This is a genomic window from Pseudomonas sp. Pseusp49, from assembly GCF_059491875.1.
In genome coordinates this window covers 4,196,937-4,254,353 of sequence record NZ_CP168514.1, presented here as the reverse complement: position 1 = coordinate 4,254,353, position 57,417 = coordinate 4,196,937, and the positions used below count along the sequence as shown (strand labels likewise).

Sequence of the window (57,417 nt, the reverse complement as noted above, 5' to 3'; positions counted from 1 at the left end):
CTCCTCGTCCAGCCTGAGCCCGAGCCGGAACCCGAGCCGGTGGTGGCGCTGCAGGATACGCCCAGCAGTTTCACCTTCGGTGGTTTCAACCTGGCATTTCCGACGGGGTTCAACTTCCGCGAGGTCCAGACCACCCTCGAGCACGAAGGCGAGCCGGTCAACCTGACGATCAGGCGTCGTGATGTGCGACAGGGGCAGACCCTGGAGCAGCTTTTCGATGCCTCGATGCAGGCGTTTCGCCAGGAGCATCCGGACGTGCGCATCATCCGCCAGCGCGATGTCAGCGTGGCCGGCAGTGCGGCGAAGGCCGTGGATCTGCATTTCAAGACCGGCCATGCCGATCGTCACGCGCGCCTGGTGGGTGCCCTGGTGCCTGTCGCCGGGCGAGACGACGGGCAATGGCTGAGCATTGCTTGCGAGATTGATCCGGCTCGGCCCGCGCTCAGTCTGTGGCTGGTTGATTTTGACGGCATGCTCGACGGCCTTGCCGTGCGCTGAACGCCTTATTTTTTTGATTCAAGGAAGTTACCCAAAATGGATTATGAGTTGCAGGAAGGCAGCATCGCGTTGCCGCAAGGTTTTCAGGACCGTACGGTAAACATGTTTGTGTTGGGGGCGAGTATTCCAGCGCCGTTGAGCATCACCATTTCCCGGGACACATTGCTGCCCGGCGAAGTGCTCAAAGCCTACGTCGAGCGTCAGATCAAGATGCTCGCGTCCAAGCTGCGTGGCTATACGCTGCTGGGCAAGAAGGCCGTTGCATTGTCGACCACGGCGCCGATCGAGGGCGTGCAGATCGATGCGTATTACATGACCGATGGCCGACCCTTCTATCAGCGCCAGGCGGCGTTTCTGATCGAGCCTGGACGCGCGATCATTTTTTCCACCACAGCCCAGGCTGACTTCAGCAGCGAGCAGAATCAGAACTGGATAGACCTGCTGGCGAGCTTTCAGCCTCGCCAGCCCGGCGGCCCCAAGACCGACTCCAGCGCACAGGAGTAACGGCCATGTTCGAAGCCGCAAGGTTTGGCGATGAACTGTCGCACACCAGCGCCCTGGGCGGGTTTCTCATCGGCGCTGCGCTCGGTATTGCGCTGGTTGCCACGGTGGCGATCGCGACGTTCACCTGCGGGTTTGGCGTGGCCTTGTTGGCGGGTTTGGCCGCAGGCGTCGGAGGTAGCCTGCTCACCGCGGCCGGGGAGAAGATAGGCAGTATGTTTTCTTCACCCGCGGGGACGATCGTCACCGCGTCGCCCAACGTGTTCATCAACAGTCGCAAGGCTGCCCACGTCGAAAAGAGCACGGGGGCCTGCGACAAGCATCCCGGTCCGGTAAAGGTCGCCGAAGGTTCGACCAACGTCTTCATCAACGGCACGGCCGCCGCCCGCAAGGGCGACAAGATGACCTGCGGCGCGACGCTCTCCAGCGGCTCGGACAATGTCTTCATCGGTGGCGGAACCCATCGCTACCTGCCGGTGGACGACGAGATTCCCGGGTGGCTGCGGACCACGGTCGACATCCTCATGGCGGTCGCCGGTGCAGCGGGCGGTATCGCCCAATTGATCAAGGCCGGGACCCAGGCCGGCATGAAAGCCATCATGCCCTGCGCACTGAAATTTACCGCCGGGTTTGTCGCCGGTGAGGTTGCCTCGCGTTACGTCGTGGGACCGGCCATCGAGCGCGCGGTGGGTGGCCTGATCGGCAACCCCGTCGACGCCACCACCGGCCGCAAGGTCATTACCGACGAAACCGACTTCAGCCTGCCGGGCCTGATGCCGATCCAATGGTCCCGCTTCTATGCCAGCGACCTGAGCGTCGACAGTGTGCTCGGCAAGGGTTGGGTCTTGCCCTGGGAGCAAAGCCTGCGTCGCAGCGGCACCTTCGTGTACCTCACCGACAATCAGGGGCGCAGCGTTCCGTTCGTGGACGTGCAGCCGGGGGAGCGCATCTACAATCCCCATGAACAGGTGTATCTGGTCTGCACCGAGGGCGGTCATTATCTGCTGCAAACCCTCGACAACAGCTTTTTCTACTTCGGCGAAGTCGCGGACGACAATGTCCCGGTACCGCTGCAACGCATCGAAAACGCCCTGGGCCACTTCCTGCACTTCACCCGCACCGCCGAGGGCACGCTCACCGACATCAGTGCCACCGGGGGCGTGCGGGTGCACCTGCATTACGACAACCCGCTGGGCCGCCTGACCGACGTCAGGCGCGTGGTCGACAACGAGGCCGTTGAAACCCTGGTGCAGTACCGTTACGACGACAACGGCCAGCTCGCTGAAGTGATCAACCGCAACGGCGATTCGCTGCGTCGTTTCAGCTACATCGACGGCGTGATGGCCAGCCACAGCAACGCCCTGGGCCTGACCTGCAACTACCGTTGGGAGCCCATCGAAGGCCAGCAACGGGTAGTGGAACACTGGACCAGCGATGGCGAACGTTTCCAGTTCCGCTACGACATCAAGGGCCGCACCACCCGGGTCACCGACGTGCTCGGGCGCGAAGCCGAGCTTCACTACAACACCGATCATCGCGTCACCGCCAGCCGCGATTTCGGGGGCGAGCACTACGTCATCGACATCGATGACACGGGCAACATGACCGGCCTGACGCTGCCTGACGGCAACAGGATCACGCTCAAGTACGACGAGTACGCACGCCTGCTCGAGGAGACCGACCCGCTCGGGCGCACGATCAAATACCGCTATCACCACCTGACCCCGCTGATCACGCAGGTGGACTACCCAGACGGCAGCACCTGGCAAGCCCGCTACGACGCCAAGGGCAGCCTCATCGCCGAAGTCGACGCCCTCGGTCACACCACCGAATACCTCAACGGCGACGACGGCCTGCCACACACCATCATCGACGCGACCCACAAGTCCAAATACCTGTGGTGGAACACCCTGGCCCAGGTCGAGCGCTTCCAGGATTGCTCGGGTAAAAACACCACGTATCGCTTCGACGAGCGCCAGCACCTGGTCGCCGTCACCGACGCGCTGGGCCAGACCACCACGCTGGAACGCAAACCTGACGGCGAAGTGCTGCGCATCCATCACCCGGACGGCAGCGCCGAATCCTTCACCTACAACGCCCTCGGCCAAGTGCTCAGCCATACCGACGGCAAAGGCCAAACCACGCGCCTGCTACGCACCGCCCGGGGCCTGCCGAGCAGCCGCCAGGACGCCAAGGGGCAGCGCATTCGCTACGAGTACGACCCGGCGATTCGCCTGACGGCACTGATCAACGAAAACAACGCGGCGTACCAGTTCGCCTACGACGCGTCCGACCGGTTGGTCGAAGAAAAACGCATCGACAACCTGACCCGGCGCTTCAGCTACAACCTCGGTGGGCATCTGACCCAGGTCGACGAAATCGGCTACGGCGAGCGCGGCGAACGGCCACAGCGCCGCACCGAATTCGAGCGCGATGGCATTGGCCGGCTGCTGGCCAAGCTCAATGCCGATGCCCGTCAGGATTACGCGTACGACGACGCTGATCGCCTGCTGTCGATCCAGCGCCTGCCGAGCGCGCAGGGCAAGCAACTCGGCGTCAGCGAAGAAACCCTCGAATTCTCCTACGACCTGCTCGGCCGCCTGATCCAGGAGACTACGGCGCAACGCGCCTTGTCCTACGAGTACGACCCACTGAGCAACCTCACCACGCTGACGTTGCCCACCGGCCAACACCTCAATCACCTGTACTACGGCAGCGGCCACCTGCACCAACTCAACCTCGACGGGCAGCTCATCAGCGACATCGAGCGCGACGACCTGCACCGCGAAGTCCTGCGCACTCAGGGCACCCTCACCAGCTGCTTCGGCTACGACGCGATGGGCCGCAAGAGCTGGCAGTTCGCCTCGCGCCTGCCGGCGGAAAAACTCTCGCGCCTCCACAACCCCGGCATCCAGCCCGACCTGCTGGTCGAGCACGCCTACAACCCGATCCACCGCCGTCACCAGTACGACCCGGCCGGCGAACTGACCCGCACCCTCGACAAACTGCGCGGCGAGATCAAGTACCAATACGAAGCCAACGGCCAGTTGCACAGCCGCGACACCGGCCAGTTGATCGACAGCGAAGAGTTCCGCTACGACGCCGCGGCGAACCGGCTGAACTTCAACACCAGCCAGTTCGACCACGTCAAGGACAACCGCCTCAAGCGCTGGCGGGATCAGGAGTATGCCTACGATGCGTGGGGCAACCTGATTGAGAAACGCAGCGGCATGGGCACGCTGCAGACGTTTCGTTATGACTGTGAGAATCGGCTGGTTCGGGCTGAGACGTTGGTCAATGGCAAGCTGGAAAGTACCGGTTCGTATCGGTACGACAGTCTGGGGCGGCGGGTTGCCAAGGATTCAGAGGTCAAGGGTCGGACCGAGCAGAAGCACTTTTTGTGGCAAGGCCTGCGGATGCTGCGTGAGGAAAGTCCGGGGCGGAGCAGTCTGTACCTGTATGAGCCGGGGAGTTATGCGCCGCTGGCGCGTGTGGACCAGGCGGAGGGTGAAGAGCCGCAGCTTTACTACTTCCATACCGACCAGATTGGTACGCCGCTGGAGATGACTGACCGGGAAGGGCAGATCGTCTGGCAGGCGACGTACAAGGCTTGGGGATCGCTGGAGCGATTGGACGTCAACAAAGTCGAGCAGAATCTGCGGTTTCAGGGGCAGTATTTCGATGAGGAGACAGGGCTGCACTACAACACGTTTCGGTATTACGATCCGGAGGTGGGGCGGTTTGTTACGCAGGATCCGATTGGTTTGTTGGGGGGGGGTAATCTCTATCAATATGCACCCAATACCACTGGTTGGATTGACCCGTTTGGCCTATGCAAAAGTTCTGCAAGTGGTGTTAAAGGCACAAATAAAGCACGGCATGATCTTGAGCGAAATGGATATAAGGTGGTTTCGGAAGAGGTGACGATGAAAGTTAATGGTAGTAGGGTTCGCGCCGATATAGTCGCTCAAGATGCACATGGGAGTTATCACGTATTCGAGGTTAAGCATGGTTCTGGTGGACTCACTAAGAATCAAAAAGCCGCTGGAGTCTATGATATGTCAAGTCCTGCCAACACTACGCAGCATCTGGGTGGTGGGACCATAAAACAATCGCAAGGCACAGCAGGCACATTCAAAGTTGATACTAAAGGTAAGCCTGGTAAGTCCTTAGGCGGCAAAGGCGCCGTTCATAATGCTACGTTCAATGTTTTGAAATATGGGTGATTTTATGAGTAAAGAAGATAGGGTTTATTTTGAGAGTGAGCTGCTTAAAGAGCTGAAGGGTCTTGAATGGCCTGGCTTGTCGATTAAGGCGGTAAAGGGAGGGGTTAAATTTCGCTGGGAAAAAAAATTAGTAGCTGAGCTTGATTTTCAGTATTTGGTAAATTCGAATGCATATGTCCTGAATGGCATAGTCTTCGGGGGGCCTATTTTTGACTGTTCTTCTGAGGTCAATCCTCCTTATAAAAGCAATTTGGGTAGTGCTGCGTGTTTCTCATTTACAACATCAGGAAGACAAGATAAAAAATTCGGCACAAGTATATATGGCACCATAAGTGTGCCTAAGCGAGAGGATGCTGGTGCGATATGTGCGCATATCCGGCGCGCGCTTGAAAGCCACTATATCCCCCTCATGGCAGGGTGCATACTGCCAAGCGCCCGGACTGTTGATGATGTGCTGGCATCTCCGACTGACTATGCATATCCCGCGTTATTTATTCATTGTGCTGTTGCTTGTAATTCAGAAATCATCAGCAGCGAAAATCTTGAGAAGGTGAAGTTGAATAAAAAGATAATTAAGAATAAAGATTTTGATTTGGGGCTTTTGAGCGGCTTATAGTATTGTTGGCTGTGCATTAGCTTGGGTGTTGACACTATTGAAAGTTGAGAGTGTCAGCTCGAGTATTTCCTGCATTCGTTTTGGGTTTGCTCTTTAATAATTTAATTAAAAGTGGTTGCGAGGTTAGCGCAGCCACTTACCCCGCTATGAACGGAGACTCTTCTGGCAACGTATTCATTGGCGGTGGCACACACCGCTATCTGCCGGTAGACGACGGGATCCCCGGCTGGCTGCGAACCACGGTCGATATCATCATAGCAGTCGCCGGTGCGGCGGGCGGTATCGCTCAATTGATCAAGGCCGGGACACAGGCCGGCATGAAAGCCATCATGCCCTGCGTGTTGAAATTCACCGCCGGCTTCGTCGCGGGTGAGGTTGCCAGTCGCTACGTCGTAGGACCGGCTATCGAGCGTGCAGTCGGCGGTCTGATCGGCAACCCTGTCGATGCCACCAGCGGCCGCAAGGTCATCCCTGACGAAACTGATTTCAGCCTCCCAGGCCTGATGCCCATCGACTGGTCACGCTTCTACGCCAGCGACCTGACCGTCGACAGCGTGCTCGGCAGAGGTTGGGTCTTGCCTTGGGAGCAGAGCCTGCGCAGAAGCGGCAGCTTCGTCTACCTCACGGATAACCAGGGGGGTAGTGTCCCCTTTGTGGATGTGGAGCCAGGTGATCGCATCTATAACCCCTATGAGCAGCTCCACCTGGTCCGCACCGAAGGCGGCCATTACCTGCTGCAAACCCTCGACAACCTGTTCTTCTACTTCGGCGAGGTGCCGGACGACAACAGCGTTGTCCCGCTGCAACGCCTGGAAAATGCCCTCGGGCATTACCTGCATTTCACCCGCACGGCTGAAGGCCGGTTGACCGACATCAGCGCCACGGGTGGTGTTCGGGTGCACCTGCACTATGACAACCCGCTGGGGCGCCTGACCGACGTCAAGCGCGTCGTCGACAACCAGACGGTTGAAACCCTGGTGCAGTATCGCTATGACGACAACGGCCAACTCATCGAGGTGATCAATCGCAACAGCGATTCGATGCGCCGCTTCAGCTACGCCGATGGTGTGATGGCCAGCCACAGCAACGCCCTGGGCCTGAGCTGTCATTACCGCTGGGAAACCATTGAAGGCCAGTTGCGTGTGGTGGAGCACTGGACCAGCGATGGCGAACACTTTCACTACCGCTACGACTTCAAGCACCGCACCTCGTGGGCCACTGACGCACTGGGGCGCGAGCTCCTGGTCCACTACAACGAAGATCGCCGCGTGATTGCCAGTCGCGACTTCGGCGGTGAACAGTACGCCATCGACCTCGACGAAGCGGGCAACATGACCGGTCTCAAGCTGCCGGATGGAAACCGGTTGGGGTTCAAGTACGACAACTTTTCGCGTTTGCTTGAAGAAACCGACCCATTGGGCCGCCAGATCAAATACAAGTACCACCTCGGTACTACGCTGGTCACAGAAACCACCTTCCTGGACGGCAGCGTCTGGCAGGCCCGCTACGACGCCAAGGGCAACCTCATCGCCGAAGTCGACGCCCTCGGTCACACCACCGAATACCTCAACGGCGACGATGGCCTGCCACACACCATCATCGACGCGACCCACAAGTCCAAATACCTGTGGTGGAACACCCTGGCCCAGGTCGAGCGCTTCCAGGATTGCTCGGGTAAAAACACCACGTATCGCTTCGACGAGCGCCAGTACCTGGTCGCCGTCACCGACGCGCTGGGTCAGACCACCACGCTGGAACGCAAACCCGACGGCGAAGTGCTGCGCATCCATCACCCGGACGGCAGCGCCGAATCCTTCACCTACAACGCCCTCGGCCAGGTACTGACGCACACCGACGGCAAAGGCCAGACCACGCGCCTGCTACGCACCGCCCGGGGCCTGCCGAGCAGCCGCCAGGACGCCAAGGGCCAGCGCATCCGCTATGAATACGACCCGGCGATTCGCCTGACGGCGCTGATCAACGAAAACAACGCGGCGTACCAGTTCGCCTACGACGCGTCCGACCGGTTGGTCGAAGAAAAACGCATCGACAACCTGACCCGGCGCTTCAGCTACAACCTCGGTGGGCATCTGACCCAGGTCGACGAAACCGGCTACGGCGAGCGCGGCGAACGGCCACAGCGCCGCACCGAATTCGAGCGCGATGGCATTGGCCGGCTGCTGGCCAAGCTCAATGCCGATGCCCGTCAGGATTACGCGTACGACGACGCTGATCGCCTGCTGTCGATCCAGCGCCTGCCGAGCGCGCAGGGCAAGCAACTCGGCGTCAGCGAAGAAACCCTCGAATTCTCCTACGACCTGCTCGGCCGCCTGATCCAGGAGACTACGGCGCAACGCGCCTTGTCCTACGAGTACGACCCACTGAGCAACCTCACCACGCTGACGTTGCCCACCGGCCAACACCTCAATCACCTGTACTACGGCAGCGGCCACCTGCACCAACTCAACCTCGACGGCCAGCTCATCAGCGACATCGAGCGCGACGACCTGCACCGCGAAGTGCTGCGTACACAGGGCAAACTCACCAGTTGTTTTGGCTACGACGCGATGGGCCGCAAGAGCTGGCAGTTCGCCTCGCGCCTGCCGGCGGAAAAACTCTCGCGCCTCCACAACCCCGGCATCCAGCCCGACCTGCTGGTCGAGCACGCCTACAACCCGATCCACCGCCGTCACCAGTACGACCCGGCCGGCGAACTGACCCGCACCCTCGACAAACTGCGCGGCGAGATCAAGTACGAGTACGAAGCCAACGGCCAGTTGCACAGCCGCGACACCGGCCAGCTGATCGACAGCGAAGAATTCCGCTACGACGCCGCGGCGAACCGGCTGAACTTCAACACCAGCCAGTTCGACCACGTCAAGGACAACCGCATCAAGCGCTGGCGGGATCAGGAATATGCCTACGATGCGTGGGGCAACCTGATTGAGAAACGCAGCGGGATGAACCGGCTGCAGACGTTCACGTATGACTGCGAAAACCGCCTCGTCAAAGCTGAGACGATGGTCAACGGCAAGCTGGAAAGTACCGGTTCGTATCGTTACGACAGCCTTGGGCGGCGGGTTGGCAAGGTGTCAGAGGTCGATGGCGTCACCGAGCAGAAGCATTTCCTGTGGCAAGGCTTGCGCATGTTGCGCGAGGAAACGCCGGGGCAGAGCAGCCTGTACATTTACGAGCCGGGTAGTTATGCGCCGTTGGCGCGGGTGGATCAGGCCGAGGGTGAGGAACAGCAGCTTTACTACTTCCACACCGACCAGATCGGTACGCCGCTGGAGATGACTGACCGGGAAGGGCAGATCGTCTGGCAGGCGACGTACAAGGCGTGGGGCTCGCTGGAGCGATTGGACGTCAACGAAGTCGATCAGAATCTGCGGTTTCAGGGGCAGTATTTCGATGATGAGACGGGGCTGCACTACAACACGTTTCGGTATTACGATCCGGAGGTGGGGCGGTTTGTTACGCAGGATCCGATTGGGTTGTTGGGTGGTAGTAATTTGTATGGTTATGCTCCCAACACAAACGGGTGGATTGACCCCCTGGGCTGGTGTGTCAGTGCTGTGGTTACACGTGGCGCAGCAGGACAACCTCTTCGAGCAACAGCGACAATTACCGCGAAAGATCTCGGTACTGGAACAGCGACGAATGCTTCATCAAGAGCTTGGGCACGTGCGCTGGGTGATTCAAAAGACGATGCGGGACATATAGTCGGAAAGCTTTTGGGTGGTTCAGGCGGTAAAGATGGTGTTTTTCCACAGCTCTCAAGAATAAATCGTGGTCTTTTTAGGGATTTTGAAGGGGAGGTTGCCAGTTTCGTAAGAAATAATGGGCCGGTGGATGTAGATATTAAATTTATCTATGGTGCATCAAGTACCAGGCCGACCAAGGTTGTGTATAACGTTTTTCAGCAAGGAAAAACTGTACTGTCGGATATTTTTAGTAACTGAGGTTGTTATGGAAGAAGAAGTTTCGGTGGTTGAGGCGTTGAAAGGATTTATGTCGGAAATGCGAGATTGGGAGACAGCTTTTCGCGATGAGCAGATGAGTCTGATCGATGCGGATAAAGATACATCTGACTGTGATAAAAAGTATGAAGTGGAACTTAAGAGGGTTCTAACCAAATTTTCTGTGTCAGATGAACGAAGCTGGGCTCGGCTGGTAGATCTCGGTTGTGGGTCTCCTCCGACTTATGATCCAGAGAGGGATGTAATAAACAAACCTGTTCAAGAAGGTAAAAATTACGCTGTGGTTGTCGAGCAGATGGCTAGGCTAAAGGCTGTATATAAGTTTGTTCTGAAAAATACTGGAAATGGCTGGTTGATAGTGAAAAAAGAAACAAAAAATGGTGATAAGTGGAAAAAAACCGCTCTTTGACCTTTGTGTAAAAGACGGTGGAGTGGTCTGTTGCACCTGTGGCGCGGTAATTCATGGGTGTGTTTAGTTGTTTGTCTGTGGTCAAGGATTAGTGGAGTTTGTGCCGTTCTTTAAAATTTTAACTTTCGAGTGGTTTAAGGTTTTTTAAGCCGTTTTCTCTTTAATCTAAAACTACATGGGAAACATTGGGTCGAGTATTCAAAAGTGCTCGCGCCGGCCAAAAGATCAATCGCCAGTATTATGGCGCAGCCACTTGCACCAACTCAACTTCGGCGGCCAACTGATCTGCGACATCGAACGGGACGACCTACACCCACCCCAGTATCCAGCCCGACCAGGCAGCAGATAGAGCTATTATGGTTAGAGACTACCGTTTAAAGATGCAGTATTCGTGAAGAAGTCTGAGCTCAAATATTGGTGTTGAGATATTTTTAAGTTAATAAGGGTGGGAGGGTTATTATGGGGTGGGCTGAACTGGAAGAATGTATATAAAGCTGCAAAGTCTGCTTTTTCGAGCCTGAAAGGTGCTCATCCTAATGAAGAGTTTTACGTATGTGCTCTATATACTGATACCGGTGCTTTGACCATTTGTCCATCTGCTAACTCTTTTCGTGGGTTGGAAGACAAGATAGGTCAAGAAGAAGAGGGAGATAGAACTTATGAAGTTGTTCAATGTTATAAGTGGGCATCTTCTGAGTGGGCGTATGAAGCTTGGCAAAGTGAAGAGTTTGAAGGGGTATGCAAGGCTCTAAGGGAGTCTGCAGAGCGGAGCGATTTTGAGAGTTTTCAGGCGCAGGTTTTTCAAGTGATGACAAACGCTCTTCATTTGCTAAAGAATGAGGGTTTTTTTTGAATCTTTTAATGCTCATCAGTCTCCTGTTCTGTTTGTAACTATCACAGATGATGATCGTGCAGAGGAATTTGAAAATAAGTCCGCAGAATTTCTTAATGGTGAGCAGGTTTTTGATGAGTTTGTAAGTCGTTACAATGGTGTGGAGTAAGAGTCTCATCGACGCACGACTCGTTACCTAAAAATTCCTTGTCAGGAATTCCCGGTCCGCATACCGCAAGTGAAGTTCTCAGGACAACAATTCAACAAGGAAGAAAGGCTCTGCCGCCTGGTGCAATAACTGATTTGGGATTGTAATATGATTGATATTGACGAAGAGTGTAAAAAAATAGAAGGGTCAGAATTTTTTTATAATATGGGGGGTGACGGGGCTGACGATGGTCGTTTGATATATATAAAAAATGTCCGCAAGGTTTTTGTAGAGCCTTCTGATGCTGAGTTTAAGGGGCGCTACGATGGTGTTGAATGGCTGCCCACATCCCCAACTCAACCGGACCCTTTTTATAATATTCCTAATCCATATTCTGATCTTGTTGCTATGCGGATGAAGGTAAATAAGGCGGTAATGGCTGCGACTAAAAATCTTGATAAAAATAAATTTTTGTGTGCGCCGCATGACTTTAGCCTTGCGGCAAGAAATGGAATCTGTTTCGCTTTTAGGCAATATGTCTCTGAAGAGTATTACGGACTTGGTGATCGATGGTCGACAATAATAAAATTGTATTACTGTGGTCGCTGGCCTGTTGGCTTCTGTAAGGATGAAATAGTCGTTATTTGATTTGCGATGGATGAGTTGAGTATCTCCGTTGTCGGCAGTTTGGTGAGGGATTTTTAGTTGGTGTAGTTATGTGCGCTTCGCTCTTTTACAATATGATTAGTTTGTGGTCAGGTGATCTAATGCTCCGTTCATGTCGTCGACGACGCAATTCCCTGCCGCATCAATGCCTTGAGCCTGAACTGTAATTACCTCTGAGAAAACATCCACAGCGGCTAACGTGTGGTGGAGCAATGGACCAGCTATGGTGAGCCCTCAGCATCGGTCGGCTGCTGGCCAAGCTCAATGCCGATGCCCGTCAGGATTACGCCTACGCCTACGCCTACGCCTACGCCTACGACGACGCTGATCGCCTGCCGACCGCGCAGGGCAAGCAACTCGGCGTCAGCGAAGAAACCCTCGAATTCTCCTACGACCTGCTCGGCCGCTTGATCCAGGAGACCACGGCGCAAGGCGCCTTGTCCTACGAATACGACCCACTGACCAACCTGACCACGCTGACATTGCCCACGGCCAACACCTCAATCACCTGTACTACGGCAGCGGCCACTTGCACCAACTCAACCTCGACGGCCAACTGATCAGCGACATTTAGCGCGACGACCTGCACCGCGAAGTCCTGCGCACCCAGGGCACGCTCACCAGCTGCTTCGGTGTCGACAGTGATTCGTGCAAGGTAATAGGAGTTTGGTAATGAGTGATTTGGATTTTACTTTGTGCAGCATACCGATGCTAATGTCTAGAAATAAAAGTTCCGAATATCAGAGACAGATAATTGTGCGGTATACAGTTTTAATGAGTTTCCTTAAGGTGCGAGGTCTGATTTTTAAGGAGCCATTTGATAATGATGGTAATTTGAAGATGGATTTGGTTATAAAGAAATCAGATGCCACTTCTCAATGCCTTGAACTATTCAAGAAAGCAGTTCCGGCTTGGCATGCCTACGTGGATAAAGGTGGAGATGTTAATAATACAAGCAAAATTGAAAAGGCGTTGGCTAAAATCCCATGAGTTGTATCTAATTAAGTGGCTGGGAATTTGATCTCAGTCACGTCAGCTGCGTTGGCAACAACGCCCCGGGCCGTAAGAGCAGGCAGTTCGCCTCGCGCCTACCGGCGGAAAAACTCTCGCGCATCCACAACCCCGGCATCCAGCCTGCATCACCATGGAAATATGAAATCCACATGCTAAAGGTGAGGTGTAGTATGGCAATAGTATATAAGCCAGGTTTAAAATCTGTAGATGTTGATTATATTGAGACGGAAATTGGTAGAGCGCTTTCAGTTGGGTATAGAGAGTTTTTATGTAAGATGAATGGGTTTTACTTGACGGCGCCTGATTACGCCCAGATACCGTTAAGCGCTGTTGATGAGGGAGTTATAAGTTTTGATCGGTTTTTTGGGCTTTTACCTGAGGAAGATTGCAGTGATGTAATTTGTTTTAATAAGGAGTTTATTGAGGAGCTTGAGTTTCTCGACGAGGCTGTGGCTATCGGCGAGGATGGAGGAGGTAATCCCTACGTAATGGTTGGCAAACGTGGTGAGCAAGGTATTTATTATTGGGATAGGACCCATCTTCATGAGTCTGACTTAAAGAATTATTTTGATATCCCGGAGCGGAACGAACGTGGCAACTTGTTTTTTGTCTCTGGGAGCTTTGTTGAGTTTTATGATTTGGTTGTTAAGTGTGTGGGTGGTGTGCCGATTTTTGTAGAGGATATTTAAAGCGAGCTGGCCGATTGTCGAATATCGACCTGGCGTTGGGATGAAGTCCATCCAGAACAAATGGCACTCTAACACTCTGGCGGAACATGTCCCTGTTAACTCAAAGGGACGACTATACAAAAAATTGTGGAAAAAAATCATGTTTACAATTGCTTATAAAGGTGGTGGAAGCGGTTGTCCGGAGGGAGGGGTTTGCGGAGAGCTGGTTGGGTACAATTGGAACTCAAATGATTTTGAGGATGATAAATTTCCACCCGAGGGAGCGATTCTAGATTTTTACGCACAACATAAAACTGTTGAGGCGGACTTTTTTTATTTTGGTAGTGAATTTATTTGCTCTGGTGGTCTTTTAGCGTTGATTGAAAAATCTAACTGCGGGGTTGTGGATGTCAGGGAGGTTCGGCTTCGTCAGGAGAGTAAAATCTCACCAGTTTCATCAAAGAAGTACTTTTTGGTTCGTAGTCGAGAAATTCATAAAATTTTAGATATGGAGAAATCGAAATATGAATTGAGGCTTGATCCGGTTACGAAGAATCCAGAAGAAGATGCATTTCATGCTGGTAGAGTAATTTTTGACGTGATATCCGAATTTAGTATAAAAAAAGAAGTGTGTGATTTGGACTTTTTTATTGCTTCCGAAATGCTGAGGGGAGAGTATGTTTTTTCAGCTGGCCTAGGGGAGGGGATTATTGGTCTTGATTTGAAGGGTGTGATGATAAAGCCGTTGTCAGAGTTGGAGTATGATGCGAGATTGGATTTTTAGGACGGAGAGGTTTTTTCTTCTGTTACTACTTTTTGGTCGGGGGGGTGGGTGCAAATATTAAGCTGGGTTGTTCGAGTTAAAATAATAGCTCATAAGTTTCTTGCAGTTTTTTTTGTGCAAGGGGCTGATCTCATTCGTATAGCTATCTGCAGCGTTAGATCCTGTGGCGAAAAAAATTCATAGCAGTCTAAGTACATGTGGATGAGGTCATTATGATAACAGTAAAACAAATTATTCCTTCTCATGGCGGTGCTATTACTTCGGGTATCATGTTTGGGGGGCAGGAAGCGGAGGTCGTAGTATGGCCGGTTAACCCTGATGGAGATCCTCTTACCCTGGTTGCTTCGATAGATTGCTCTAAAATTAAAGGCGACATAAAAAACAACAGCCTGCCAGGTGCAGGTGTGTTGTACGTCTTTTCGACTTATAGTAAGTCTGACTATTTTCTTGAGAATATAACGTACAGTGGAGATCCTTCAGAGTTAGAATCTATTTTGAGTGGATATACTCTAGTTGTGCGCAGTGAGGGCGGTGTGTTTCAAGCAAGCCCTGTAGATAGTATTCCAGAGGTGGCGACGGAGTTAAAAGACAGGAAAATAGAAGAGGAGGACTTTCCCGTTTTCTCTATGCTTTCAGATTCGGCCCCTCATGGAATGATCCTTCCTGAGACTTTAACTGTAGAATATGATTTTATCTGTCAGCTGTATTCATCAGATTTTTCAGAGCCTTTTAAGGATATTTTTTATCTCACCGATGCAGTTGGGTATTTGTTTTTGAAAAAAAATGGGAGCGGGGAAGGGGTGTTTTTTGTTCAAACAGGTTGAGAAACAAAGCGAACTCGATGGGTGAGGTCTAGGGTGGCTATAGTCCGTAAAATCACTTGAGTGCTTTTGCGTAGGGTTTTATTGTGGTGGGGTTTGCATTGAAAGTTGCATCTGGAAGAAACTTCTATTCTGAGCAGTGCGGCGTAGTAAAGCTTTCAAAGTTTCATGTAATGAGGGTGATGTGAAGTCGTATGGCATCAGAGAAATTTTGGAAAGCATGCACGCAATGCCAAGCGTTTAAATTTTACTACGAAAATAACGAATTTTAAGATTTTTTAAGTTGGCTAGTTTGTCCGCTCTTTAAGAATCTAGATTAATCCGGACAGCAAATTTCCTAGTGGTGGGGGCACAGAATACACGCCATGAACATGCAGCCCCCAGCCAGTCCCTGGCACCGACGGCAAAGGCCAGACCACGCGCCTGCTACGCACCGCCCGGGACCTGCCGAGCAGCCGCCAGGACGCCAAGGGCCAGCGCATCCGCTACGAGTACGACCCGGCGATTCGCCTGACGGCACTGATCAACGAAAACAACGCGGCGTACCAGTTCGCCTACGATGCGTCCGACCGGTTGGTCGAAGAAAAACGCATCGACAACCTGACCCGGCGCTTCAGCTACAACCTCGGTGGGCATCTGACCCAGGTCGACGAAACCGGCTACGGCGAACGCGGCGAACGACCACAACGCCGCACCGAATTCGAGCGCGATGGCATTGGCCGGCTGCTGGCCAAGCTCAATGCCGATGCCCGTCAGGATTACGCGTACGACGACGCTGATCGCCTGCTGTCGATCCAGCGCCTGCCGAGCGCGCAGGGCAAGCAACTCGGCGTCAGCGAAGAAACCCTCGAATTCTCCTACGACCTGCTCGGCCGCCTGATCCAGGAGACTACGGCGCAAGGCACCTTGTCCTACGAGTACGACCCACTGAGCAACCTCACCACGCTGACGTTGCCCACCGGCCAACACCTCAATCACCTGTACTACGGCAGCGGCCACCTGCACCAACTCAACCTCGACGGGCAGCTCATCAGCGACATCGAGCGCGACGACCTGCACCGCGAAGTCCTGCGCACCCAGGGCACGCTCACCAGCTGCTTCGGCTACGACGCGATGGGCCGCAAGAGCTGGCAGTTCGCCTCGCGCCTGCCGGCGGAAAAACTCTCGCGCCTCCACAACCCCGGCATCCAGCCCGACCTGCTGGTCGAGCACGCCTACAACCCGATCCACCGCCGTCACCAGTACGACCCGGCCGGCGAACTGACCCGCACCCTCGACAAACTGCGCGGCGAGATCAAGTACGAGTACGAAGCCAACGGCCAGTTGCACAGCCGCGACACCGGCCAGTTGATCGACAGCGAAGAATTCCGCTACGACGCCGCGGCGAACCGGCTGAACTTCAACACCAGCCAGTTCGACCACGTCAAGGACAACCGCCTCAAGCGCTGGCGGGATCAGGAGTATGCCTACGATGCGTGGGGCAACCTGATTGAGAAACGCAGCGGCATGGGCACGCTGCAGACGTTTCGTTATGACTGTGAGAATCGGCTGGTTCGGGCTGAGACGTTGGTCAATGGCAAGCTGGAAAGTACCGGTTCGTATCGGTACGACAGTCTGGGGCGGCGGGTTGCCAAGGATTCAGAGGTCAAGGGTCGGACCGAGCAGAAGCACTTTTTGTGGCAAGGCCTGCGGATGCTGCGTGAGGAAAGTCCGGGGCGGAGCAGTCTGTACCTGTATGAGCCGGGGAGTTATGCGCCGCTGGCGCGTGTGGACCAGGCGGAGGGTGAAGAGCAGCAGCTTTACTACTTCCATACCGACCAGATTGGTACGCCGCTGGAGATGACTGACGCGGACGGGAGCATTGTCTGGCAGGCGACGTACAAGGCTTGGGGTTCGGTTGAGAAGCTGACGGTCAATGAAGTCGAGCAGAACCTGCGGTTTCAGGGGCAGTATTTCGACGACGAGACGGGGCTGCACTACAACACGTTTCGGTATTACGATCCGGGGGTGGGGCGGTTTGTTACGCAGGATCCGATTTCTTTATCAGGAGGCATGAATTTTTACTCGTATGCACCAAGCCCTAATAACTGGGTTGATCCATTAGGTTGGTGTTCTACGAAGTTAGGTAACAACATGGGAGCACGTACCGGCGATGGAATGGCAAATCACCATTTGATACCCGAAGAGCTGATAAAAAGTACTCAGTTCAAAAAAATGTTTGGTAGGCTGAACAAAATTGGTTGGGATCCGGATGGGGCGTCCAATGGGATTTTTCTACCTGGCTCAAAAGATCTAGCCAAAACTACTGGCATGCCGGGGCACTGGTCGAATCACGGTCAGTACACTGAAGCTGTAAAAAACAAGTTGGTGAAACTTAACAATAACCTAAATAATTTGACTGATATAGATCGGGCGCTTGGCGTGAAAAATGTTCAAACGTGGGCTGCTCAGGGTCTAGAAGGCGGGCTATTTAAACTTGATGCCATAACTGGTCGGTTGCTTTAAAGGTGGAAAAATGAAAGATATATATATTATTAGTTATGAGCCGGATGGTGAGGGTGCGCCATTTTTTTTTGATTTGAGTTGGGTTCCCGATTTGCCAACCTTCCATTATCCCTCCGAAAACCCAGAGCAAGGTGCCTTAAGCGACTGCTATCGAGCAATGGCTGATGTTCCCCAATTAACGGCAGATTGGTTGCCGGATCATTTTTTGGCGTCCAAAGACTTTTTGGCTGTCTGCGATGTTTTTGAGTGCAAGTATGTTAGCAGGCCGGTTGAACTTTTTACTCCGGGGGTGGCTAAGCAAGATAAGTCATATTTTTTCTTCGCCGTTGTCGAAAGGCTGAGAGCTATGGATTTGGATAGTTCCTCTTTCGTGCTGGATAGTAATGTGAAGTCAGGCGCTCTCGATTTGAGGGGTTCAACTTATGAACGTATTGATAAGCTTGTAGTTTCGGAAAGTGTTGATTCTGATTTGTTCTATTTTGAAGAGATTCATGAGGTTGTATGTTCTGCTCGCTTCCTTAATGAGTGTATTAATAAGAGAATCCATGGTCTTACCTTTAAAAAAATAGATAATGATTATCGGTATGCGCCCTGGGATGATTTTTAGTTAGACGAAGCCGAATGTTATGACGGTGAGAATCGGTTGTTCCGGGCTGAGACGCTGGTTAATGGCAGGCTGGAAAGTACGGGGCCGTATCGGTACTACAGCCTGGGGCGGCGGGTTGCCAAGGTTTCAGAGGTCAACGGTAAAACCAACTCAACCTCGACGGCCAGCTGATCAGCGACATCGAGCGCGACGACCTGCACCGCGAAGTCCTGCGCACCCAGGGCACGCTCACCAGCTGCTTCGGCTACGACGCGATGGGCCGCAAGAGCTGGCAGTTCGCCTCGCGCCTGCCGGCGGAAAAACTCTCGCGCATCCACAACCCCGGCATCCAGCCCGACCTGCTGGTCGAACACGCCTACAACCCGATCCACCGCCGTCACCACTACGACCCGGCCGGCGAACTGACCCGCACCCTCGACAAACTGCGCGGCGAGATCAAGTACCAATACGAAGCCAACGGCCAGCTGCACAGCCGCGACACCGGCCAGTTGATCGACAGTGAAGAATTCCGCTACGACGCGGCGGTGAACCGGCTGAACTTCAACACCAGCCAGTTTGACCACGTCAAGGACAACCGCCTCAAGCGCTGGCGGGATCAGGAATATGCCTACGATGCGTGGGGCAACCTGATTGAAAAGCACAGCGGGATGGGCACGCTGCAGACGTTTCGTTATGACTGTGAGAATCGGCTAGTCCGGGCTCAGACGTTGGTCAATGGCAAGCTCGTAAGTACCGGTTCGTATCGGTGCGACAGCCTAGGGCGGCGGGTTGCCACGGTTTCAGAGATCAACGGTCGGACCGAGCAGAAGCACTTTTTATGGCAAGGCCTGCGAAAGAGGGACGTAAAGGTAAACTTAATGGTAAGGCTGGACAGCCACTAAAAGGAACATGTTGATGAGTATATTAAAGGTTAAAGAGCCTGTAACGATTGCTGCTGTGATTGAGGCCGTGCAAGCGGGTGATGTTATAATTGATGATCTGTGTGTGTACGTTGAAGATGATGTTGGAACTATAACTCCAGAGCTTGTTTTTTATTTGGATGCATATCCTGAAATGGCTGGAGATGTTGAAGTTTACAGTGATTTTGTGGCGGCGAATGAATTGGAGTTAATTTATTATGGTCAGCAGTTTAATGATGTGCTGAGGAATGTTCTCGAGCAGGAGGTATCTGCAAATATAGTTAAAGTGGTGGCTGCGCTTAATTACTATCTTGAAAATGACGATTTTATGGAAGTGAATTAGTGGTGTGTTGAAGGGTGTAAGTGCGTTGGAGGGGGTAAAGTCGTTGTTGGCTTTAATGCTCGACTTGCAGTTGATCGAATAAAGGGAGGGGTTTCAATTAGGTAGTATGGCTTTTCTGAAGTTTTGGCGTTGTACTTTGATGTCTTTTTGAGGCTTTGGTGGGTGGTGTTTGTATAGCTCCTTAAAATTATGTGTTTGGAATGGTTTGGGAGCTTCCTAAACCATTTTTTATTGAGTTGGTAACCTGATCCGGTGCTTTAGCTACAACCTCGGCGGGCATCTGACCCAGGTCGACGAAACCGGCTACGGCGAAGGGCCACAGCGCCGCACCGAATTCGAGCGCGATAGCATTGGCCGGCTGCTGGCCAAACTGAATGCCGATGCCCGTCAGGATTACGTGTACGACGACGCTGATCGCCTGCTGTCGATCCAGCGTCTGCCGAGCGTGCTATTAAGAAATCCCTCGGTGAAGGTGTTAATTTCAAAAGGTAGTTAAGTATGAATTATTCAGATTTGCTGGTGCTTAAGGACGAGGCGTTGACTAAAATTAGCGACGAGAGTTTTTGCGCTAAGTTTGTTGATGATGCTGCTCATGGGGAGATTTCTTTTTCTAAGGGGCCATGTTATACGATAATTCCATTGGAGCTCGAAATGGCGGGTGTTACTCCATCAAAAATTATTGATAAGGAACCGACCAGTAAAAAGAACGTATCTAAGTATTTTCTTTGTGATGGTCAAGTAGTAAGAATTGAAAGTTATAATTCTCAAGGCTTGCTGGATGAGTTCGAGTTTTTTAGGTCTTTTGGAGGTCTATTATTTTCACTTCGGAAAAATAAACATAATGAGATCCTTTGGCTAAAGATAGCAGAGCTAAAAGATGGGAAGGTTCTAAGAGCTTGTCGAGTAGATGGGGATATGGAGTATTGGGCATATCGATATAGCTGGGAGGAGGACAGAGTTAAAGAGGTTGTTTTATTGGCGAGTAATGGTGTCGCTGGTACCGTAATCAAGGCTGGATATAATATTGATTCGACTGTTGCAAGGCTCTTTTTCTTGAGTGATGGTAAAGAGGTAGATATATATTCACATGTCTAGAAGCCGATTTTTATATGGTGGGTAGATGTTGGTCTATGAATACGGCGTGCTAAGCAACCTGAGGGCGTTCTAGCGGATCTGTGAGTTGTGGGTGAATATATGATTTCGAAAAAAGTAATGGATTTCTGTAGGCAGAAAGGCTGGTGGTACGCTGACGTCAGTGCTGACTATGAAATAGAGCTAAAAAAATAGACGTTGATGCGTCTAGCGATTTCGGTCAGTTTTATCTTCATGTTGAGGATGGGCCGACTTTTATGAGCCGCGGCAAAGAGATATATCAAATTTGTTGGTTTTCAAAAAATACTAATTTTGATTTGGCGCTGAAACGAACCCATGAAACGCTCGGAGTACCTTTAGAGTATCTTCCATTGGATAGCTTTGAAGGTGAGAGTGGTTTTTTTTATAATAAGCTAACTGGCGAGGTGGTTGAGCTTACTCTTGGTGACTCATTGGCTGAGTTCAAACAGGGGAGGCTCAAGCCCTAGTGGGCAAGTTTTAACGAGTTCTTGGAAAGTTTTTTTGAGTTAAATTGAAGGGGTTTGTACTCAGCAGTTTTTCGTCGGTAGGAGATTGTGGACGAAAAGCGTAGCAAAAATTGAGATATTTCAACCTGGGATCGTTATTTTTGATCCGGTTGCATTGAATGATTTTGTTCTAAGTAATGGGATAGATACTGGTGACTTCTTGAAAAAAAACCGCCAGGAAAGCAGGTCAGCAACCTAGGTGATAAAATTATCTCGATAATTTCAAGTAATAAATTTATGGCTCAAAAATTTACTATCGTTACTGATACTGCAACAGTCGCAATATTCGACCTTGCAGCTATAAGGCATAGGATGTCGGACACTCCTGATTGGTGGAGTATCGTTGAAGATGAAATTCAAGAGATTAATGAGGGGAATGTAGCTTTTTTGGGGTTGGGGCAGGATGGTAGTTACAAAATAGCAATTGTCGATGATATAGCTGCGGATTTCGGAGTCTTGTACCTTGGTTTTCCTTCTGGGCAAGTGTTCGTCGGCGCAGGTGAAGATACTACTGGTGGAGATCTTGAGCCTGATGGCTCTGACTCTATTCAAGGGGTGGTAGTTGATTTTAAGCCGGGGAGCTATTTGATGAAATATAAAAAAACAGGGGATGTGCTAGAGTTGGCTTTTCAATCATCGATGAAAAAAACTAATGACCTTGCGGACTCGATAAGGATTTAGCGTGATATTGTTTATCTTGTCTGACGTATCGGAGTCGGGGCGCTTGTCAAACCTTAGGGCTTATTGTCAGTTGTTTCGTTAGAGTCGGAGTTGGTTAGGGGGTAATGGTTTGTTTGGGGCTCTGATTTTCAGAGTGGCTTTTAACCTTAATACTGTAGGCCACTTCCTGCATATTGCCCGCACCGCCTGGAGACTGCTGAGCATTCGTTAGGACGTCTAGTGTGTACATCCGCAACGAGTACGCTCCGGTGATTCGCCTGATTGCGTTGGTTAACTAAAAAGTTGGGTGGTTATGAAGCTTTATTCAATAACGCAAGATGATAAATACAAAACATTGATCGATGCGGATCAGGTGGAAAGTCTGCAGGGATTCGCTACAAAGCTGGCATATGGTGAAGTGATTTTAGAGTCTGAAAGACAGGCTTTTTGTGTCGTATATAATAGTGATGATAACAATAAGTCGGCACGTTCTGATTTTTTTACTTTTTTCAGGCCGATCTTGGTTGTCTCGGAAAAAGCATATGATGCGCTTGATTTTTTGCGGGTTTTTCCTAGGGTTAAGCTGCTCGGGCCACGCGCAGGGGATGTCGCAATATTCATTGCCGAGCTTCTATCAAATGTATTTGATATTGATCAATCCGATTATGATAGGGGGGAGGGTGGTTACGTCGTTTATAATGCGGTGTTAAAAGTTCCAGAGAGTTACATGGGTGAAATTTTCCGCATTCCTGAAAATCCGCAAGTGCTATATGTCAGTCAAGTTTTCAAGGACGCTGTAGAGTCACTAGGCCTAAGAGGGCTCGCTTTTAAGGAAGTTGCTCGGAGTTGTTGAAGGGGCTGTGAGGTGTGCGGAGGTTGTATTGAAATGGTGTTTTTTGTTTCGGAAGTAGATGTATTTTTATATGACTATGGAGAAGATAAATACCCAGACAGCCGTTGATAGCGCCGAGAAAGACAGCCTGGGTTATTACCGTGCAGGCATCGTGCTTTACGTGATACGCGAGTTTCTGGAAGTTGACGGACGTAAAGTCCCGGTGTCGGCCCTTGCTTCAGTCAATTTGAACGCCTGGAGTGAGAAGGTCACTCTGAAAGACGAGGCGGGGAATCAGATTCTATCAACGGTGTGCACCGGCATCATGAGTCATGAAGTGTTCCTCACGACGCTGGATGTGCTGCTGGATGCTCAACGGGCGAGCAGCGGTGAGACTGTCGAGAGCCTGGCCTGAGAATCTCAGGGCACCATCAGGCTGAGCAATACAAAAAACCGGCTGATCAGGCCGGTTTTTTTTGTGGAGCGGTGGTAGAGCTTCTGACAATCCGTGAAGTCGCGTTTTTGCCTGCGACTCAATCATTAACCTGGAGAGAAAGATTGTCACTCCGGTTAGAACGATTATTTCTTTCCGCTATTTATATAGATGCAATCTGCATATCCATAACCGATTAATCCGCGTCATGGCTTTTACCTTGTCCGTGATCGAATCCGATTGTTCGTCACAGCAGAAACAATCGTCCTGCCTGCCTCGTTAAGACTGCCCCGACATCGACTTTGGCTGTTCGATCGCCAGCTTGTTGCGCTCGGCCGATTCCCTAGAATCGGCCTCCATCAGCTTCGCCCAACTATCCAGTCCTTCAGGGAGCAACACCATGATGAATGCCATGCAGATGCAAATGCCGATGAACGCCACCATGCCGATGATGGGCATGCCGATGATGATGGCGACCATGTCCTGCGACATGATGGACGACGGCATGATGTGCAAGATGATGCCGGCCGCTGGCATGGACATGGCCATGTTCAAGAACAGCGCTGAAATGATGCAGATGATGATGAACTGCGGCATGCCGATGATGATGCACTGCGGCAACATGAGCATGATGTGCATGTCCCAGGCGAGCATGGCCATGCCGATGATGAACATGATGATGCCAATGCCGATGATGGGTATGCCGATGCCATCGATGAAGTGCGTGATGGAATGCACCATGATGGCTGACGGCATGATGTGCAAAATCATGCCGATGGCCGGCATGAACATGGACATGATGAAAAGCTGCTGCGCGCTGATGATGAAAATGATGAACGACTGCAGCATGCCGATGATGATGAGCTGCAACGGCATGCCGTTGATGTGCTGCACCTGCTGATCCCTGCACTGGACCTGTAACTGTAGGAGCGAGCTTGCTCGCGATGGACGTCAACGATGACGCGGGTTTTCTGAAAAAACGCGTCAGCCTTGAGCCCATCGCGAGCAAGGTCGTTTCAGTCCAGGCGTTCCGGGTAGGTCACTACAAGATAAGCCACCGCTTCACTGTCGGCGGGGTTGCGATAGCGGTGGGGCTGGTCGGCATAAAACAGGATCGAGTCCCCCGTGGACAGCAGGTAACGCTCGTCGTTGACGCTGATTTCCAGCACACCCTGCGCCACCACCAGGTTTTCCTGGACGCCTGGGCCATGGCCCTGGGAATGGTCTTCTCCCAACGGGCTCAGGCGCAGCTCGTAGAATTCCGATTGGCGCGCCACGTCAAAGGGGAACAGGGCGCGGCTGACAAAAGCGCCGTTGGCACTGACCAGGCGTTTGCTCTGGCTCGCCGACAGCACGGCCACACCTTCGAAGGCCCGATGCTCCAGAAACGCAGCCACCGATACCTTCAAGCCTTTGGCGATTTTGCACAGCACCTTGATGGACGGCACGCTGCGCCCCGATTCGATTTGCGCCAACATGGCACGGCTCACGCCGCACTGTCGGGCCAGGGCATCGAGGGACAGATGGCGCTTGCCTCGCAGACGCAGCAGATTTTGTGCTACCCGTTCGCAGATCGGGTCCTCTTCAGGGGCATCCGGATTGTTCAGGTCCAGCACAGGCTCGTCCGCGCTTATCAGAAAGCGCGAGGGTTCGTGCGCGTTCACGCCTGACGTGTCTCGGCAGACCGAGACGCCTGAACCCACTGGAATGCCTGTAATCCGGCGTTGCGTGCGTACATCTCCCACATGGCCCGCGCCCGTTGCTGAGCTTGTTTGCGTTTGCGGTAGCTGGCGAAATCGATGAGGTTGTCAGTCGGATTCATGGGGCACTTCACTGTGGTGATGAATGACGGGATGACTGGAGGGTACGCTTCTATTTTTATAACGATAAATACTTAATTTTTATTTATTAATTTCTTTTTGATCTTTATGTGGGCGGTTTCTGGTGTCTGTGAAGTGTCAACGCAATGCCTGTAGGAGCCAGCCTGCTGGCGATGGACTCCAGTGCGCCGCGTTTATGCAGGTCACCCGCGTTATCGTTGACGACCATCGCTGGCAAGCCAGCTCCCACAGGGGACCATGCCCACGCTGAAACTGTAGGAGCCAGCTTGCTGGCGATGGACTCCAGTGCGCCGTGTTTATACAGGTCACCCGCGTAATCGTTGACGACCATCGCTGGCAAGCCAGCTCCCACAGGGGACCATGCCCACGCTGAAACTGTAGGAGCCAGCTTGCTGGCGATGGACTCCAGTGCGCCGCGTTTATACAGGTCACCCGCGTAATCGTTAACGACCATCGCTGGCAAGCCAGCTCCCACAGGGGACCGTGCCCACGCTGAAACTACTGTAGGAGCCAGCTTGCTGGCGATGGACTCCAGTGCGCCGTGTTTATACAGGTCACCCGCGTAATCGTTAACGACCATCGCTGGCAAGCCAGCTCCCACAGGGGACCATGTCCACGCTGAAATTACTGTAGGAGCCAGCCTGCTGGCGATGGACTCCAGTGCGCCGCGTTTATCCAGGTCACCCGCGTTATCGTTAACGACCATCGCTGGCAGGCCAGCTCCCACAAGGGAACGTGCCCGCGCAGAAAGTGAAGTGACCTCCAAACCAGTGAAAGCCCCCAAACAAACATGAAAAAACCCGGCTGATCAGGCCGGGTTTTTTGTTGGGCGTTGTGTTGCAGCGATTAGTTATGCCGCACGATTCTGGATCAGACGATCCGAGCCACCTTCGGCAATGCGGTTCTGCAGCAGTTTGTCGGAACCACCTTCAGCGACGCGGTTCTGCAGCAGTTTGTCAGAGCCACCTTCAGCAACGCGGTTCTGCAGCAGTTTGTCGGAGCCACCTTCAGCAACGCGGTTCTGCAGCAGCTTGTCAGAGCCACCTTCAGCAACGCGGTTCTGCAGCAGCTTGTCAGAGCCACCTTCAGCAACGCGGTTCTGCAGCAGTTTGTCAGAGCCACCTTCAGCGACGCGGTTCTCCATCAACTTGTCGGAACCATCGGCGGCGACGCGGTTTTCGATCAGGCGATCGGAACCACCTTCAGCCACACGGCTTTCAATCAGACGATCCGAGCCGCCTTCAGCGACCACAGGTTGAGCAGAAGTTGCGGCGAAAGCGTTAACTGCGAAAACCGAGAAAGCGATGCTGAGGAGGGTCTGGCGTTTCATGATCGTGTGCTCCGGGGTGCTTATGGGTTGGTATGGAGCAGATGTTACGCCGTGGATTTTTTATGAGAACTTCATTGAGTTGATGGTGACTATTGATGCAGTCAATGGATGATTCGGTGCCCCCCCTGTGGGAGCGGGCTTGCTCGCGAAGGCGTCGGCATTGCCAGCAATGTTGTCGCCTGACACACCGCCTTCGCGAGCAAGCCCGCTCCCACAGGTTTTTGCAGTGACCACGGGGGGGGCGGGGTGTCAGCGGGATATGAGGCCGTGATCGATGGCGTATTTGACCAGCGCCGCCGGCTTGTCGATGTTGAGCTTGCGCCGGATGCTCAAACGGTGTGTCTCCACCGTGCGCACGCTGATGTCCAGCTCCCGGGCCATTTCCTTGTTGTTCAAGCCTTGCGCCATCTTCGACAGCACCTGGCTTTCCCTCGGGGTCAGTTCGTTGTCGGTGTTCTTGTCGGCGATCAGCCGCTGGGCGATGTCGGCGCTATAGAAGGTCCCGCCGCTGGTGATGGCTTCGATGGCGGCGATGATTTCCCGTGACGGGGCGTTTTTCAGTACGTAGCCGCTGGCGCCGGAGCGCACCGATTCACTGACGTATTCGTAATTGTCGTACATGCTCAGCACCAGCACCTTGAGCGACGGGTACTGGCTGCGCAGCACGCGGGTCAGTTCCAGGCCGTTCATGTCCGGCAGGCTGATGTCGACCAGCAGCAGGTCCGGCTGGCAGCGCCCGACCATGTCGATGGCGTCGGCGCCGTTTTCCGCTTCGCCGACCACTTCCAGGGGCGACATCACGGCCAGCAGTGCCTTGATGCCGTCGCGCACCAGGGAGTGATCGTCGACCAGGGCGATGCGGATCGGGGAGGGCAGGTTCATCGCAGCTATTCACTCTTGTAGTGGTGGGGCCGGCTCAGTGTTTTGCGCCAGGCTTCATCGGCAGTCGTACGTCCAGCTCGCTTCTGCCCGGCATCGAGATCAAGTCGAAGCGCCCGCCATAATGTTCGACGCGTTCGCGGATGTTACGCAAGCCAATGCCGGCCTGACGACGTTCGACCTGGGCGACGTTGAAACCGATGCCGTCATCGACCAGCGTCAGCCGCACGGACTCGTCGCAGCCGCGCAGTGTAATGGACACGTGCTTCGCCTGGGCGTGGCGTTCGATATTGGTCAGGCCTTCCTGGACGATGCGGAACAGCGACACCGCCGCGCCGTCGACCAGTTGGCAGTCGAATTCATTTTCGTCGTAGGTCACGGTCAGCCCGCTGCGCTGCTCGAACTCTGCCGCCAATTGGCCGATGGCCGCCGGCAGGCCGAGGGTGTCGAGCAAGGATGAGCGGAGGTCATGGGAGAGGCTGCGGACTTCACCGATGGCATCGCCCAGGCGTTCGGTGGCGTCCTTCAAGGTGTTCAGGCCCTTGTCCCGGGCTTGTCCGCTTTCCAGCAGGTGGCTGGCCAGTTCGAACTGGAACTTGATCGAGACCAACACCTGGCTGACGCCGTCGTGCAACTCGCGGGACACCCGGGATCGTTCCTCTTCCTGCAGGCTGACGATGCGCTGGGTCAGGCGCTGCAGTTTCTTGTCCGCCAGGCGATGCTCGCTGACGTTGAGGGTCATGCCGGTGGCGAAGACGAACAGCACAGCGACCAGTGCGACCACGGCAATCGCCATCATGGTCTTGCGGATGCCCATGGCCACTTCGGCACGGGCCTGCTGGGTGGCGCGCTCGACGTCTTCGAGGTAGATGCCGGTGCCGAGCATCCAGCCCCAGCGGTCGAGCATCACCACGTAGGCGAGTTTGTCGGTCACCTGGCCGGAGGAGGGTTTGTTCCAGGCGTAGCGCTGGAAGCCTTCGCCCGATTGCGCGCTTTTCAGCAGCGCCTGAATCACCGGCAGGCCGTGGGGATCCTTCATGTCCCACAGATACTGGCCCACCAGGTCCGACTGGCGCGCATGCATCAGGCTGCGGCCTTCGTGGTCGTAGACGAAGAAGTAACCGTTGATGCCGAAGCTGAGCTTGCGCAATTCTTCCAGCACTTGCTGCTGGGCACGGGCGTCGCCATGGCCGTCGTCGTACAGCGGGGCGATCAGGCTCTGGGCCATTTCCACGTAGTTTTTCAGTTCCGCACGTTTGCTCGCCAGAATGCTGTCTTCGATCAACTGCGCCTGTTGATCGCCCAATTGGCGGTTGAGGGAAATCACCAGCGCGCAGATGACGGCAATGGCCAGCACCAGCGGCAGAATCCCGAGGGCGACGATCTTGTGTTTGAGCTGCATCTCTACTCCTGTCCCCGCGCTTGCGCCCGACCGAGGGACGGCGGGGCCGGCATCATATGCCAAAGATACGCTTCTGTAGGAGCTGCCGCAGGCTGCGATCTTTTGATGCTGATACCCAAAAAAGTCAAAAGATCGCAGCCTTCGGCAGCTCCTACAGGGTCGGTATTGCGGCTATGCAGGTGGCGTCTACGTAGTACTACGTAGACGCCACGTACGTAGTAACGCGGATTTATTTGTGGACGGCATGCGCAGATATTGGGCCAGCTCCGCTCCGCGGACACAATTATAAAAATTACCGCCGCAGTCACTGGCTGTCGGCAGGAGACACGCTATGCCCCGTCTGGCTAAACACCTCGCCTGGTTTGCCGTGGCTGTCCTGGGAGCGATTGCGCTGAGTGTCGTGGCCCTGCGCCGCGGCGAAGCGATCAACGCCCTGTGGATCGTAGTCGCAGCCGTCGCCATCTACCTCGTTGCCTACCGCTACTACAGCCTGTTCATCGCCAATAAAGTGATGCAGCTCGATCCCACTCGGGCCACGCCGGCTGTGCTCAATAACGACGGTCTGGACTATGTGCCGACCAACAAACACGTGCTGTTCGGTCACCACTTCGCGGCCATTGCCGGTGCAGGTCCGCTGGTCGGTCCGGTACTGGCGGCGCAGATGGGCTACCTGCCCGGCACGCTGTGGCTGATCGCCGGCGTGGTGCTGGCCGGTGCGGTGCAGGACTTCATGGTCCTGTTCATGTCCACCCGCCGCAACGGCCGCTCCCTGGGCGACATGGTCCGTGAAGAAATGGGCCGCATCCCCGGCACCATCGCGTTGTTCGGCTGCTTCCTGATCATGATCATCATCCTCGCGGTGCTGGCGCTGATCGTGGTGAAAGCCCTGGCCGAGAGCCCTTGGGGCATTTTCACGGTGATGGCAACCATCCCGATCGCGATGTTCATGGGCATCTACATGCGCTACATCCGCCCGGGTCGCATCGGTGAGATCTCGGTGATCGGCGTGCTGTTGCTGCTCGGTTCGATCTGGCTCGGCGGGCAGATTGCCGCGGATCCGGTGTGGGCCAAGGCCTTTACCTTTACCGGTATCCAGATCACCTGGATGCTGATCGGCTACGGTTTCGTTGCCGCGGTGTTGCCGGTGTGGCTGATCCTGGCGCCCCGTGACTACCTGTCGACCTTCCTGAAAATCGGCACCATCGTCGCCCTGGCCATCGGCATCCTGGTGACCATGCCCGAGCTGAAAATGCCGGCCCTGACCCAATTCATCGACGGCACCGGCCCGGTCTGGAAGGGCGGTCTGTTCCCGTTCCTGTTCATCACCATCGCCTGTGGCGCGGTCTCGGGTTTCCATGCGCTGATCGCTTCCGGCACTACGCCGAAGTTGCTCGCCAATGAGGGGCATGCCCGTTACATCGGTTACGGCGGCATGCTGATGGAATCCTTCGTGGCCATCATGGCGATGGTCGCGGCGTCGGTGATCGATCCAGGCGTGTACTTCGCCATGAACAGCCCGGCGGCCGTGGTCGGCGCCGATGCGGTGGCCGTTGCGCAAACCGTCAGCAGCTGGGGCTTTGCGATCACACCGGAAGCGTTGCAAGCAGTGGCCCATGACATTGGTGAAACCACCATCCTGGCCCGTGCCGGCGGTGCGCCGACCCTGGCGGTGGGGATCGCGCAGATCCTGCACCAGCTGTTGCCGGGCGAGAACACCATGGCGTTCTGGTACCACTTCGCGATCCTGTTCGAAGCGCTGTTCATCCTGACCGCAGTCGACGCCGGTACGCGTGCCGGGCGCTTCATGCTTCAGGACCTGCTCGGCTCGTTCGTGCCGGCCCTGCGCCGCACCGAGTCCTGGACCGCCAACCTGATTGCCACCGCCGGTTGCGTGGCCATGTGGGGTTATCTGCTGTACCAGGGCGTGATCGACCCGCTGGGCGGCATCAACACCTTGTGGCCGCTGTTCGGCATCTCCAACCAGATGCTGGCCGGTATCGCGCTGATGCTCGGCACCGTGGTGCTGATCAAGATGAAGCGCCAGCGTTATGCCTGGGTCACCTTGCTGCCGGCTGTGTGGTTGCTGATCTGCACCACCACCGCCGGCTTCATCAAGCTGTTCGATGCCAACCCGGCGATCGGCTTCCTCGCCCTGGCGAAGAAGTACAGCGATGCCCTGGCCAATGGTCAGGTGCTGGCCCCGGCCAAGAGCATCGAGCAGATGCAGCATGTGATCTTCAACGCCTACACCAACGCCACGCTGACTGCGCTGTTCCTGTTCGTGGTGTTCAGCATCCTGTTCTTCGCGCTCAAGGTCGGTATCGCCGCCTGGGGCAGCAAGGAGCGTACGGATAAAGAAGCGCCATTCCAGGCGCTGCCGAATGCATAGGCGAGGAGGGCAGCATGTTCAATGACCTGAGTCGCCTGGGCAAATACCTCGGTCAGGCCGCGCGCCTGATGGTCGGCATGCCCGACTACGACAACTACGTCGAGCACATGCAGAGCAAGCACCCGGACAAACCGGTGATGGACTACGAGGCGTTCTTCCGCGAGCGCCAGGAAGCCCGTTACGGCAGTAAAGCCGGACCCAAGTGCTGCTGAGTGAACAATAAAAAACCGGCTGAAAGGCCGGTTTTTTATTGCCTGCAGCAAAGCCCCGGGTGATTGAGGCCGCGCGGCGATCCGAATCGTCGCCGTCCCTGTTGCCCCGGGTCAGTCATGGGGCCTTGTCCTTCTTTCGCCCGCGAGGCTGATGATCCGGCTTGGCGATCTTCAGCGCCCGGTCGGCGACCTTGGCGTTATGCACCAGGCGAGCGAGCACGGCGACAACGATGATCGCCAGCAATACCCAGATGACAATGGCTTTGAGGTACATGGCGCAACCTCTCGCGGCAAACAATCCTTCCTGTCGTCCACGTCCTTGTAGCAAATGGTATTAATCCATTGTGGCAGGTGTTGATGATCTTGCATCGCATGACTGATTTGCACTGTTTATCAGCTATCTCCACGGATGAAGCGACAGTTTCCCGGACCGGTACTTTAATGGATGGTCTGGAGCGACTGATCGCGGGGCTGTCATAGCCTCAAGGCTATGGATCCCATACCGAAAAGCTATTTCATCAATCGGTGATCCGGATCCACGCTCAAGGGTGGTTAGCTGAAAACAAAATCAAGAGGAGATGCCATGTCAACTGAATCGAAATGCCCGTTCAATCACGCCGCTGGCGGTGGCACGACGAACCGCGACTGGTGGCCGAACCAACTGAACCTGAAGATCCTGAGTCAACACTCGCCCAAGTCTGACCCGTTGGGGGGCGACTTCAACTACGCCGAAGCCTTCAAGAGCCTGGACTTCCAGGCGCTGAAAAAAGACCTGACTGCGCTGATGACCGACTCCCAGGACTGGTGGCCGGCGGACTTCGGTCACTATGGGCCTTTCTTTATCCGCATGTCCTGGCACGCCGCAGGCACCTATCGCACCGGTGACGGCCGGGGCGGCGCCGGCTCCGGCCAACAACGCTTTGCACCGCTCAACAGCTGGCCGGACAACGTCAGCCTCGACAAGGCCCGCCGGCTGCTGTGGCCGATCAAGCAAAAGTACGGCAACAAAATCTCCTGGGCCGACCTGATCGTCCTCACTGGCAACGTCGCCCTGGAATCCATGGGCTTCAAGACGTTTGGTTTTTCCGGTGGACGCGCGGATGTGTGGGAACCGGACGAAGACGTCTACTGGGGTTCTGAAAGCAAATGGCTGGGCGGTGACTCGCGTTACGGAAAAGAAGACAAACCGGTGCAGAAACCCGGCGATGTGCCCTTGGTGGCTGAGCCCGGCAGAAACGAGGACAGCCGTACCGAAAATGGCCGCAATCTGGAAAACCCCCTTGCTGCGGTGCAGATGGGCCTGATCTATGTGAACCCGGAAGGCCCGGAAGGCGAACCGGACCCGGTCGCCTCGGCCAAGGACATCCGCGAAACCTTCGGCCGCATGGCGATGAACGATGAGGAAACCGTGGCATTGATCGCCGGTGGCCACGCCTTCGGCAAGACCCACGGCGCCGGGCCCGCCGACCATGTCGGGCCGGAACCGGAAGCCGCCGGCCTGGAGCTGCAAGGCCTGGGCTGGAAGAGCACATTCGGCACCGGCAAAGGGGCCGATACCATCACCAGCGGCCTGGAAGTGACCTGGACCACCACGCCCACCAAATGGAGCAACAACTACCTGGAAAACCTGTTCGGTTTCGACTGGGAACTGACCAAGAGCCCGGCCGGCGCCCACCAGTGGAAACCGAAGAACGGTGCCGGTGCCGGGACCATTCCGGATGCCTTTGATCCGTCCAAACGTCGTGATCCGACCATGCTGACCTCGGACCTGGCCCTGCGTTTCGACCCGATCTACGAACCGATCGCCCGGCGCTTCCTGGCCAACCCCGATCAACTGGCCGATGCCTTCGCGCGCGCCTGGTACAAACTCATTCACCGTGACATGGGCCCGCTCTCGCGCTACCTCGGCCCGGAAATGCCGGGCGAGGAACTGCTGTGGCAAGACCCGATCCCTGCCGTCGATCATCCGCTGGTCAACGACAGCGATGTGGCGGGCCTGAAAAGCAAGGTGCTGGCTTCCGGCCTGTCTGTCTCGCAGCTGGTATCGACGGCGTGGGCCGCCGCGTCCACCTTCCGTGGCTCCGACAAACGCGGCGGTGCCAACGGCGGGCGCCTGCGCCTGGCGCCGCAGAAGTCCTGGCCGGCCAACCAGCCGGAGCAACTGGCCAATGTGCTGGCCAAACTTGAAGGCATCCAGAAGGAGTTCAACAGCGGCGGCAAGAAAATCTCCCTGGCCGACCTGATCGTGCTCGCCGGTGGCGCGGGTGTCGAACAGGCGGCGAAAAACGCCGGCCACAGTGTGACGGTGCCGTTCACCCCGGGACGCACGGACGCCAGCCAGGAGCAGACCGATGTCGAGTCCTTCGGTTTCCTTGAACCGATTGCCGACGGCTTCCGTAACTACCTGAAAACCCAGTACCGCGTGCCCGCCGAAGCCTTGCTGATCGACAAGGCACAACTGCTGACGCTCAGCGCGCCGGAAATGACGGTACTGCTGGGCGGCCTGCGGGTGTTGAACACCAACGTCGGCCAGAGCAAACACGGTGTGTTCACCCAACGGCCGGAAGCGCTGACCAATGATTTCTTCACCAACCTGCTGGACATGGGCGTGGAGTGGAAACCGGTGTCGGATGCCCAGCAGGAGTTTGAAGGGCGTGATCGCAAAACCGGTGCGGTGAAGTGGACGGGCACCCGGGTTGACCTGGTCTTCGGTTCGAACGCGCAGTTGCGTGCGCTGGCCGAAGTCTATGCCAGCGCCGATGCGCAGCAGAAGTTCGTCAAGGACTTCGTGGCTGCGTGGACAAAGGTGATGAACCTGGATCGCTTTGACGTGAATCGCCGCGTCTAGAGGAGATAACGCTGGCACCACCGGCAAAAAGTGCCTCGGCTCGCCCTCCGGCTTTTACATCAGCGGAGGGCATCCGGCGATCATGAACCCTGGCGATCGTGTCCGAACCGGCACTCAAGGCTGTTTTTCAATAAATGAGAGGTTCTGTTCTCGAATGACGCCGGCAGCATCATCGTAGAGAAACGGCAGAAACATGTAACGGCGACCTTGGGTTACTGAAGTGGCTTCGTGCAAGAGTGAACACGAAAACACCACGGCCCCTCCTGTCGGCGCGTTGTAATACACCCTTCCATACTCCGGAAAATGCAGAAAACCTCCTTCGTACTCTCCCGAATTAAGAAACAGGGAAACGGCAAAACGGCGATGGGCCGTACCCTTCGTGGTGTTATCCCGATGGGGCCGGAAATGCCCGCCTTCCTCGCTGTTGTAGCAGGCCACCAGATAGCGCTCCATTCGAGTGGCATTGAACTGGAACGCTTTCTGTAACTCTGGAAGCAAACGGCTGGCTATGCGCGATTCACAGGCTTTGGCCAGAGCCTCATCTTCAATGACGCAGTCACGACGTCGTTTGTGATTATGGTCGGTGATGTGGACGGTTTTACCCGACTGCTCCGTCATGAACCCGGATTCCTCGCCGCCGCGTTCGTCGTAATAACTGATCAGTGCCTTACACAACTTGGGCTCAAATATACGGGGAACCACCAGGACGGGGGCGTGTGGTGTGGCGGCACGTGGCGCGGCCGTTGCCGGCAATCGATCCAGAAAACGCATTAACGAGGGGACATGGTTATCAATGGGGGGGCTTATCGGGACGATGGCCAGGACACGTAGTGCAGGGTCCAGCACATAGGTTATTTGCCTGATGCTGCCGTCTGGCTGCAATGTACCGTAGAGCTTGCTGACAGACCGATCGAAATCCCAGATGAAGCGTATGCCGGGTATCGAACTCTCCACCCGCTTGAGCTTTTCATCCTCTGGATCGACGGAAACACCAAAGAAGCAGACTTGATCATCATCGAATCGCGGGCGATGGGCCTGAATATCTTCCAGAACCTTGGTGGATACAGGGTCGGCCGCAGAACCCAAAAAACACAGCACGACATACCGACCGGCAATGGTGTCGAAACAAAAGCGTTCTCGTAGTTGAGTGCGGCAATGAAACCAGGGGGCTGGTTGACCGACTGAAAATGCCGTGGCACGCATCACAACTCCTTGCCGGTTGGCCGTGGATCGTTGCAGGTAAAGCTAGTTCAGTCTTGTTGAAGCTGCCCGGAGCGCTGATGCGGCTCCTCATCCTTGACTTGTATCGCCGGTTTGTCGCACCGGTACGTCCTGTGCGGTTTTTTCGGTCTTGGCAGGCCAGGCATCGATCACCGATTGCAGGAACTGCTGCGACAATCGCGGGTTGTCCAGGGCTCTGGCGATCAGTATCGCCCCGGTAATCGATGACAGGATGCGCAAGGCTTCCTGGTGCTTTTCATCATCGGTTTCGCCGTCGACCAATGGCATCAGCGTTTCGATCAGGGTCTGCACGCCTTGGGTGAACGAGTGGCTGACGGCGCCACCGTTGCGCGCGACATCGGCCGCCAGGGCAGGGATCGGGCAGCCTTCGGTCCAGTTGGCCATGTGGCCTTGGCTCAAGTACCTCTTGAGCAGTTCGGGGATGGACTTGGCCGCTCGCCAGTCGTCGATGTTGGTTTCGAACGTACGGCTCACGGCCTCCGACGCCAACTGCTCCTTGCCACCTGGGAACTGTCCGTAAATCCGCCGTGGGTCAGGCCCACCGAACGGGACAGTTCGCCGATCCCGATGCCGTCGATGCCTTTTTCCCGGTACATCCTCGAGGCTGCGCCGAGGATCGCTTCCTTGTTGGCGGCTGCCTTGTCTTTCGTCACTTTCATGAGTGGAGTCCTGTCTTCCGATGGGCGCCATGGCAATTTTTTGCTGAAGGGCTGGTATTAATGATGGTCGTAATATAAATTCGCGGCAATGGCCTTGCAGGAAAAACACCTCACAGGTGCTGACCCATGAAACGTAATGATCTGCGCAATATCGACCTCAATCTGCTGGTGGTATTCGAGGCGCTCATTCAGGAGCGCAACGTCACTCGGGCCGCACAAAGACTGTCCCTGGGCCAACCGGCGGTCAGCGGCGCATTGGCTCGTCTGCGCACACTGTTCAACGACCCCCTGTTTAAACGCATTGGCCACAAAATGGAACCGACCACCCGAGCCTTGCAAGTGGCGCAAACGCTCGGGCCGGCACTGGACTCCATTTGTTTCGCCGTCAGTCTGACGGCTTGCAATGAAAGAACCTGCTGAGTTTGGACCCGGACGCGGTCTTTTGTAGGAGCTGGCTTGCCAGCGATGGTCGTTAACGATTACGCGGGTGACCTGGATGAACGCGGCGCACTGGAGTCCATCGCCAGCAAGCTGGCTCCTACAGTTTCAGCGTGGGCACGGTCCTTTGTGGGAGCTGGCTTGCCAGCGATGGTCGTTAACGATAACGCGTGGAAGCTGGATAAACGCGGCGCACTGGCGTTCATCGCCAGCAAGCTGGCTCCTACAGTTTCAGCGTGGGCACGGTCCTTTGTGGGAGCTGGCTTGCCAGCGATGGTCGTTAACGATAACGCGTGCAATCTGGATGAACGCGGCGCACTGGAGTCCATCGCCAGCAAGCTGGCTCCTACAGTTTCAGCGTGGGCACGGTCCTTTGTGGGAGCTGGCTTGCCAGCGATGGTCGTTAACGATAACGCGTGGAAGCTGGATAAACGCGGCGCACTGGCGTTCATCGCCAGCAAGCTGGCTCCTACAGTTTCAGCGTGGGCACGGTCCTTTGTGGGAGCTGGCTTGCCAGCGATGGTCGTTAACGATAACGCGTGCAATCTGGATGAACGCGGCGCACTGGAGTCCATCGCCAGCAAGCTGGCTCCTACAGTTTCAGCGTGGGCACGGTCCTTTGTGGGAGCTGGCTTGCCAGCGATGGTCGTTAACGATAACGCGTGCAATCTGGATGAACGCGGCGCACTGGCGTCCATCGCCAGCAGGCTGGCTCCTACAGTTTCCCGGGATTGCGTGAAAAACCTTTTTTTTGTGCTTATACATGATGGTCATCATTAATGGTGATACCCAAGTTCACTCCGTTCGATTCGTCGCTGCCCCTTGTGCGGCCGAGAATTCTCCAACCCTTAAACCGTCTGGCGGACACCCCCATGGAACAGTCACTCAAACCTTTGCGTTATCCCCTTGCTGTCCTGACCCTGGCGGCCATCACGGCCTGCGGTCACGCACCCGATGCCGCCAAGGCGCCGGGTGCGCCTTCTGTCACCGTAGCCAAAGTGCTTGAGCAACCCATTACCGAATGGGATGAAGTCACTGCCCGTCTGGAAGCGCCGGAAACCGTCGTGGTTCGTCCGCGGGTATCGGGGCAGATCGATCGTGTCGCCTTCACCGATGGCGAGTCGGTCAAGAAAGGGGATCTGCTGTTCCAGATCGATCCACGTCCGTTCGAACACGAAGTGCATCGCCTCGAAGCGCAGTTGCAACAAGCTCGCGCCGCGCTGGTTCGAAGCGCCAACGAAGCGCAACGCGGCCAGCGCCTGCTGAGCAGCAATGCCATTTCTGCGGAACTGGCCGACACGCGCAGCACCACGGCCCAGGAAGCCAAGGCCGGTGTCGATTCGGTTCAGGCGCAGCTGGACCTGGCGCGCCTGAACCTGAGCTTCACTCGCGTCACTGCGCCGATCAGCGGCCGGGTCAGCCGTGCCGAAATCACCGCCGGCAACATCGTCAGCGCCGACACCTCGGCGCTGACCAGCGTGGTCTCCACCGACAAGGTCTACGCCTATTTCGATGCCGACGAACGCCTGTTCCTCAAGTACGGCCAGCTCTCCCGTGAAGGCCGGCGCAGTCAGTCCACGCCGGTGTACATGGGCTTGTCGAACGAGGAGGGCAATAGCCACCTGGGGCAGATGAACTTCGTCGACAACCAGGTCAATCCCAAGACCGGCACCATCCGTGGCCGCGCGGTGTTCGACAACGCCGACGGTCAATACACCCCGGGCCTGTATGCCCGATTGAAACTGGTGGGCAGCGCGGCCTATGCCGGCCTGCTGATCAAGGACGAGGCCGTGGGCACCGACCTCGGCAAGCGGTTCGTGCTGGTGATCGACCAGGACAACAAGGCCGTGTACCGCAGCGTCGATCTGGGGCCGAAGCTCGAAGGCTTGCGCATCGTGCGCAGCGGTTTGCAAAAAGACGACCGGATCGTCATCAACGGCCTGCAACGGGTCCGTCCCGGCGCGGTGGTCGCGCCTCAGGACGCGCCGATGGCCGATGCGCAAACCGTCGCCAACCTGGCCCGTCAGCGGCAGGCCGTCGAGGCGGGTAATCAGCCCGTCGCTCCGTCCCCGGCATTGGTGAAAACCGATGCCGCCGTTTCGCCTCGCGGATAAAGGAACACAGCCATGAAGTTCTCCCGGTTCTTTATCACGCGGCCGATTTTCGCCGCCGTGCTCTCACTGCTGATCCTGATTGCCGGCGCCATCGCGCTGTTCCAGTTGCCGATCAGCGAGTACCCGGAAGTGGTGCCACCCACTGTCGTCGTTCACGCCAACTATCCGGGGGCCAACCCCAAGGTCATCGGTGAAACCGTGGCCGCGCCCCTGGAGCAAGCCATCACCGGCGTGGAAAACATGCTGTACATGTCCTCGCAGTCGACGGCCGATGGTCGACTCACGCTCACCGTGACCTTCGCCCTGGGCACCGATCTGGACAACGCTCAGGTGCAGGTGCAGAACCGCGTGACCCGCACCGAACCAAAACTTCCCGAGGAAGTGACGCGCATCGGTATCACCGTGGACAAGGCATCGCCCGAGCTGACGATGGTGGTGCACCTGACCTCGCCGGACAAACGCTACGACATGCTGTACCTGTCCAACTACGCGATCCTCAACGTCAAGGATGAGCTGTCGCGTCTGAACGGAATCGGTGACGTGAAGATGTTCGGTATCGGCGACTACTCGCTGCGTATCTGGCTCGATCCGAACAAGACCGCGTCGCGCAACCTGACCGCCACCGACGTGGTCAATGCGGTGCGTGAACAGAACCGCCAAGTGGCGGCCGGTCAACTGGGTTCACCGCCTGCGCCCAACGCCACCAGTTTCCAGATGTCGATCAACTCCCAGGGGCGCCTGGTTACCGAGGAGGAGTTCGAGAACGTGATCGTCCGCAGTGGTGCGGACGGCGAAATCACCCGCCTCAAGGACATTGCGCGGATTGAACTCGGCTCCAACCAGTACGCCTTGCGCGCCTTGCTCAATAATCAGGAAGCGGTGGCGATGCCGATCTTCCAGCGCCCGGGTTCCAATGCCATCGACGTCTCCGACCAGGTGCGGGCGAAGATGGCCGAGCTGAAAAAGAGCTTCCCGGAGGGCATGGACTACGAGATCGTCTACGACCCGACCATCTTCGTGCGCAGCTCGATCGAGGCGGTGGTTCACACCCTGTTCGAAGCGCTGATCCTCGTGGTGCTGGTGGTGATCCTGTTCCTGCAAACCTGGCGCGCCTCGATCATTCCACTGGTCGCCGTACCGGTGTCGCTGATCGGCACCTTTGCCGTGATGCACCTGTTCGGTTTTTCCCTTAATGCCTTGTCGCTGTTCGGCCTGGTATTGGCCATCGGTATCGTGGTGGATGATGCGATCGTCGTGGTGGAGAACGTCGAGCGCAATATCGAGACAGGGCTCGATCCGGTCGAAGCGACCCAAAAAGCCATGGGCGAGGTGACCGGCCCGATCATCGCCACGGCGTTGGTGTTGTGCGCGGTGTTCGTCCCGGCGGCGTTCATTTCCGGCCTGACGGGGCAGTTCTACAAACAGTTCGCCCTGACGATCGCGATCTCCACGGTGATCTCTGCGTTCAACTCGCTGACCTTGTCGCCGGCATTGGCGGCGGTTTTGCTCAAGTCCCACAGCGCACCCAAGGACCGCTTTTCGAGGATTCTGGATCGCCTGTTCGGTGGCTGGCTGTTCAAACCCTTCAACCGGCTGTTCGAGAAGGCCGGCAATGGTTATGTCGGGACCGTGTCCAAGGTCATCCGTGGCAGCAGCGTGGCGTTGCTGGTCTATGCCGGTCTGATCGCCATGACCTACATGGGCTTCAGCACCACGCCGACCGGGTTCGTGCCGACCCAGGACAAAAAGTACCTGGTGACCTTTGCGCAACTGCCGGATGCGGCCAGCCTCGATCGCACCGAGTCGGTGATCCGGCGCATGAGCACCATCGCCATGAACGAACCGGGCTTCGACAGCGCCGTGGCTTTCCCGGGCTTGTCGATCAACGGTTTCACCAACAGCCCGAACGCCGGTATTGCCTTCATCGGCTTGAGCGCTTTCGACGAACGCAAAAGCCCGAGCCTGTCCGCCGGAGCGATTTCCGCTTCGCTGAACGCCAAGTTCGGTGGCATTCAAGACGCCTACATCGCGGTGTTCCCACCGCCGCCGGTGCAAGGCCTGGGCACCATTGGTGGCTTCCGCCTGCAGATCGAAGACCGCGGCAACCTGGGGTACGACGAGCTGTACAAAGAGACCATGAACATCATCGGCAAGAGCCGCAGTGTTCCGGAGCTGGCCAACCTGTTCACCAGCTACACGGTGAATGTGCCGCAGGTCGAAGCCGCCATCGATCGCGAAAAAGCCAAGACCCACGGCGTGGCGATCAACGACATTTTCGACACGCTGCAGGTGTACTTGGGGTCGCTGTACGCCAACGACTTCAACCGTTTTGGCCGTACCTATCAGGTCAACGTCCAGGCTGAGCAACAGTTCCGCCAGGAACCGGAGCAGATCGGTCAGTTGAAGGTGCGCAACGACCGTGGAGAGATGATTCCACTGGCCACCTTCGTCAAGGTCAGCCCGACGTCGGGGCCCGACCGGGTCTCGCACTACAACGGTTTCGTCACCGCAGAAATCAACGGCAGCGCGGCCCCGGGCTACAGCTCCGGCCAGGCGCAGGCGGCGATTGAAAAGCTGTTGAAGCAAGAGCTGCCCAACGGCATGACCTACGAGTGGACCGACCTGACCTACCAGCAGATCCTCTCCGGCAACACCGCGCTGCTGGTGTTCCCGCTCTGCGTCCTGCTGGCGTTCCTGGTGTTGGCGGCCCTGTATGAAAGCTGGAGCCTGCCGCTGGCGGTGATCCTGATTGTGCCGATGACCCTGCTGTCGGCGATTGCCGGGGTGATCATCTCCAAGGGCGACAACAACATCTTCACCCAGATCGGCCTGATCGTGCTGGTGGGGCTGGCGTGCAAGAACGCGATCCTGATCGTCGAGTTCGCCAAGGACAAACAGGACCAGGGCCTGTCGCCGCTGGACGCTGTTCTCGAAGCCTGCCGGCAGCGTCTGCGCCCGATCCTGATGACGTCGTTCGCGTTCATCATGGGCGTCATCCCGCTGGTGACGTCCACCGGCGCCGGTTCCGAGATGCGTCGGGCCATGGGGGTCGCCGTGTTCTCCGGGATGCTTGGGGTGACCTTCTTCGGTCTGTTGCTGACACCGGTGTTCTACGTCCTTATCCGTCGCTACATCGAACGTAAAACCGCGCGCCAGGCGGCCCGCGCTCACTCGCTCAAGGCCATTGATCCGGAGGCACACTGATGAAGGCTTTCAAGCTGTTTTTACCGAGTCTGCTGGTCACCGCGTTGGCCGCCTGCACCGTCGGGCCGGATTACAAGACCCCGGACACGGCGCCGGCCCATGTCGTTTCGGCCCAAGGGGTCAACTACGATCAAACGCGTTTCGAATCGGTGTGGTGGCAGCAATTCGATGACCCCACGTTGAATCAGCTGGTCGGTAAAGCCCTCAACGGCAACCGCGATCTGCGCGTGGCCTTCGCCCGCTGGAAAACCGCCCGGGCCATCCGCGATGACATCAGCAACGACAATCTGCCGGTGGTCACCAGCCGGGTCAGCAGCCAGCAGGGCAAGTCGCAGGTGCCGGGCCTGACCGAGCAGCGGGTCAACACCGATCGCTACGACCTGGGCCTGGACATGACCTGGGAGATCGATCTGTTCGGGCGCATCCAGCGCGAACTGGAATCCAGCGATGCCCGGGAAGACGCCACGGCGGCGGACCTGTACCAACTGCGGGTGAGCATGATCGCCGAGTTGGTGGATGCCTATGGTCAGCTGCGGGGTGCGCAACTGCGGGAAAAAATCGCCCTGGCCAACCTGAAGAACCAGAGCGAATCGCGCAGCGTCACGGTGAGCCTGCGTGACGCGGGCGTGGGCAATGAACTCGACGTGGTACGTGCCGATGCCCGCCTGGCGGCCGTCGAGGCGAGCGTGCCGCAATTGCAGGCGGAACAGGTGCACCACAAAAACCGCATCGCCACGCTGCTGGGTGAACGCCCGGACACGCTGGGCATCGACTTGAGTCCGAAGGACTTGCCGGCCATCGCCAAGGCGTTGCCGGTTGGCGATCCCGGCGAGCTGTTGCAGCGGCGCCCGGATGTGCGCGCGGCAGAGCGCCGCCTGGCGGCTTCAACGGCGGATGTCGGCGTGGCCACCGCCGACCTGTTTCCACGGGTGAGCCTGAGCGGATTCCTGGGTTTCATTGCGGGGCGTGGTTCGCAGATCGGTTCCAGTGCCGCCCGGGCCTGGAGCCTGGGCCCGAGCATCACCTGGGCCGCGTTTGACCTGGGCAGTGTGCGGGCGCGTATTCGTGGCGCAAACGCCGAGGCCGAGGGTGCATTGGCGACCTATGAGCAACAGGTGCTGCTCGCCCTGGAAGAGTCGGAAAACGCCTTCAGCGACTACGGCAAGCGCCAGCAACGCCTGCTGTCGCTGATCAAGCAAAGCGAGTCGAGCCGTGCCGCGGCCGACCTGGCGGCGACGCAATACAAGGAAGGGGTGGTGGACTACCTGGTGCTGCTCGACGCACAACGCGAGCGCCTGAACGCCGAAGATGCCCAGGCACTGGGTGAAACCGACCAGTACCGGGCCATTGTGGCGATCTACAAATCCCTGGGGGGCGGATGGGACAGCGGCGACACCCGGCTCGCGAAAAACAACTGAATGAGCAACACACAACCTGTGGCGAGGGAGCTTGCTCCCGCTGGACTGCGTAGCAGGCCCTGCTTTTCATGGGGGCCGCTTCGCGCCCCAGCGGGAGCAAGCTCCCTCGCCACAGAACGACTGTTCACCTGTAGGAGCGAGCTTGCTCCGGGCGGCGTTCCGACGATGGACTCAAGTGCACCGCGCTTAACCAGCAAGCACGCGTTATCGTTGACGACCATCGCGAGCAAGCTCGCTCCCACAGGGTTAGTGGGTGTACGCAGTATTTGTGGACTACCGAATCTACTGTGGGAGCGGGCTTGCCCGCGAAAGCGGTAGTTCAGCCACCGATGATGTTGGCTGTGCCGACGCCTTCGCGAGCAAGCCCGCTCCCACAGGGTTAGTGGGTGTACGCAGTATTTGTGGACTACCGAATCTACTGTGGGAGCGGGCTTGCCCGCGAAAGCGGTAGTTCAGCCACCGATGATGTTGGCTGTGCCGACGCCTTCGCGAGCAAGCCCGCTCCCACAGGGTTAGTGGGTGTACGCAGTATTTGTGGACTACCGAATCTACTGTGGGAGCGGGCTTGCCCGCGAAAGCGGTAGTTCAGCCACCGATGATGTTGGCTGTGCCGACGCCTTCGCGGGCAAGCCCGCTCACACAGGGATTTTCAGTGGGTAAAAGAACTGTGTTTGGCCCAACAACACCAGTGTAGGAGCCGTCTCGCTCCTGCAGTCAGCGGTGGCCGGAGATGCATTTTCGTTCAATGACCGTCGACAAGACGCGGCAACCCCAAGGGATTGCCCTCGCGCAATACCTCCGGCAGCAGCTCATCCGGAAACCCCTGGTAAGCCACCGGGCGCAGGAAGCGCTCGATGGCGGTCATGCCCACCGAGGTGAAGCGACTGTCCGAGGTGGCTGGAAACGGCCCGCCATGCACGGTGGCAAAACACACTTCCTGTGGATGAGCGAAGGCGTTGACCACGATGCGCCCGGTGCGTCGTTCCAGGGTTGGCAGCAGGCGACGGGCCAGTGGCAAGTCGTCCTGTTCAAGGTGCAGGGTCGCGCTGAGTTGCCCCTTGACGGCGCGCGCTACCCGTAACAGCTCCGCTTCATTCCGGACCTTCACCAGCAGCGCGGACGGGCCGAATACCTCCTGGGACAGCGCCGGCTCGGCAAGAAAATGTTCGCCGTCGACTTCGAACAGCGCCGAACGGCCATCGACTTCAGCGGTGGCGGTCGAGCCCAGGGCGACGAGGCGGGCGCCGGCGTTTTCCAGGGTGCGCAGCCCGTTCAGATAGGCCCCATGGATGCCCGGTGTCAGCATCGTGCGCGCCGGTGCTGCGCTCACGCGTTGGCTCATGGCGTGGCGCAGTGCTGCAAACCCAGCGCCCTCGACGGCCAGCAGGATCGCCGGCTTGAGGCAGGCTTGCCCGACGTTGACCAGCATGCGCTCGACAAAGCCATCGCCAATCGCCGCGCCGCGTTCGGCGAGAGCCCGGGGCAGGATGAAGGTCGGGTTGACGCTGGTCATTTCGGCGAAGACCGGAATCGGCTCGGGACGCAATTGCGCACGCCGATACAGCGCCATGCCACCCAGTTCGGAACCGGTGAAGGTCACGGCCTTGATCAGCGGATGATCGACCAGCGCTTCGCCGATGGCATTGCCGTCGCCACGCACCATGGAGAACACGCCTTCGGGCAATCCGCAGTCTTGCACTGCCTGGCGGATCGCCCGGGCCTGGATTTCCGAGGCGCCCGGATGCGCGTTGTGCGCCTTGAGAATGACGGTCGATCCCGCCGCCAGCGCCGACGCGGTATCGCCACCGGCCACCGAATAGGCGATGGGGAAGTTGCTCGCACCGAAAATCGCCACCGGGCCGATGGCGATTTTTTGCAGGCGATGATCCATGCGCGGACGAGGCTGGCGCTCGGGCTGCGCCGGGTCGATGGCCAGTTGCAGGAAACGCCCCTTGCGCACCACATCGGCGAACTGGCGGAACTGGGTGGCCGCCTTGATTGCCTCGCCTTCGAGTTGCGCCTCGGGCACGCCGGTTTCCAGGGCGGCCCGTGCCGCCAGCGCCGTGCGAACGCGGTCGAGGTTGTCGGCGATGCGTTCGAGAAACGCCGCCCGCACGGCGAGCGAGGTATGGCTGTACACATCGAATGCTTCATCGGCCAGGGTCGCCGCCCGGTCGACATCAGCCACGCTACCCAATGCGAACGCCGGTTCAATCGGCTGGTTGGTCGCGGGATTGAGCGCCTTCAAGGTGCCTTCGCTGGCGCCGACATCACGGGCGCCGATCAGCAGGTTGCCGGTCAACTGCATCACGCACCTGCCTGTGCCAGTGCGGCAACCAGTTCATCGGTGGTCAGGATGGCGTGAGCGAAGGTCGGGCCGTTCAGTTCATGGGCCGAATGCATCATCTCCGGCTTGAAGGCCGCGGTCGCGTCCCGTACCAGAGTGACGTGATAGCCAAGTTCCTGAGCGTAACGGGCGGTGGCCTCTATGCAGGTGTTGGCCAGCAGGCCGACGATGATCACGTGGGTGATACCCTTTTGCTTGAGGCGAAAATCCAGGTCGGTATTGGCAAAGCCGCTGGAACCCCAATGTTCCTGAACGATGATGTCGCCGTCCTGCGGCGCGAAGTCGGGGTGCCATTCACCGCCCCATTCCCCGCGTGCGAAGTGGTGCATGTGCATGATCTTGCACTGGGTGGGGCTTGGGTGATCCCAGTTTTCGTAGTCGCCTTTTTCCCAGCGGTGGTGCGGTACGATGACCACCGGAATGCCGAGCCCGCGAACGGTGCGATCAAGCGTGCGCAGGTTGTCGAGCAGGCCGACGCCCTTGGCAATGGGCTCGATCAAGGGGTAGATCTTTCCGCCTTCCGACAGAAAATCGTTGTAGGGGTCGACCAGCAGGTAGGCCGTCCGATCAAGAGGGTAGGTGGCGTTGGACATGGCGGTGCTCCGCAAGATAATCCGTGGAAGATGAAGTGTAGTTGCCAGCAGTTCACGTAGATATGATAATCATAGTAACTAGGCAAGAGGCAATACCGCATGTCGGTGAAAGCAACCGTTTCTGAAACCCTGTGCCCGATTTCCCGGGCCGAAGCCGTCGTGGGCGACCGCTGGACGGTGCTGGTGCTGCGTGAGTTGTTCATGGGCAGTCATCGCTTCGATGAAATCCAGGCGCAGACCGGCGGTACGCCGCAAATGGTCGCGGCGCGCTTGAAGAGCATGGAGGCCGACGGGCTCCTGGAGCGACGTGCCTACAGCGAACGGCCCAAACGCTACGAATACCACCTCACGGAAAAGGGCGATGCGTTCTACACGGTGGTGCTGGCGCTGCGGGCCTGGGGCGAAACCTGGTGCAAATCGCCCGGGGAAGGTTTGGCGGTGGTCTATACCCACCGCAGTTGCGGCGAGCCTGCCGGACTCGGTCCGCTGTGCGCCCATTGCGGGCAGCCCTTGCGCCGCGCCGACCTGATCAGTGAACCGAGTGCCGCCTATGTCGCCGAACGCAGCGCCCGGCGCGAAGCGTTCAAGGCCTAGCGGCGGGTTTGTATCGGCAGGTATCCGCAACGCCCGCCGTTACCCGGGCATACAAAACCGGGGTTTCCAGACACCCTGGCGATACACGGCGGCCTTCAAATGCAATCACCGGCACCGTGTCATTTTCGGCGCGGCTGGCCAGGGTTCAACTGGAGGAAAGGCAATGTTGCGTATCAACACCCGTCACACCATCGGCAAGCTGGGCATTGCCCTGGCCGCTGCAGGGCTTGCGACTTTCGCGAGCTTCTCTCAAGCCCAGGAAACACAGGCGGCCCCGGCGATGAAAAGCTGGCAGCAGGGCCTGCATCGCACTGATCTGATACGCGAAGACCTGGGCGCCGCCGATCGCGAAGTCACTCAGGTGCTCGTGGACTTCGACCCGGGCGTGACATCACCCAAACACGCTCACCCTGGCGTAGAAGTGGCGCACGTGATCAGCGGTACCTTCGAGTATCAGTTGGAAGGGCGGGCACCGGTGACGCTCAAGGCCGGTGATTCGTTGTACATCCCCGAAGGCGTCGCCCATGTGGCGAAGAACGTGGGCCAGGACAAGGCCTCGGAACTGGCAACCTATATCGCCAGGAAAGGCCAGCCACTGCTGATCCTCAAGGAGTAGGTGAACTGTAGGAGCGAGCTTGCTCGCGATGGTCGTTAACGATAACGCGTGTTTTCTGGCTAAGCGCGGCGCTCTCTAGACCATCGCGAGCAAGCTCGCTCCTACAGAAGTTGCGGTGTTCAAGAAGCCTGGCCTGACCGGTATCAAAACGTCAGGCCAGGCTTTCTTGCGTCGGTCAAACCAGATTGATCTCGACGTCGATATTGCCGCGGGTCGCCTTGGAGTACGGGCAAGTCTGATGCGCCAGTTCCACCACGCTGCGTGCTATGGCCGGGTCCAGGCCCGGCAGGCTGACATTCAGGCGGGCCTGAAGGAAGAAAGCGTTTTCGGACTTGCCCAGATCGATTTCGGCATCCACCGCCACGTCGCTCGGCAACGCCACTTTCAGCGCGACGCACGCCTTGCCCATCGCCCCGATGAAACAGGCCGACCAACCCGCCGCCAGCAGTTGCTCGGGATTGGTGCCGGTGCCCGAACCTCCGGGAGGCGAAAGCTTGATGTCCAGGCGTCCATCGGAGCTGCGCGCCTGACCGTCGCGGCCGCCGGTGGTGTGGGTCTTGCCGGTGTACAGCACGGTATCGATTGCATTGATCATGGTGGTTTTTCCTGTCAGTGGGTCGCTGGAATGCTCGGAAAGCCTGCGCTTTCCGATGCGCCCCACTGTTTCATTTCCATGTACTGCCCATATGTCCTGAACCTGGGGGATGTGTATCGCCGTGTAAGGTGGCCGGGGGGACATACAGTTCGATACAAACCGCTGGAATGCGCGCGGCGCCGGAGTTTATTGACTGCAAACCTCCCACACACAACCGCGCAGCCAGCGATGGGCCGGGTCGGCGTCCATGCGCGGGTGCCACAGCATCGACACCGTGATCGGCGGCGTGGGGAAGGGCAACGCAAAGCAATGCATGCCCTGGCACAGGTTGCCGACGTGCCGCTGCGGCACGCTGGCGACCAGGTCTGAAGCCCGCGCCAATGCAATCGCGGATGAAAAACCGGCGACGAGGGTGATGATCTCCCGCTTCAGTCCCAACTCATTCAAGGCGTCGTCCATCACGCCTTTTTCGTGGCCTCGGCGTGAAACCAGGATGTGCCGGGCCTCGGCATAACGCACCGGTGTGACTTCACCTTGGGCCAGTGGATGACCCTCGCGCACCACGCCAATGAAGCGGTCGCGAAACAGCATCCGGGTCCGCACTTCCGGGCTGGTGGATTCGCCGATCACGCCGGTTTCCAGGTCCACCGAACCGTCGCGCAGCAGGGTGCTGTCCTTGTTCAGCTTCTGCACGAAATTCAGGCGGACACCGGGCGCCTCGCGGTGGATGCGGGCGATCAGCGGCGCGCCGAAATTTTCCACGAAGCCGTCGCTGGTGCGCAGGGTGAAGGTGCGTGCCAGCTGGTCGAGGTCAAGTGCCTCGGCGGGGCGCAGGACGGATTCGGCGTCCTGCACGAGCACGCCGACGCGCTCACGCAACTCCAGCGCCCGGGGTGTGGGAACCAGTCCGCGCCCGGCCCGCACCAGCAACGGATCGCCCGTGGTTTCGCGCAACCGCGCCAGCGCCCGGCTCATGGCCGACGGGCTCAGGCGCAAACGCTGTGCGGCCCGGGCCACGCTGCCTTCTTCGAGCAACACGTTCAGGGTGATCAGCAGATTCAGGTCTGGCATGGAATGGGTTCCTGTGGGAGCGGGCTTGCTCGCGAAGGGGCCATCAGCTTCAACATCAACGTTGGCTGACACACCGCTTTCGCGAGCAAGCCCGCTCCCACACTGGTTTGTGGGTAGGTGGCGTCTGGTGCATGTAATCAGTGCAAACGCAACGGATCGCCCGTGGTTTCGCGCAACCGTGCCAGCGCCCGGCTCATGGCCGACGGACTCAGGCGCAAACGCTGTGCGGCGCGGGCCACGCTGCCTTCTTCGAGCAACACGTTCAGGGTGATCAGCAGATTCAGGTCTGGCATGGAATGGGTTCCTGTGGGAGCAGGTCTGTGATGAGGGGGCTTGTGGTGAGGGGGCCAGTGTTGAGGGGCCTTGCCCCCGTTGGGTTGCGAAGCAGCCCCAAAATCTCTGATGCACCAAAGATCCTGTGAGTGCTACGCACTCAAACGGGGGCAAGCCCCCTCGCCACAGGTCCCTCACCACAGCCCCCTCTCCACAGGTCTCCTCACCACAGGTCTCCTCACCACAGGTCTGCTCCCACACTGGTTTGTGGGTAGGTGGCGTCTGGTGCATGTATTCAGTGCAAACGCTGCGTCTTCCGCCATGTTATGGCTGGGCTTAGGCTCGGGACAACCAATTTGCGGAGTCACGAGAAAATGAAGTCCATATCGATTCGGGGCGCGCTGGCCTGCCTGTCGCTGTCCATGCTGCTGTCATCCCTGGGCACGAGCATTGCCAACGTGGGTTTACCGACACTGGCCGCCGCGTTCTCGGCCTCTTTCCAGCAAGTGCAATGGGTGGTGCTCGCTTACCTGCTGGCGATCACGGCGCTGATCGTCAGTGTCGGGCGGCTCGGCGACATCATTGGCCGTCGGCGTTTGTTGTTGATCGGGATGGGTGTGTTTACCGCCGCTTCAGTCCTGTGCGCCGTCTCGTCCGGTCTCGGGTGGCTGATTGCCGCCCGGGCCCTGCAGGGCATCGGCGCGGCCATCATGATGGCGTTGACCATGGCGCTGGTGAGCGGGGCGGTGCCCAAGGCAAAACTGGGCAGTGCGATGGGCCTGCTCGGCACGATGTCGGCGATTGGTACCTCGCTCGGCCCGACCCTCGGCGGATTTCTGATTGCCAATTTCGGGTGGCCGGCGATTTTTCTGCTCAATGTGCCCTTGGGTGTTTTGGCGATGGGCCTCGCGCAGCGTTTTCTGCCGAAAGATGACCCCGAGAAAAGGGCGGATCGAGCGGGTTTCGACGTCCTCGGCACCCTGGTACTGGTCCTGACGCTGCTGGCCTATGCGCTGGCGATGACCCTCGGGCGTGGCAGTTTTGCGCCGCTGAACCTGGCACTGCTGCTGGTGGCCGTGGTGGGGTCGGGCGTGTTTGTGTTCGTCGAGTGCAGCGCCGAGTCGCCGCTGGTTCGACCGGCGATGTTCCGCAATGTGCAGCTGAGCGCAGGTTTCGCCATGAGCCTGCTGGTGACGACCGTGGTCATGGCCACCCTGGTGGTGGGGCCGTTTTATCTCACCGGCGCACTGGCACTGAATGCAGCGAGCGTTGGCCTGGTGATGTCGACGGGGCCGCTGGTCGCCGCACTGGTCGGGGTCCCGGCGGGTCGATGGGTCGACAGATTGGGCGCGCATCGATCCGGCACGCTCGGATTGCTGGCCATGCTGACCGGCGCTTGCCTCCTGCCCGTCGTGCCGACGGACTTCGGTGCGCTCGGCTACATCGTGCCCCTGGCGCTCATGACCGCCGGTTATGCGCTGTTCCAGGCGGCCAACAATACCGCCGTGCTGGCGGACATCGCGCCGCAAGAGCGCGGCGTGGTCTCCGGCTTGCTCGGGTTGTCGCGCAATCTGGGCCTGATCACCGGCGCTGGCGTGATGGGCGCCGTGTTCGCCTTCGGCACGGCCAGCCACGATATTTTGCAGGCGCCACCCGAGGCCATCGCGCAGGGGATGCGCTTGACGTTTGTGGTCGCGGCGGGGCTGATCTGCATCGCCCTGGCGATTGGCGCGGTCAGCAAAATCCGTTCACGTCGCCTGATCGCGTCGTGCTGAAAAACGGCGCGACTGTCGTGAAAACGACCTGTTTGCGCTGAACGCGAAGCCTTGTGAGTTTTCTGTTGAACGAGTGTTCAGTCTGGACTATGTTGAGGGCCACCTTCCCCCGGCTGGTTGCGGGCTTGCGTTTCTTCAATTCGAACGAGGCACTGGCATGCGGTTTTCACCCTTTGTAGAGCGGATCAGTGGCCAAGGCGTTGCCGCCTGGGATATTCACTACGCGGCCAACGCGGCACAGCGCAACGGCGAGGACGTGATCATCCTCAGCGTCGGCGACCCGGATTTTCCCACCCCGGATTTCATCACCGATGCCGCCATCCACGCCTTGCGCGAAGGGGATACCCACTACACCGAAATCGCCGGCCGCCAGGCCCTGCGCGAAGCCATCGCCGGCCGCTACAGCCGGTTGATCGACCGCGAACTGCAGGCCTCGAACATCATTCTCACCGCCGGTGCGCAGAACGCCTTGTTCGCCACCTCGATGTGCCTGCTCGGCGCCGGCGACGAAGTGATTGCCTTCGACCCGATGTACGTCACCTACGAAGCCACGCTCAAGGCGTCCGGCGCCACGCTGGTGCGGGTAACATGTGCGGCAGACTCGGGTTTCCGCCTCGATGCCGCCGTATTGGCCAAGGCCATCACCCCGCGCACCCGGGCGATTTTCTTCTCCAACCCGAACAACCCCACCGGGGTGGTGCTGGGTCGCGAAGAGCTGCAAGCCATCGCCGACCTCGCCATCGCCCATGACCTGTGGGTGGTGGTGGATGAGGTCTACGAAAGCCTCGCCTACGAGCGCGAACACCTGAGCCTGGCGGCGTTGCCGGGCATGGCCGAGCGCTGCGTGGTGATCGGCAGCCTGTCGAAATCCCATGCCATGACCGGTTGGCGCATCGGCTGGGTCGTGGCCAACGAAGCCCTGGTCAACCATGTCGAAACACTGGTGCTGAGCATGCTGTACGGCTTGCCCGGTTTCGTCATGGAAGCGGCGCTCAAGGCCGTGCAGTCCCACGACGAAGTCACCCACGGCATGCGCGAGATCTATCGCCGACGCCGCGATCTGGTGGTGTCCGGCCTGGCCGATTGCCCGGGCATCAGCGTGCTCAACCCGGATGCCGGCATGTTCGTGCTGGTGGACGTGCGCGGTACCGGCCTGACTTCGCTGGAATTCGCCTGGCGCCTGCTGCGTGAAGCCGGTGTCTCGGTACTGGATGCGGCGGCATTCGGTGAACCGGCCCAGGGTTTTGTACGGCTTTCGTTCACCCTCAGCGAAGAACGACTGGCCCAGGCCTGTCAGCGTATTCGCGGGTTTGTCCAGGTACTCAACGGTGAAGCGCCGAGGCCGGTGATCGGCACAGTGACCAGCACTGCCACCGTCGAACCGGCCGCGGCCAGGACCATGATCGAGGTCGATCGCCTGCACAAACGCTTCGGCAATATCGAAGTGCTCAAGGGCGTATCCCTGACCGCCCGGGAGGGCGAGGTGATCTCCCTGATCGGTGCCAGCGGCTCGGGCAAAAGTACCTTGCTGCGCTGCATCAACATGCTCGAAGTGCCGGACCAGGGGCGCATCCTGGTCGATGGCGAAAGCATTCACCTCAACCAGAATCGTCCCGGCGCACCGCTGGTGTCGGACGCCAAACAGCTTGTGCGCATCAGGTCCAGCCTGGGCATGGTGTTTCAGAACTTCAACCTCTGGCCCCATCGCACGGTGCTGGAAAACCTCATCGAAGCGCCGACTCAGGTCCTGCGTGAAAGCCGTGCGGAGGCCACCGAACGGGCCGAAGCCCTGCTCGAACGCGTCGGGCTTGCGGCCAAGCGCAACGAGTACCCGGCGTTTCTCTCCGGGGGACAGCAACAACGGGTGGCCATCGCCCGGGCCCTGGCCATGCGGCCCAAGGTCATGCTGTTCGATGAACCCACCTCGGCACTCGACCCGGAACTGGTCGGGGAAGTGCTGCGGGTGATCCGCTCCCTCGCCGAAGAAGGCCGGACCATGATCCTGGTGACTCATGAAATGGCTTTTGCACGCGATGTCTCTTCCAAAGTCGCCTTCCTGCATCAAGGGCTGATCGAGGAAACCGGTTCGCCGGACGAAGTGTTCGTACACCCACGCAGCGAGCGTTGCCGGCAATTCGTCAACGCTCATCAGACTCGCTAACTCATCATAAAAAGACGGGAAAACAACATGGGAAATCGACGTTTTGCAAACTGGTTGACGGGTGCAGCCTGCGTACTGCTGGCCGGCATGAGCGCGGCACAGGCACAGCCGATCCGTTTCGCGGTGGCCGCCGAACCCTATCCGCCGTACACCGAAAAGCAGGCCAACGGTGAGTGGAAGGGCTTTGAAGTCGACCTGATCCACAAGCTGTGCAGCGAAATGAAAGCCGATTGCGAGATCAAGGAAGTGGCGTGGGACGGCATCATTCCGTCGCTGCTGGCGAAGAAGATCGACGTGATCTTTTCCTCGATGTCGGTGACCGAAGAACGGGAAAAACAGATCGCCTTCAGCAAGGCCTACTACGATTCGGCGATTGCCGTCGTCGGCCCGAAAGAGACGTCGGTGAAGAAGTACCCGGATGACCTCAAGGGCAAGATCATCGGCGTGCAGAACTCGACCGTGAGCGCCAGCTACCTGAAGACCTACTACGAAAAAATCGCCGACGTTAAGTACTACGACACCCAGGACTCGGCCAACGCCGACCTGATTGCCGGGCGCATCGACCTGATGATGGCCGACGGCACTGCCATGGCTTCGTTCGTCAAGACCCCGGATGCCAAGGACCTGGCCTACCTCGGCACCGTGCCCTATGACCCGATCTTCGGCAAAGGCGTAGGCGCCGGCCTGCGCAAGGACGACACCGAACTCAAGGCCAAACTCGACAAGGCCATCCAGGAGTTGCTGGCGAGCAAGGACTACGACGAGCTGTCCCAGAGCTACTTCGGCACCAGCGTGAAGCCGGCGTTCTGATGAACTGAACGCAATCCCCTGTGGGAGCGGGCTTGCTCGCGAAAGCGGTCTGACATTCAACATTGATGTCGACTGACACACCGCTTTCGCGAGCAAGCCCGCTCCCACAAGGTCCGGTGTTGTTTTTACTGGAGGTTGATATGCCGGCAATGTTCGATCTGATCAATTTCACCGAGCAGGGATGGGGCAGTGCGCTGTTGAAGGGGCTCTGGATGACCCTGCAGATTTCCGCCGGGGCCTTTGTGCTCGGGCTGGCCATCGGGCTGGTGGTGGCGTGCCTCAAGCTCGGCGCGCCAAAGCCGATTGCAGCGCTGATGCGCGGCTACACCACCTTGTTCCGCGCGGTTCCCGAGTTGCTGCTGATTCTGTTGCTGTACTACGTCGGCTCCATGCTCCTCAACTCGCTGATGACCCGACTTGGCTACGGCGTGGTGAATGTCAGCGGCCCGCTGGCGGCCATCGTCGTGCTGGGACTGGTGCAGGGCGCCTACGCCTCGGAGATTTTCCGCGCGGCGATCCAGGCGATTCCCTTCGGCCAGATCGAAGCGGCCAAGGCGTTCGGCCTCAACGGTTTCGGGCTGTTCCGCCGGGTCACGCTGCCGATCATGGCGCCTTACGCCATGGCCGGGATGGCCAACCTGTGGATCAACCTGATCAAGGACAGCGCGCTGATCAGCGTGGTCGGCACCAACGAACTGCTGTACACCGCCAAGCAAGGCGCGGGGTCGACGCGCCACTATCTGTTGTTCTACCTCACGGCTGCCGCGCTGTACTACGCGGTGACCCTGGCGTCGAACTATCTTTCGGGACGGTTGGAGCGACGCATTCGTCGCTGGATGCCTCTTGTTGACTGAACCGGCAGAGAGAATGAAATGATTCCAGCGTGGATAGTTGAATACGGGGCGCTGTTGGGCCGGGGGCTGCAAACCACCCTCATCATTCTGTTGGTCTCCAGTGTGTTCGGTTACCTGCTGGCGGTGCTGGTGGCGCTGGCGCGGATCTCGAAAAACAAGGTGATCGCCAAGGTCAGCCTGTTCTACACCAGCGTCACGCGCGGCACGCCGTTGCTGATCCAGATCTACATCTACTACTACGGGCTGGGCAGCCTGTTTGCCCAGTTCCCGCTGATTCGCGGCAGCTTCCTCTGGCCGTACCTGCGCGACGGCTACTGGTACATCGTGTTCGCCCTGGTGGTGTCGATGGGGGCCTATGTCGGCGAAGTGATTCGCGGTGGCCTGCTGGCGGTACCCAAGGGGGAAATGGAAGCGGCCTCGGCCTTTGGCATGACCGCGCGCCAGTCGTTGCTGCGGGTGCGCTTGCCCCGGGCCCTGCGCCTGCTGTTGCCGACCCTGGCGGGGGAGACCGTGATGCTGCTCAAGTCCACGGCACTGGCCTCGACCATCGCCGTGATCGACCTGCTCGGCGCCGCCAACGTGGTCCGCGCGCAAACCCTGCAAGTGTACGAACCCCTGTTGCTGGTGGCCGGTGTCTACGTCTGCCTGACCTTCCTGATCGAAGCGCTGTTTGCCTTCGCCGAGCGGCGCGGAACGCCCGTGCGCAGGTCCGCCTGATGAGTTCGTCGAAAGTCGACCGCTCGCTGCAGGGCATTGGCCTGTGCACCCTGGGCTACGCGTTCCTGTCATTGCAGGATGCGGTCATCAAGTGGCTGGTGGCCGATTATTCGGTGGTCACCATTCTGTTCTGGCGTGCCGCCGTGGTGGTCGTGGCCGTGCTGCTGGCGGGGCGTTCGCGGGTTATCCAGCGGGCCTGGCACTCACCGAGCCGGCGCCTGCTGGTGGTGCGCGGCTTGCTGTCGATAGTGGCCTGGGTGCTCTACTACACGGCGGCCCGGGACCTGACCCTGGCCGAGATGACCACCCTGTATTTTTCCGCGCCGATCATGGTCACGGTGCTGGCGGCGGTGATTCTCAAGGAGCGCGCCAGCGGCTGGCAGTGGTTCAGCCTGATCGTCGGATTCGTCGGGGTGGTCATTGCCTGTCGCCCCGACCACATGACCGAGCCGTTGCCGATCGTCCTGACCCTGCTGGCGGCGATGTGCTGGGCGTTCACCTACATCCAGCTGCGTCAGGTGGATGACCAGACCTCCGTGCTCGAACAGATGCTGATCACCAACGTGGTATTCGTGATTTGCATGGCGGTGGCGCTGCCGTGGACCTACACACCCTCGCCGACACCGGCCTGGCTGGGCATGCTCGGCGCCGGGCTGGTGGGCGGCATCGGCCAGTTCCTGCTGTTCGCCAGTTTCCGCCGCGCCACCGCGACCTTGCTCGCACCGTTCGAATACACCGGCTTGATCTGGGCGTTTGCCCTGTCGAGCCTGGTCTGGGGCACGCTGATGGACACCTCACTGATGATCGGCGCCGGGCTGATCGCCGTCAGCGGCACCCTGGCGATGATCTTCGGCCGGCACCCGTCACAAGACGTCGTCGGTGCTGAATGCTCCGTGACGCAGCCCCTTTATCCAGCAACGGCAGATATGCAGTCCGTTGGCGGCGCTGAAGGTCTCGGGGTTCAGGCACCACTCGAGCCAGAGACCGTCGAGCATCGCCGATAGGCCGATGGCGGCCAGGCGCGTGTCGTGAATCACGAAACCTTCGCTGGCCGCCAGGCCGTCGAGCAACTGGCGGATCAGATCCAGGTAGGCGCGGTAGCTTTTTTCGTGGGACTGGCTGACGTGTTCGGAGTGACGGATCAGGCTCCAGAACACCACCCACACCCCGAGCAGTTTCGGGTCCATGACCCTGGGCGAAAACGAGCCTTCGAGAAAGGCATCGATCTTCTGCGCAGGTGTATCGGCCTGTTCGATTTCCTGGAGCAGGGCAGTGGTCAGTTCGCTCGCGAGCCGCTGGTAGGTGTCGGCAATCAATGCCTCGATGCTGCCGAAGTGATGGTTGAGCAAACCCACGGACACCCCGGCTTCGGTGGCGATGCGCCGCACGGAGATCCCGGCGTGACCGTCGCGGCCCAGGCAGCGCAAGGTGGCCGCCACCAGCATTTCGCGGCGGTCTTCGGGTTCGGCGCGACGGTTTTTCGGGGCATCGGTTGTCACAAGGCTGTCCCTGGATGAGCTTCCACGCTGTCGAGCTTAGTTGAACACCTGTTCAATCACCAGCCTCGACCGCCGCGATACAGCGTTTTTCAACGGTCATGACAGGAGGGAAAACCAATGCCGCAGGATATTTCGTTCAGTGTCAGCAACAACAACGGCGATGCCGTGCGGGTCGGCGCCTGGCGCTATGCCGGCGATGGCAGCGGGCCGAACGTGCACCTGCAGGCCGGGGTGCATGCCGATGAAATCGCCGGGATGCTGGTCCTGCATGTACTGATGCAACGGCTGCAGATCGCCGAAGCCCAGGGCCGGCTCAAGGGCCAGGTGACCGTGGTGCCACAGGCCAATCCACTGGGCATCGGCCAGTTTCGCCAGGGCCGGATTCTCGGGCGTTATCACGACGCGACCGGGCACAACTTCAATCGCGCGTTCGACCAGTCGGCGGCCATGGCGCGACCTTCGACCTGCGTCCAGC

50 protein-coding genes and 6 pseudogenes (2 of these 56 running past the window's edge) are annotated in these 57,417 nt (G+C 57.8%); 41 read left to right on the top strand and 15 right to left on the bottom strand.

Features of this window, described 5'->3' with window-relative positions; genetic code table 11:
* From ACEN83_RS19020 to ACEN83_RS18985, 8 genes are all read left to right on the top strand, one after another.
* Positions 1–498: the 3' portion of a hypothetical protein gene (locus ACEN83_RS19020; RefSeq protein WP_495578067.1), read on the top strand. The gene continues 84 nt to the left of window position 1, outside the view; 498 of the gene's 582 nt are visible here — the last part of the coding sequence; its start codon lies off the left edge, out of view; it ends in the stop codon at positions 496–498.
* A 36-nt stretch (positions 499–534) separates the two neighbouring features.
* Positions 535–1,002: a DcrB-related protein gene (locus ACEN83_RS19015; RefSeq protein ID WP_218480515.1), complete on the top strand. Its 468-nt coding sequence runs from the start codon at positions 535–537 to the stop codon at positions 1,000–1,002.
* Between the two features lie 5 nt (positions 1,003–1,007).
* Positions 1,008–5,225, top strand: coding sequence for an RHS repeat-associated core domain-containing protein (locus tag ACEN83_RS19010; RefSeq protein WP_495578066.1), 4,218 nt, complete (start codon positions 1,008–1,010; stop codon positions 5,223–5,225).
* A gap of 4 nt (positions 5,226–5,229) precedes the next feature.
* A complete protein-coding gene (locus ACEN83_RS19005) occupies positions 5,230–5,841 on the top strand; it encodes a hypothetical protein (protein WP_495578065.1) in 612 nt (203 codons plus the stop codon).
* A 146-nt stretch (positions 5,842–5,987) separates the two neighbouring features.
* Positions 5,988–9,803, top strand: coding sequence for an RHS repeat-associated core domain-containing protein (locus ACEN83_RS19000; RefSeq protein WP_495578064.1), 3,816 nt, complete (start codon positions 5,988–5,990; stop codon positions 9,801–9,803).
* Positions 9,804–9,810: 7 nt separating this feature from the next.
* The gene (locus ACEN83_RS18995) at positions 9,811–10,230 is read left to right on the top strand and encodes an NTF2 fold immunity protein (RefSeq protein ID WP_218500399.1); all 420 of its coding nucleotides are present in this window, start codon (positions 9,811–9,813) and stop codon (positions 10,228–10,230) included.
* A 445-nt stretch (positions 10,231–10,675) separates the two neighbouring features.
* Complete coding sequence (locus ACEN83_RS18990; RefSeq protein ID WP_495578063.1) at positions 10,676–11,083, top strand: DUF4303 domain-containing protein; 408 nt, start codon at positions 10,676–10,678, stop codon at positions 11,081–11,083.
* Positions 11,084–11,378: 295 nt separating this feature from the next.
* Positions 11,379–11,858 carry a hypothetical protein gene (locus tag ACEN83_RS18985; protein ID WP_495578062.1) on the top strand — a complete coding sequence of 160 codons (480 nt, stop codon included), beginning with the start codon at positions 11,379–11,381 and terminating at the stop codon, positions 11,856–11,858.
* 239 nt (positions 11,859–12,097) lie between these two features.
* Here ACEN83_RS18985 and ACEN83_RS18980 read toward each other — a convergent pair whose 3' ends face one another.
* Positions 12,098–12,307, bottom strand: a complete 210-nt coding sequence (locus ACEN83_RS18980; RefSeq protein ID WP_495578061.1) for a hypothetical protein — start codon at positions 12,305–12,307, stop codon at positions 12,098–12,100.
* Here ACEN83_RS18980 and ACEN83_RS18975 point away from each other — a divergent pair.
* The 16 genes and pseudogenes from ACEN83_RS18975 to ACEN83_RS18900 form a co-directional block, all read left to right on the top strand.
* Positions 12,209–12,519: pseudogene (locus ACEN83_RS18975) on the top strand (hypothetical protein); the annotation flags it as partial. The gene ACEN83_RS18980 and the pseudogene ACEN83_RS18975 sit on opposite strands and share 99 nt — an antisense overlap.
* Positions 12,520–12,548: 29 nt before the next feature.
* A complete protein-coding gene (locus ACEN83_RS18970) occupies positions 12,549–12,866 on the top strand; it encodes a hypothetical protein (protein WP_495578060.1) in 318 nt (105 codons plus the stop codon).
* A 194-nt stretch (positions 12,867–13,060) separates the two neighbouring features.
* The gene (locus ACEN83_RS18965) at positions 13,061–13,579 is read left to right on the top strand and encodes an SMI1/KNR4 family protein (RefSeq protein ID WP_495578059.1); all 519 of its coding nucleotides are present in this window, start codon (positions 13,061–13,063) and stop codon (positions 13,577–13,579) included.
* A gap of 40 nt (positions 13,580–13,619) precedes the next feature.
* On the top strand, positions 13,620–14,342 hold the full coding sequence (locus ACEN83_RS18960; protein WP_495578058.1) for a hypothetical protein: 723 nt from the start codon (positions 13,620–13,622) through the stop codon (positions 14,340–14,342).
* Between the two features lie 212 nt (positions 14,343–14,554).
* Entirely contained in the window at positions 14,555–15,166 is a 612-nt protein-coding gene (locus ACEN83_RS18955) for a DUF1963 domain-containing protein (RefSeq protein WP_495578057.1), read from the top strand.
* Positions 15,167–15,544: 378 nt separating this feature from the next.
* Positions 15,545–17,668, top strand: a pseudogene (locus ACEN83_RS18950) (RHS repeat-associated core domain-containing protein); the annotation flags it as partial.
* A 10-nt stretch (positions 17,669–17,678) separates the two neighbouring features.
* Positions 17,679–18,275, top strand: coding sequence for an imm11 family protein (locus ACEN83_RS18945; protein WP_495578056.1), 597 nt, complete (start codon positions 17,679–17,681; stop codon positions 18,273–18,275).
* A gap of 143 nt (positions 18,276–18,418) precedes the next feature.
* A pseudogene (locus ACEN83_RS18940) lies at positions 18,419–19,108 on the top strand (RHS repeat domain-containing protein); the annotation flags it as partial.
* Between the two features lie 61 nt (positions 19,109–19,169).
* The gene (locus ACEN83_RS18935) at positions 19,170–19,517 is read left to right on the top strand and encodes a DUF7716 domain-containing protein (protein WP_495578055.1); all 348 of its coding nucleotides are present in this window, start codon (positions 19,170–19,172) and stop codon (positions 19,515–19,517) included.
* 235 nt (positions 19,518–19,752) lie between these two features.
* Positions 19,753–19,962 (top strand): annotated as a pseudogene (locus tag ACEN83_RS18930) (RHS repeat protein); the annotation flags it as partial.
* Between the two features lie 53 nt (positions 19,963–20,015).
* The gene (locus ACEN83_RS18925; RefSeq protein WP_495578054.1) at positions 20,016–20,612 is read left to right on the top strand and encodes a hypothetical protein; all 597 of its coding nucleotides are present in this window, start codon (positions 20,016–20,018) and stop codon (positions 20,610–20,612) included.
* Positions 20,613–20,866: 254 nt separating this feature from the next.
* Entirely contained in the window at positions 20,867–21,097 is a 231-nt protein-coding gene (locus ACEN83_RS18920; protein WP_495578053.1) for a hypothetical protein, read from the top strand.
* Positions 21,098–21,373: 276 nt separating this feature from the next.
* A complete protein-coding gene (locus ACEN83_RS18915) occupies positions 21,374–21,817 on the top strand; it encodes a DUF6386 family protein (protein ID WP_495578052.1) in 444 nt (147 codons plus the stop codon).
* 292 nt (positions 21,818–22,109) lie between these two features.
* A complete protein-coding gene (locus tag ACEN83_RS18910; protein WP_495578051.1) occupies positions 22,110–22,649 on the top strand; it encodes a hypothetical protein in 540 nt (179 codons plus the stop codon).
* A gap of 70 nt (positions 22,650–22,719) precedes the next feature.
* Positions 22,720–23,043 carry a hypothetical protein gene (locus ACEN83_RS18905; RefSeq protein WP_495578050.1) on the top strand — a complete coding sequence of 108 codons (324 nt, stop codon included), beginning with the start codon at positions 22,720–22,722 and terminating at the stop codon, positions 23,041–23,043.
* A gap of 418 nt (positions 23,044–23,461) precedes the next feature.
* On the top strand, positions 23,462–23,962 hold the full coding sequence (locus ACEN83_RS18900) for a hypothetical protein (protein WP_495578049.1): 501 nt from the start codon (positions 23,462–23,464) through the stop codon (positions 23,960–23,962).
* A gap of 115 nt (positions 23,963–24,077) precedes the next feature.
* Here the strand turns inward: ACEN83_RS18900 and ACEN83_RS18895 are convergent, their stop codons facing one another.
* From ACEN83_RS18895 to ACEN83_RS18875, 5 genes are all read right to left on the bottom strand, one after another.
* Complete coding sequence (locus ACEN83_RS18895) at positions 24,078–24,668, bottom strand: helix-turn-helix domain-containing protein (protein ID WP_162130295.1); 591 nt, start codon at positions 24,666–24,668, stop codon at positions 24,078–24,080.
* Between the two features lie 53 nt (positions 24,669–24,721).
* A complete protein-coding gene (locus ACEN83_RS18890; RefSeq protein ID WP_165824793.1) occupies positions 24,722–24,883 on the bottom strand; it encodes a hypothetical protein in 162 nt (53 codons plus the stop codon).
* Positions 24,884–25,752: 869 nt separating this feature from the next.
* A complete protein-coding gene (locus ACEN83_RS18885; RefSeq protein WP_495578048.1) occupies positions 25,753–26,232 on the bottom strand; it encodes a phage infection protein in 480 nt (159 codons plus the stop codon).
* Positions 26,233–26,481: 249 nt separating this feature from the next.
* Positions 26,482–27,114 carry a response regulator gene (locus ACEN83_RS18880; protein ID WP_015095659.1) on the bottom strand — a complete coding sequence of 211 codons (633 nt, stop codon included), beginning with the start codon at positions 27,112–27,114 and terminating at the stop codon, positions 26,482–26,484.
* Between the two features lie 34 nt (positions 27,115–27,148).
* Complete coding sequence (locus ACEN83_RS18875; RefSeq protein WP_007970877.1) at positions 27,149–28,513, bottom strand: cache domain-containing protein; 1,365 nt, start codon at positions 28,511–28,513, stop codon at positions 27,149–27,151.
* Between the two features lie 331 nt (positions 28,514–28,844).
* Here ACEN83_RS18875 and ACEN83_RS18870 point away from each other — a divergent pair, with 331 nt between their 5' ends.
* On the top strand, positions 28,845–30,902 hold the full coding sequence (locus tag ACEN83_RS18870; protein WP_102702207.1) for a carbon starvation CstA family protein: 2,058 nt from the start codon (positions 28,845–28,847) through the stop codon (positions 30,900–30,902).
* Between the two features lie 14 nt (positions 30,903–30,916).
* Positions 30,917–31,114: a YbdD/YjiX family protein gene (locus ACEN83_RS18865; protein ID WP_008051268.1), complete on the top strand. Its 198-nt coding sequence runs from the start codon at positions 30,917–30,919 to the stop codon at positions 31,112–31,114.
* A 115-nt stretch (positions 31,115–31,229) separates the two neighbouring features.
* Here the strand turns inward: ACEN83_RS18865 and ACEN83_RS18860 are convergent, their stop codons facing one another.
* On the bottom strand, positions 31,230–31,388 hold the full coding sequence (locus tag ACEN83_RS18860; protein ID WP_495578047.1) for a hypothetical protein: 159 nt from the start codon (positions 31,386–31,388) through the stop codon (positions 31,230–31,232).
* A 309-nt stretch (positions 31,389–31,697) separates the two neighbouring features.
* Between ACEN83_RS18860 and katG the strand changes: the two genes are divergently transcribed.
* Complete coding sequence (gene katG / locus ACEN83_RS18855; protein WP_495578046.1) at positions 31,698–33,962, top strand: catalase/peroxidase HPI; 2,265 nt, start codon at positions 31,698–31,700, stop codon at positions 33,960–33,962.
* 114 nt (positions 33,963–34,076) lie between these two features.
* On the opposite strand, the gene ACEN83_RS18850 is transcribed toward katG, so the two are convergent.
* Positions 34,077–35,165 carry a redoxin domain-containing protein gene (locus tag ACEN83_RS18850; RefSeq protein WP_495578045.1) on the bottom strand — a complete coding sequence of 363 codons (1,089 nt, stop codon included), beginning with the start codon at positions 35,163–35,165 and terminating at the stop codon, positions 34,077–34,079.
* An 87-nt stretch (positions 35,166–35,252) separates the two neighbouring features.
* Positions 35,253–35,863: pseudogene (locus ACEN83_RS18845) on the bottom strand (TetR/AcrR family transcriptional regulator).
* Positions 35,864–35,989: 126 nt separating this feature from the next.
* Between ACEN83_RS18845 and ACEN83_RS18840 the strand changes: the two are divergent.
* The 5 genes from ACEN83_RS18840 (at position 35,990) to ACEN83_RS18820 (ending at position 43,037) form a co-directional block, all read left to right on the top strand.
* Entirely contained in the window at positions 35,990–36,283 is a 294-nt protein-coding gene (locus ACEN83_RS18840; RefSeq protein ID WP_495578044.1) for a LysR family transcriptional regulator, read from the top strand.
* 45 nt (positions 36,284–36,328) lie between these two features.
* A complete protein-coding gene (locus ACEN83_RS18835) occupies positions 36,329–37,081 on the top strand; it encodes a hypothetical protein (RefSeq protein ID WP_495580891.1) in 753 nt (250 codons plus the stop codon).
* A 92-nt stretch (positions 37,082–37,173) separates the two neighbouring features.
* A complete protein-coding gene (gene mexE / locus ACEN83_RS18830; RefSeq protein WP_495578043.1) occupies positions 37,174–38,415 on the top strand; it encodes a multidrug efflux RND transporter periplasmic adaptor subunit MexE in 1,242 nt (413 codons plus the stop codon).
* A 12-nt stretch (positions 38,416–38,427) separates the two neighbouring features.
* The gene (locus tag ACEN83_RS18825) at positions 38,428–41,619 is read left to right on the top strand and encodes an efflux RND transporter permease subunit (RefSeq protein ID WP_495578042.1); all 3,192 of its coding nucleotides are present in this window, start codon (positions 38,428–38,430) and stop codon (positions 41,617–41,619) included.
* Complete coding sequence (locus ACEN83_RS18820; protein WP_495578041.1) at positions 41,619–43,037, top strand: efflux transporter outer membrane subunit; 1,419 nt, start codon at positions 41,619–41,621, stop codon at positions 43,035–43,037. The genes ACEN83_RS18825 and ACEN83_RS18820 overlap by 1 nt, the downstream gene beginning before the upstream one ends.
* A gap of 742 nt (positions 43,038–43,779) precedes the next feature.
* Here ACEN83_RS18820 and ACEN83_RS18815 read toward each other — a convergent pair.
* Together ACEN83_RS18815 and ACEN83_RS18810 are read right to left on the bottom strand one after the other, a co-directional pair.
* Positions 43,780–45,345, bottom strand: a complete 1,566-nt coding sequence (locus tag ACEN83_RS18815) for an aldehyde dehydrogenase (NADP(+)) (RefSeq protein ID WP_495580890.1) — start codon at positions 45,343–45,345, stop codon at positions 43,780–43,782.
* A complete protein-coding gene (locus ACEN83_RS18810; RefSeq protein WP_495578040.1) occupies positions 45,345–45,977 on the bottom strand; it encodes a cysteine hydrolase family protein in 633 nt (210 codons plus the stop codon). The genes ACEN83_RS18815 and ACEN83_RS18810 overlap by 1 nt, the downstream gene beginning before the upstream one ends.
* 99 nt (positions 45,978–46,076) lie before the next feature.
* Here ACEN83_RS18810 and ACEN83_RS18805 point away from each other — a divergent pair, with 99 nt between their 5' ends.
* Entirely contained in the window at positions 46,077–46,571 is a 495-nt protein-coding gene (locus ACEN83_RS18805) for a winged helix-turn-helix transcriptional regulator (protein ID WP_495578039.1), read from the top strand.
* A gap of 163 nt (positions 46,572–46,734) precedes the next feature.
* Positions 46,735–47,187 carry a cupin domain-containing protein gene (locus ACEN83_RS18800; protein ID WP_495578038.1) on the top strand — a complete coding sequence of 151 codons (453 nt, stop codon included), beginning with the start codon at positions 46,735–46,737 and terminating at the stop codon, positions 47,185–47,187.
* 175 nt (positions 47,188–47,362) lie between these two features.
* Here the strand turns inward: ACEN83_RS18800 and ACEN83_RS18795 are convergent, their stop codons facing one another.
* The 3 genes from ACEN83_RS18795 to ACEN83_RS18785 all read right to left on the bottom strand — a co-directional run bounded on the left by ACEN83_RS18795 (position 47,363) and on the right by ACEN83_RS18785 (position 49,146).
* On the bottom strand, positions 47,363–47,782 hold the full coding sequence (locus tag ACEN83_RS18795) for an organic hydroperoxide resistance protein (protein WP_495578037.1): 420 nt from the start codon (positions 47,780–47,782) through the stop codon (positions 47,363–47,365).
* A 186-nt stretch (positions 47,783–47,968) separates the two neighbouring features.
* Positions 47,969–48,853 (bottom strand): LysR family transcriptional regulator, encoded by an 885-nt coding sequence (locus ACEN83_RS18790; protein WP_495578036.1) that lies wholly within the window; start codon positions 48,851–48,853, stop codon positions 47,969–47,971.
* A 137-nt stretch (positions 48,854–48,990) separates the two neighbouring features.
* Complete coding sequence (locus ACEN83_RS18785) at positions 48,991–49,146, bottom strand: LysR family transcriptional regulator (protein ID WP_495578035.1); 156 nt, start codon at positions 49,144–49,146, stop codon at positions 48,991–48,993.
* Positions 49,147–49,500: 354 nt separating this feature from the next.
* Between ACEN83_RS18785 and ACEN83_RS18780 the strand changes: the two genes are divergently transcribed.
* The 6 genes from ACEN83_RS18780 to ACEN83_RS18755 all read left to right on the top strand — a co-directional run bounded on the left by ACEN83_RS18780 (position 49,501) and on the right by ACEN83_RS18755 (position 56,447).
* Entirely contained in the window at positions 49,501–50,901 is a 1,401-nt protein-coding gene (locus tag ACEN83_RS18780; RefSeq protein WP_495578034.1) for an MFS transporter, read from the top strand.
* Between the two features lie 157 nt (positions 50,902–51,058).
* Positions 51,059–53,062, top strand: coding sequence for an aminotransferase class I/II-fold pyridoxal phosphate-dependent enzyme (locus tag ACEN83_RS18775; protein WP_495578033.1), 2,004 nt, complete (start codon positions 51,059–51,061; stop codon positions 53,060–53,062).
* A gap of 27 nt (positions 53,063–53,089) precedes the next feature.
* A complete protein-coding gene (locus ACEN83_RS18770; protein WP_007977783.1) occupies positions 53,090–53,872 on the top strand; it encodes a transporter substrate-binding domain-containing protein in 783 nt (260 codons plus the stop codon).
* Between the two features lie 140 nt (positions 53,873–54,012).
* Positions 54,013–54,726, top strand: coding sequence for an ABC transporter permease (locus tag ACEN83_RS18765; protein ID WP_007981895.1), 714 nt, complete (start codon positions 54,013–54,015; stop codon positions 54,724–54,726).
* A gap of 18 nt (positions 54,727–54,744) precedes the next feature.
* The gene (locus tag ACEN83_RS18760; protein ID WP_015095644.1) at positions 54,745–55,443 is read left to right on the top strand and encodes an ABC transporter permease subunit; all 699 of its coding nucleotides are present in this window, start codon (positions 54,745–54,747) and stop codon (positions 55,441–55,443) included.
* Positions 55,443–56,447 carry a DMT family transporter gene (locus tag ACEN83_RS18755; RefSeq protein ID WP_258681511.1) on the top strand — a complete coding sequence of 335 codons (1,005 nt, stop codon included), beginning with the start codon at positions 55,443–55,445 and terminating at the stop codon, positions 56,445–56,447. The genes ACEN83_RS18760 and ACEN83_RS18755 overlap by 1 nt, the downstream gene beginning before the upstream one ends.
* On the opposite strand, the pseudogene ACEN83_RS18750 reads toward ACEN83_RS18755, so the two are convergent.
* A pseudogene (locus ACEN83_RS18750) lies at positions 56,403–56,888 on the bottom strand (TetR family transcriptional regulator C-terminal domain-containing protein); the annotation flags it as partial. The gene ACEN83_RS18755 and the pseudogene ACEN83_RS18750 overlap by 45 nt on opposite strands.
* A gap of 171 nt (positions 56,889–57,059) precedes the next feature.
* Here ACEN83_RS18750 and ACEN83_RS18745 point away from each other — a divergent pair.
* Positions 57,060–57,417, top strand: the start of a protein-coding gene (locus ACEN83_RS18745) for a M14 family metallopeptidase (RefSeq protein ID WP_495578032.1). The gene runs 659 nt beyond the window's last position; 358 of the gene's 1,017 nt are visible here — the first part of the coding sequence; the start codon lies at positions 57,060–57,062; the stop codon falls past the right edge of the window.

What these genes read in the sequence shown, in the direction of transcription:
- ACEN83_RS18970 (WP_495578060.1), top strand. Translation starts at nt 12,549, where the DNA reads ATGAGTGATTTGGATTTTACTTTGTGCAGCATACCGATGCTAATGTCT.
- ACEN83_RS18890 (WP_165824793.1), bottom strand. Translation starts at nt 24,883, where the DNA reads ATGAATCCGACTGACAACCTCATCGATTTCGCCAGCTACCGCAAACGC.
- ACEN83_RS18790 (WP_495578036.1), bottom strand. Translation starts at nt 48,853, where the DNA reads ATGCCAGACCTGAATCTGCTGATCACCCTGAACGTGTTGCTCGAAGAA.
- ACEN83_RS18760 (WP_015095644.1), top strand. Translation starts at nt 54,745, where the DNA reads ATGATTCCAGCGTGGATAGTTGAATACGGGGCGCTGTTGGGCCGGGGG.
- katG (WP_495578046.1), top strand. Translation starts at nt 31,698, where the DNA reads ATGTCAACTGAATCGAAATGCCCGTTCAATCACGCCGCTGGCGGTGGC.
- ACEN83_RS18785 (WP_495578035.1), bottom strand. Translation starts at nt 49,146, where the DNA reads ATGCCAGACCTGAATCTGCTGATCACCCTGAACGTGTTGCTCGAAGAA.
- ACEN83_RS19005 (WP_495578065.1), top strand. Translation starts at nt 5,230, where the DNA reads ATGAGTAAAGAAGATAGGGTTTATTTTGAGAGTGAGCTGCTTAAAGAG.
- ACEN83_RS18920 (WP_495578053.1), top strand. Translation starts at nt 20,867, where the DNA reads ATGAGCCGCGGCAAAGAGATATATCAAATTTGTTGGTTTTCAAAAAAT.
- ACEN83_RS18775 (WP_495578033.1), top strand. Translation starts at nt 51,059, where the DNA reads ATGCGGTTTTCACCCTTTGTAGAGCGGATCAGTGGCCAAGGCGTTGCC.
- ACEN83_RS18985 (WP_495578062.1), top strand. Translation starts at nt 11,379, where the DNA reads ATGATTGATATTGACGAAGAGTGTAAAAAAATAGAAGGGTCAGAATTT.
- ACEN83_RS18815 (WP_495580890.1), bottom strand. Translation starts at nt 45,345, where the DNA reads ATGCAGTTGACCGGCAACCTGCTGATCGGCGCCCGTGATGTCGGCGCC.
- ACEN83_RS18765 (WP_007981895.1), top strand. Translation starts at nt 54,013, where the DNA reads ATGCCGGCAATGTTCGATCTGATCAATTTCACCGAGCAGGGATGGGGC.
- ACEN83_RS18860 (WP_495578047.1), bottom strand. Translation starts at nt 31,388, where the DNA reads ATGTACCTCAAAGCCATTGTCATCTGGGTATTGCTGGCGATCATCGTT.
- ACEN83_RS18960 (WP_495578058.1), top strand. Translation starts at nt 13,620, where the DNA reads ATGAAGTCCATCCAGAACAAATGGCACTCTAACACTCTGGCGGAACAT.
- ACEN83_RS19015 (WP_218480515.1), top strand. Translation starts at nt 535, where the DNA reads ATGGATTATGAGTTGCAGGAAGGCAGCATCGCGTTGCCGCAAGGTTTT.
- ACEN83_RS18935 (WP_495578055.1), top strand. Translation starts at nt 19,170, where the DNA reads ATGAGTATATTAAAGGTTAAAGAGCCTGTAACGATTGCTGCTGTGATT.
- ACEN83_RS18755 (WP_258681511.1), top strand. Translation starts at nt 55,443, where the DNA reads ATGAGTTCGTCGAAAGTCGACCGCTCGCTGCAGGGCATTGGCCTGTGC.
- ACEN83_RS18805 (WP_495578039.1), top strand. Translation starts at nt 46,077, where the DNA reads ATGTCGGTGAAAGCAACCGTTTCTGAAACCCTGTGCCCGATTTCCCGG.
- ACEN83_RS18865 (WP_008051268.1), top strand. Translation starts at nt 30,917, where the DNA reads ATGTTCAATGACCTGAGTCGCCTGGGCAAATACCTCGGTCAGGCCGCG.
- ACEN83_RS18850 (WP_495578045.1), bottom strand. Translation starts at nt 35,165, where the DNA reads ATGCGTGCCACGGCATTTTCAGTCGGTCAACCAGCCCCCTGGTTTCAT.
- ACEN83_RS18800 (WP_495578038.1), top strand. Translation starts at nt 46,735, where the DNA reads ATGTTGCGTATCAACACCCGTCACACCATCGGCAAGCTGGGCATTGCC.
- mexE (WP_495578043.1), top strand. Translation starts at nt 37,174, where the DNA reads ATGGAACAGTCACTCAAACCTTTGCGTTATCCCCTTGCTGTCCTGACC.
- ACEN83_RS18875 (WP_007970877.1), bottom strand. Translation starts at nt 28,513, where the DNA reads ATGCAGCTCAAACACAAGATCGTCGCCCTCGGGATTCTGCCGCTGGTG.
- ACEN83_RS18840 (WP_495578044.1), top strand. Translation starts at nt 35,990, where the DNA reads ATGAAACGTAATGATCTGCGCAATATCGACCTCAATCTGCTGGTGGTA.
- ACEN83_RS18835 (WP_495580891.1), top strand. Translation starts at nt 36,329, where the DNA reads ATGGTCGTTAACGATTACGCGGGTGACCTGGATGAACGCGGCGCACTG.
- ACEN83_RS19000 (WP_495578064.1), top strand. Translation starts at nt 5,988, where the DNA reads ATGAACGGAGACTCTTCTGGCAACGTATTCATTGGCGGTGGCACACAC.
- ACEN83_RS18780 (WP_495578034.1), top strand. Translation starts at nt 49,501, where the DNA reads ATGAAGTCCATATCGATTCGGGGCGCGCTGGCCTGCCTGTCGCTGTCC.
- ACEN83_RS18900 (WP_495578049.1), top strand. Translation starts at nt 23,462, where the DNA reads ATGATGAATGCCATGCAGATGCAAATGCCGATGAACGCCACCATGCCG.
- ACEN83_RS18810 (WP_495578040.1), bottom strand. Translation starts at nt 45,977, where the DNA reads ATGTCCAACGCCACCTACCCTCTTGATCGGACGGCCTACCTGCTGGTC.
- ACEN83_RS18825 (WP_495578042.1), top strand. Translation starts at nt 38,428, where the DNA reads ATGAAGTTCTCCCGGTTCTTTATCACGCGGCCGATTTTCGCCGCCGTG.
- ACEN83_RS18995 (WP_218500399.1), top strand. Translation starts at nt 9,811, where the DNA reads ATGGAAGAAGAAGTTTCGGTGGTTGAGGCGTTGAAAGGATTTATGTCG.
- ACEN83_RS18870 (WP_102702207.1), top strand. Translation starts at nt 28,845, where the DNA reads ATGCCCCGTCTGGCTAAACACCTCGCCTGGTTTGCCGTGGCTGTCCTG.
- ACEN83_RS18880 (WP_015095659.1), bottom strand. Translation starts at nt 27,114, where the DNA reads ATGAACCTGCCCTCCCCGATCCGCATCGCCCTGGTCGACGATCACTCC.
- ACEN83_RS19010 (WP_495578066.1), top strand. Translation starts at nt 1,008, where the DNA reads ATGTTCGAAGCCGCAAGGTTTGGCGATGAACTGTCGCACACCAGCGCC.
- ACEN83_RS18820 (WP_495578041.1), top strand. Translation starts at nt 41,619, where the DNA reads ATGAAGGCTTTCAAGCTGTTTTTACCGAGTCTGCTGGTCACCGCGTTG.
- ACEN83_RS18910 (WP_495578051.1), top strand. Translation starts at nt 22,110, where the DNA reads ATGAAGCTTTATTCAATAACGCAAGATGATAAATACAAAACATTGATC.
- ACEN83_RS18955 (WP_495578057.1), top strand. Translation starts at nt 14,555, where the DNA reads ATGATAACAGTAAAACAAATTATTCCTTCTCATGGCGGTGCTATTACT.
- ACEN83_RS18770 (WP_007977783.1), top strand. Translation starts at nt 53,090, where the DNA reads ATGGGAAATCGACGTTTTGCAAACTGGTTGACGGGTGCAGCCTGCGTA.
- ACEN83_RS18885 (WP_495578048.1), bottom strand. Translation starts at nt 26,232, where the DNA reads ATGAAACGCCAGACCCTCCTCAGCATCGCTTTCTCGGTTTTCGCAGTT.
- ACEN83_RS18915 (WP_495578052.1), top strand. Translation starts at nt 21,374, where the DNA reads ATGGCTCAAAAATTTACTATCGTTACTGATACTGCAACAGTCGCAATA.
- ACEN83_RS18925 (WP_495578054.1), top strand. Translation starts at nt 20,016, where the DNA reads ATGAATTATTCAGATTTGCTGGTGCTTAAGGACGAGGCGTTGACTAAA.
- ACEN83_RS18795 (WP_495578037.1), bottom strand. Translation starts at nt 47,782, where the DNA reads ATGATCAATGCAATCGATACCGTGCTGTACACCGGCAAGACCCACACC.
- ACEN83_RS18965 (WP_495578059.1), top strand. Translation starts at nt 13,061, where the DNA reads ATGGCAATAGTATATAAGCCAGGTTTAAAATCTGTAGATGTTGATTAT.
- ACEN83_RS18945 (WP_495578056.1), top strand. Translation starts at nt 17,679, where the DNA reads ATGAAAGATATATATATTATTAGTTATGAGCCGGATGGTGAGGGTGCG.
- ACEN83_RS18905 (WP_495578050.1), top strand. Translation starts at nt 22,720, where the DNA reads ATGACTATGGAGAAGATAAATACCCAGACAGCCGTTGATAGCGCCGAG.